The following is a 57,671-nucleotide window of genomic DNA, read 5'->3' as shown; positions in this document are numbered from 1 at the left end:
AGTAGAATACAAGTACGGTCAGTGCAATATATCTCTCATGTTACGGTGTCGGCCGACAAACGCCGATTTAACGGCATCCGCGCTGTATGAAGTTCGCCTTACCACCTCTAATCAGGAGTTTTTGCCGTGCGTTTGCTCTCATATTTCTATCACAAATTCGCATTTTCCCGGGCACCTAGAATCCGAACACAAAAAAATTTCAAAAAAATGAGTGTCACGCCCAATTTTTAATTTTCGTCGCAAATCTGAGCAAAATTACGGTGAAAAATAAGCATGGGCCCGAATTATGGGGTGAACATCTCATTTTGTGCTTAGATTTTGCACAAAATTGCCGATTTGTCTTTGGCTGTTGCTTCGTTCTTTCTTAGTTGACCCACATTTTCGCGTTCGTCACACAAAAAAAAGAGCCGCCCGACTGGACGACTCCCCATTATCTACTATTCAATGAACAAGTTACTTGGTTAATGCTGCGACGGCTTGTTCCACTGTGGTGCCTTTGCCCACGTGGCTGTGATCCTTCGCATCGATAGCCATAAACATTTGCGACTTAAGATCTAGTTGCAGTGTGTATGTCATAGTATATACCTCCATCTTCTTGGTTCGTGATGGTCTTAATGGTAGCGAATATTAGTTAGTATACAGCTTACCAAAAATAAGTCAAGTTTTTGCACGCATTTGTTTGCTGCGTGCAGAGATTCTTACAAATTTGCTGATTTCTTCTATAATAGTGCCTAAATGACGGTGGGTTAAAACCAAAACGGTCCGCGCAACTTCTACTTGCGCGGACCGTTAATTGCTATTTAAGCTTCTGCAGTTGACTGGTAGGACTGAATGAGTTCCTTCACCTTGTCGAGCTGGCTTTCGAAGATGCGGAACTGCTGCTCGCCGATCTCGTAGTCCGGCTGGAATGGCTTATCAACACGGGTGATCATCACGGCGCGCTGACGGAAGTCACTGATAGTCCGGTTTGCCAGACCATCGAGCAGTTCGGACTGGCTGTCTTGGAGCCAGTTCGTAACCGTCGTGGACAGACCCTTGAGCCGGCTACGAACAGCCTCGAGCTGCTTACCACCAAGACCCATAGACTGGGCCTCGATGATGGTTTCGCGCAGGTCAACCGTGTAGTTGAATGCACGGGACATCGGCTTGTCTGGCGTTGTGGTTTCGGCAGCAGGCTCAGTGTAGCTGTCCTCACTGGCAGGCTTGAAGTCGCCAGTGAAGGTCTGCGCTTCATCCTTGAGCCGCAACAGACGCAGACCGGAGTAGAATGCGAACCGGCGTGCGTTGCCCAGTGGGTCGTCGAGAATTCCCGCAACGGGCGCAAAGGTGCCAATCTTGTCGGCGTCTTCCACGTAGGCGTAGTGCGCCACGAAGTCTGCAAGCTGCAGGCCCTTCTGTGCGCGCGAGTCGCCATCCGTGATGTGGAAGGAGCATGGCTTCTTGCCGGAGAGACGGAAGTAAACGCCCAGCAGCTTTTCCATCACGCGCTGTGCTTCTGCTGGCAGCTTGTTCGTGCGGTCGATGACAATCTGGAACTGCGTGGTTTCTAGACCGTTGCGCTGCATCATTTCAATCGCCCGAATCAAAGCTGAAACGTACGGGAAGATGGTGACGGTCGTGGAATCGTCATCCGTAACTGTAATCATTGACGGCACAGTTGTGGTGCGGAACGTGAACATGCGGATGTCATCGTTCTGGGAACCTGCCAGGATGCGCTTAACGTTCGCGAGGTCCTTGCCGGCCGCCTTGACTTCATCCCCCGGTGCCCAACCGAATGGGTACAGGGTCTCAGTGAATTCCTTGAATGGCATTACACCAAGTTCCGTTGATGCGAGCACCATGCCGACCGTGAATGGCTTCTCGGGCATGCGGCCAAAGGATTCGTCCACGTAGATCCGCAGAGGGTTTGGCTCGCGCTTGACGGGCGTCCGCGCACCGCTTGGGGTGATGGTGTTGTTTGGCTGGGACTGCTGCTGAGCCTGCTTTGGCGCCGCAGCTGTCTGGGCGTTGTTGTTTGCTTCAGCCTTCGCTGCCGCCTGTTCAACGTTCTTCTTTGCCTCAGCCTTAACTGCCGCCTGTTCAACGTTCTTCTTTGCCTCAACCTTAGCTGCACGGTCTTCCTGACGCTGACCCTGCTGCTGGTTCTGCGCCTGCTTGTTGTCCTGGTGCTTAGGTGCGTTATCCTGGGCCTTGCTTACAGTCTGCTGCTTAGCTTGCGGTGCATTCTGCTTGGGAGTGTCAGTTTTAGCCTGCTGTTGTGGCTGCTTTGCCGGCTGCTTCTTAGCGGTCTGCTTGCGGTTTTCAGCTTGCTTGTTTGCACCCTTGACCTCAGTCTTGGCTGACTTAGCGGTTTGCTTGGACTGCTTTGCCTGTGCGTTTTCCGCTTGCTGCTTAGCATTTGGCTTAGCTGGCGCCTGCTTTTCGGTCTGCTTTGTCGCGTTCTTGTTGTTACCAGCCTGCGCAGTCTTTTCTGCTTCTGCCTGCTTAGCTGGTTCTTGCCTGCCGCGCTTGCGGGACTTCGGTGCCTGCTTTTCAGCCTGCTGATCCTGCTTGTCGCTCTTAGCTGGCTGCTTTGCTTCAGTCTGCTTCTTCGCGCGCGGCTTCCGTGCTGGTTTCTTCGCCGCCTTTGCGGGTTCTTGGTGCTCTGCAACGTACTTCTCAATCCGTTCACGCGTTAAAATTGCTGCACGGGAACGCAATGCCAAGTAGTTGCGCACACTAGATGAGGAAACCTTCAAGTCCTCCGCAACGTCCTGGGGACTAATCCCGTCGCGCTGCATGATTGCCTTCAATGTTGCAATTAGTGTTGGCCAATCCATGAGTTAAATCCTCCGATTATTAAATTGATTATTGTTGTCCCAAAACGCATGGAGCGCATTTTCAGGGTTCTAACACATGTACTAGGTTTAAAGCTAAACCTCAGTCTTTCAATTGTGTACATGCAACATGCTGCGGCAGAAAAAAAGGGGGAAACGTTGATACTCAACGTTTCCCCCGAATTTAGTGCCGCAAACAGGAGTCGAACCTGCACATGGTTTCCCATACAGCGACCTGAACACTGCGCGTCTGCCAATTCCGCCATTGCGGCAACAACACTATTATTTATAACAGAATGGTGGCCGAAATGCAAATTTGTGGCTGGCGGGCGGTTGAAGGCCTGCGTTACCCTAACTATTCGGGTAACGCGCCGGGAATAAGACTGAAAACTCCGGGCATGTTGACTCGCTGCAACGGCATCGTGTATTTAGCATCCGCCCGCAGATACTCCGCGTACTGCTGCGTCGTCAACCTTGTCGGGTCAAGCAGTGCATCTGCCATGAGTTTTGCCAGCATAAGCGTCCGATTACCCATGGTTGGTGATGGGAGATCGGTTAATTTGGCCAGAAAATCGACCAAACGCTGTCCATTCGTCAAATCGTGTGTGTGCACTACACTATCTGCCAAGGGAATAACAAGCTGGTTAATCATATACATCTTCGTATAGCCAGCTGCATCAATCCGTTGTAATGCATCCAAGATGAGCGGAAACCGTCCACTGCCATGATTGGGTTCATATAGTATTACAGCAACGTTAACATCTATCGTGTGTATCGCGTTAATCTTACAAATGCGCTTGTAATAGCGATTCTCAAGTGCTGTGTTGACTGCGTTTCCCGCTAGCAGGCTAACAGCGTACTCAAATTCATCGCGCAAATCATCGATGAAAGGAGACGTTATCTTATCCGCCAAGCGCTCCAGTATCGTTCTAACCCGATTTACTCTCTCGTTTATAAGCGCAAATCTAAGCGCAAAATCGTGAATTTCATCCATGTAATCATAGAGGAGATTAATATCGCTATTAATTATGGAAATATTTGAGTAGTCCATCAGCAGTAATGCCGAACTCCGCATTAAGTTGGTTATCCCGGGAGTAACATTTTCATTTTCAACCCGCAACTGTGAAGACTTAGACCAGGCCACCGCCGCTTGATTCAAGCTGAATCCCCGAATACGCCGAAAAAGTGCGATTTTTTTACCCTCGGACATATCGTTAACACTGATAAGATTCGGATCTGGTACGTGTAACTGCTGGCGCCAACCCGTGGTGCCGTTTGTGAATAGCCGCCAGACTGTTGCAAGATATGCACTTAACCGTATGCTACCAAGCAAACGTATGCCATCAATGGCCGCCTTCACCTTGGCTTCGCGTGCACGAGTCTGCTTTTTATTCCATTCGTAAACTAGCAGACCAAATTTGAGCAGTGGATAATTCTCAGCTGTGTAATACGTCTTTTCATCATCCTGCATCAAGTCCTGCGCAACCACCGCACTTGCTGCTGCGACATCAGGAACATCACGCACGTTGGCGTAGATGAGCACCCATGCAGTTGCAATCGCTTTGTACAGCACATTTGGCCCTACAATTGCCTGTGCGTACTGCCACACAGCGCGAATGAAGTCAACGCTGCCAAAGCGCAGGCAACCGGTAATGACGGCATACTCGAAGGTGCCCCAGGTGTTGGGGTAAGCTAACAGCTCAATGAGGCGCTGCTCGGTCGCTGCGGGCATGCGAAAATCCGCATCAGGAGCCAGCGCGCACATTGCCAGCACCTCATCAACGATTGGTAACAGCGGATTGTGCTCTTCCTTGGCGTGTGCCACAGCATAGTCAGCGCGCATCTGCTGGAGCGTATCTGCATCCATGGCAAACATAGCGTCAATGGCGTCACGGGGAAACGTGTACGGATTCATACGTTGATAGTTGGCAAGATCTGCACCGACGATGCCCAGATTCAACATGATGGCAGTGAGGTGATCCCCACGAATGTCTGTCTCACCACGTTCAAACCGCGACAGGGCTGCCGGTGAAAAGTTCTTACCGGCCACCTGTGTCAAAGTGTAGCCACGGTCTTTGCGCACCTGGCGAAACCAGGCACCGAGGTGGTATATGTCGTTATCCATGTTCGTCCTCCAATCTGTTGCTGCTAAACTTATTTTACGCTGCTGCGCATGGTTCTGCAGCCAAACTATGTAAGCCGGACACCCATAGTAATTGGTGTCCAGATTTTGCCGGTTGCTTATTAATTAATGTGCTTGTTCCGCGTAACGGCCAGACCGAATAGCGCCATGATGGTGGCGCCGATTCCGGCCAAGCTGAGCGTCAGGTTTTGCGTGTTGCCGGTTTGCGGGTAGGACTTCGCTGCAGAGTGCTTGGTGGCGGTATGCGACTTCGCTGCTGGTACTTGCGCCGTTACTGGGACAGACGTGGTTTCAGCAGGCCTGCTTGGTTGAGCATCGGTACCTTGGTCGCCGGTCGTTGGCTGCGTCGTGCTGTCTGTGTCGTCCGTGCTTGGCTGCGTCGTCTTGGTGTCTGTGTCGGCGGCGACTGGCTTGGTTGCGGTGTCCGTGTCACCAGTCGTTGGCTGCGTCGTGGTGGTGGTATCAGTGTCATCAGTTACTGGTGCCTTAGTCAGTCCTGCCACGGCCGTTTTCAGTGTCGCAACCGCCTCGTCAACCTGACTCTGCGTTGCGTCGGTGTTAGCGTTGACCTTCATGCCGGCGGTGATTGCTGCGTTCACTGGCGCCACGCTGGCAGGGGTGTATTTGTCAGCAGCCTTAATCGCATTCTGGGCAGTTTGCAATTCAGCTGCCAAGGCGGTCTTGTCGGCTGCCTTGACCAGTGCCGTGATTGCAGACTTCAGGGCAGTTGTTGTGGCATCGACCTGTGCTTGCGTTGCATCGGCATTTGCCGCGGTTGTTTCGGCTGTGCTCAGTGCTGCCTGAGCCGCCTTACTTGACGTCGCGGTGTACGCAGCAGGGTTAACTAGAGTGGATTTGGCCGCGGTGACTGCTTGTGTGAGTGCGGACTTATCAACCGCAACCGGTGTTTCGGCCTTAGCCTGAGCAATCAGTTCATTAAGTTTGCTAGTCTGTGCGTCCACCCGCGTCTGCGGCGTGCTCAAAGTATCCAGCGAATTCTGCCCGGCAGCGATGTATGTTTGCAAGTCCTGCTTCAAGCTGGCTGAGACTTGGCCCGCATCCACATATTGCTGCGCCGTCGCCATTGCCGACTTTAGTGCATCTTTGTTAACGATGTCGGAATCTTTTACCAACCCATTAATGGCGCTGGTTAGCTCGTTTGCGGCCGTATCGACCTCAGCCTGGGTGGCGTCATCGTTGCTGTCAACGGTATTCGCATTCTTCACGGCTGCGTTGAACGGAACCAGTGTGGCCGTAGTGTACAGTGGCTTGTCTACCGCATCTGCCTGGGTAAGTGCGGCTTCAAGTGCCGATTTATCGATTTTTGCCGGTGCAACGTACGGGGTATCGATGGCGATGTACTGGTCGGCATTATCGATATATTGATACAATGCCCAAACCCCTGCTTGCGGAATGTTAGTCTGCTTGGTGACCGTCGTTAAGGTGATGTACTTATCCGGCACAAAACCGAAGCCGAAAGCACTAGGCACACCAACTTCAAGGTGCAAGTCAATGTAAAAATCGTTTTTCTTCGCGTCACTACTGTCCGTGAGTCGTGATTGACTGGCAACCGGCGTGCCCTTCTTGTACACATAACCCGTCGCTCCGACCAGATCTGTGTTTAGCACCCCATTTTGAACCCAGGCCTGATCAGCGGGTAAGTAGCTTGCCGCCGCCACGGTCTGTGGCGTTGCCCCCGTCCGGTTCGCGATTGCGGGCGACACACCAAGCACAATGGCCGACGCCGCCACAGTTGTCGCCACGAATAGCTTCCGACTCAAATGAATTTCGTAATTCTGCTTCTTCATGATTGTTGCCTCCAAATAATTGCTGCGTTACCGTTGCGATACCCCACCCCGCACGTTCCGAGTTGCAGCCAATTTGCAGACAACAAAAACTCGGCCGGTCTAACTTGAAATAACAGGTTAGACATCAGAGTGACGATTAGTTGAATCTGCATGGATATCGTTCCATATCTGCAAATTCTTCTGTATCGTGTTTTTCTCTGAAACTCGGCCGAGTTTTATAAAAAAGTATATAGGTATCCACGCCAATTAAATCACACTGTGTGGGGGAATTCAAGCGGAAAATGATATATTTGTAAGCGGACACGCCAAAGAAAAAAGCCCTTCCGCGATGTTACTCGCTAAAGAGCTCTCTAGTCACACGGTCACCGGTTCCTGCGCCTCTGTGCTTTCATTATTTATCAATTCATGACCATTCATGATAAAGCTAGAGGTAACACTGCCCAGTCCATCAATGTGTGAGTCAACAATATCGTCCGCCTTGAGGTACTGCTTCGGCGTGTGTGCATAGCCGACGCCACTTGGAGTACCCATGAAGATCAGGTCACCAGGCAACAAGGTTACCGCCTGCGACAGATATTGAATTACTTGTGGCGCTTGGAAAATCATCTGCTTGAGCGCCGCGCCCTGCTTCCGCACACCGTTAACGTGCGTTTCTAGGCGCTGTGCCTCGATGCCGTCCGTCAGTTCATCTGGTGTGGTAATCCACGGGCCGGTTGGTGAGAAACGAGGGTATGACTTACTCAGCAGCCACTCGTCCTGTTTCTCGAGCATGCGATCCGTCAAGTCTTGGCCAACCATGTAACCAAAAATTGAATCGCGGGCGCTGCGCAAGTCACATTCGTGCACGCGCCGCCCAACAACGACAACCAGCTCGGTTTCCCAATCGACCGTGTCACTCGGCAGCGTAACTTGCGGCCGTGGTCCAGTGATGGAGCTGCTGGACTTACTGAAAATCACGGGCATATCGTTCTTGTGCAACTGCCGTTCAAGCACGTGGTCCGCGAAGTTCCCAGATAGGGCAAAAACTTGGTGGGGCAAACGAATCGGGGCCTGCAGGCGTGCGGGCAGGAGCTTCTCTTTGTAAGTTGCTTCCTGCGCAAGTCGGGCAAGCTCTTGGGGATGATGCAATAATGTTGTTATATTACGCGCATCGATTTTGGTCCCCTTCACCTGATTATTTGCCGGTTGAACAAAATATGGTTGATTCTGATACATTGCTAAACGCATGAAATCCCTCTCCCTTATTCTGTATTCGTACACCTATATTTTAGTTCTCTTTTTGCATAAATGCCATTACAGCGCGGGTACAGTGTTAAATATATTTATATTGGTTTGCGGAAGTTGAACTTTTCAAAGAGCTTAGTCACGCCAAAAGCTTACTTACATGGTAATTACCCATGCCACAACTTTTCGTACTGTCCACATTATTTTTTCAAAACAAAAACCGTCACGGGCAATGTTGATGGATTACAACATCGTCCGTGACGGCTAGAATTGAACGGCAACTACTCGCGTTAATTAACGCAGAGCCAGAGCGCTTGGGTGACGCAGTGCGTTTGGTGTCTGCGCGTCATCGATCATCTCATCGCCTGCGATAATAACAGCTCCCAAAACTACAACAGCGACTACTGCCAACAACATGATAATTTCCTCCTTGAAGCCCGTTCCAGCGGGCTTACGTACACGCGAATTTTTGAATTAAAATTGCAGATATCTCACTTGCTTGGTTATACTAACGCCGGCGCGCGGGCACAACAAGGTGGTTGTGCTAAATGTTGGCTAATAAAATCCGAACATTTTTTGCCGGTTTTATGTGGGCAAAGGTGACGGATTCTAATACTTGGAAAGGCTTTCGTTCAGTCTGATTGGGGTGCGTAATTGTGACAAATTCGCTTTCGTCACGCGTCTAAAATCAGGCATAAGTTTATTAATGCTAATAGACAGCGGGTTTCATGAATTTCCGTACGCACGGCCACCCAGTTTTGTTCACCCATTGCAAACGCCATTCCATTAGTCGCAAACAATGTCACACTAGTCGCACGCCTGCCCAGCCGCCGCAAAATTAACAAAGATTAGAAGCGCCCGCTTTTGTTTTAATTTTTGCCCCCTGCTTGGCCGCAAAAATGCGCTACAATGTAGATGTACGCGGTTACCAATTTGCCTTTAACCGCCAATTACACATTAGACTGGAGCAAAATTATGGCCATTAAACTCATCGCAATCGATTTGGACGGTACTCTATTAAACGCAAATCACGGACTCAATCCCGCCACCATCGCGGCAGTTAAGGACGCCAAGGCAGCCGGAATCAAGGTCGTTCTGTGTTCTGGGCGGCCACTAACCGGCGTGAAATTGTACCTACCCGAACTAGGACTGACCGAACCCGGCGACTTCGCCATCTCATACAACGGCGCCCTCGTTCAGCACACCGACACGGGCAAAACCGTGCTGTCCGAGTCGCTGAGTTACGCCGAATACCGCAGCATCGAAGAGCTTGCCCGCACCATCGGCGTTCACGCCCAGGTGCTGGATGATGCGCACTTGTACACGGCCAATGCCGACATCTCGCGCTACACCGTCCGCGAATCATACCTCGTCAACATGCCCCTGTTCTACCGCCACGCCGATGATTTTCCAACTGACAAGCAGTTCGCCAAGGTGATGCTGATTGATGAACCGACCGTGCTTGATGCGGCCATCAAACACATTCCAGACGAATTTTACCGCGATTTTTACATCGTGAAATCTGAGCCGTTCTTCCTCGAATTCATGGCTGCCAAGGTGAACAAGGGCAACGCGGTCACCGCCCTGGCGGAATACCTCGGATACTCCATGGATGAGGTCATGGCCATTGGCGACCAGGGCAACGACCTGCCGATGATCAAAGCCGCGGGTACTGGGGTTGCGATGGGCAACGCACTGCCGGAGGTGAAGGCCGCAGCGCAACACGTTACCGCCACGAATGTAGAAGATGGGGTGGCGAAGGCGATTCGGGAGTGGGCACTGTAGAACTGTTTTATCGCCGTCACGAAAATCGAACCACATCGTTCTATAGGTAGAACGCGAATTGAAATAACTCTCACCCGGACGTGACGGGTGACCGTCACCGAAAAGGAGGCGTGGTTGCAATCTTGCAACCACGCCTCCTTTTAATTTACCCTTCCTGCCCGTGCTTACCCCCATCTTCCGCCAGCAACCCCGTCGTCAAACTCGCCTGCCGCTGCTTCAACGCCGCTAAATTGCCGTTGTAGTCATGGGCATAAACCCCAGCAAACAGCACCGTCAACAGATATTCACACGCTACTTGCGATGCAATCGTCCCCATCTTGAGGTAATCGTACTCATCCCCGGACACGTCCAGACACACCGTACTCAACTGCGCCATATCTGACTCCGGCCGGCCCGTAATCAGAATTGTCGGCACCTCGCGCTGCTGCATGTACTCCAGCACCTGGGCATAAATCCGGTACCGGCCCCGATAACTCACCATCAGGACACAGTCGTCCAGCGTAACGTTGGTTGAATTCCACCCGCTTTCGCCCAATTGGTCCGCAAGTATGGGGTAAATATCAATTTTGTTGAGCTTGTTGGCGAATTCTTGCACCAGCAGACTTGAATCGCCGTGACCGTACAGAAAAATGCGCCGCGCGTGGATCAAGGTCTGCACCGCCGTCACCAGCGCGGGCATATTTAGCCGCTCCTTCGTATTGGTAATCGCCCCAATGCTGAGCGTGGCCAGCTTGTCGGTCGCTTCACGCAACGTATCGCGTGCAGAAAACGGAAAATTCGCGTCGTCAATCGTAACCGTCTGCGCGTTTAATTCCTGGATTAACGCAATCGTGAATTCGCGATAACCCTTAAAGCCAAGTTTTTTGCACAACCGCACCACTGCTGAATGTGAACAATGTGCGCGGTCTGCAAGCTCCTGCATGGATAATCCCGGCACCGCGCGGGGATCGGCCAAAACGGTTGCCGCAAGCGCCACATCAGTTGGCGTGTAGCCCACTGCCGCCCGCAATTTTTCCGCAATTAACATCGGCATGTCCTCCTGAACATTTTGTTTAATTATAACGCGATTTTTGAACAAAAATCTAAACAAACGCAACGGAATCAGTATTTTTACAGGCAAGAGCTACTCCATTTGCTATCCTAATCGTGTTGAAACGTTGAAGCACAAATTTCGGAGGTTAAGCGCATGAAATTAGCAATTATTGGTGCTGGCAAGATTGTCCAAGACTTCTTAACGGTAGCTGGGCAAATTGACGGATTGGAACTGACGGCGATTGCGGGTATGCCTAGTGACGCCGCAGCACTGGATGCGTTGCAAGCCAAATACGGCATTGGCAAAACTTACACGGACAGCACCGCCGCCATTAACGACCCAGACGTCGATACCGTGTACGTTGCCGTGCCGAATTCGCTGCACTTCGCTGTCAGCAAGCAGGCTCTGCAAGCGGGCAAAAATGTCATTTGTGAAAAGCCATTCGTCCCAACGCGTAAAGAAGCTGAAGAACTCAAGGCACTGGCGGATCAGCACAACCTCATTCTGGTCGAAGCTATCACCAACCAGTACTTGGAAAACTTCGCGGGCATCAAGAGTGCATTAAGCGGCATCGGCACTCCCCGAATCGCCGAATTCAACTACTCCCAGTATTCCTCCCGTTATGATGCCTTTCGTGCCGGTACTGTACTGCCCGCCTTCGATCCGGCCAAGGGCGGCGGCGCGCTGATGGACCTGAACATCTACAACATCCACATGGTCGTCGGTTTGTTTGGCAAACCAACTGTGGTGCACTACCTGCCCAACATGCAGCGCGGCGTGGATACGTCTGGCATCCTCACCCTGACCTACCCGCACATGCAGGCGGTCTGCATCGCGGCCAAGGATGCTGGTGCCCCCGTCCGCAGCATGCTCGAGGGTGAGGACGGAACGATTGTCATCGACGGCCCCACCAATGAGCTCCAGCAATATGAAGTACAGCAGCGCGGGGCCGACAACCACGTATACCGCCTTAACCAAGCCAGTCACCGCATGGTTGCCGAATTCACCCGCTTCGTGCAGATGATTGCTAATCACGACACCGGCGCTGCCAACGAAGCATTCACCCACAGCACCGACGTTCTTGATGTTTTATCCGCCGCGCGCACATCGATTCAGTAGTAAGTCAACTTAGAGGCACTCGGACACGACCATCGCCGTCGTTTCTGAGTGTTTTTTCGTCTGTACGCCACCGAAAACTCATATTCGTCAGAAATAAAAAAATATTTTAAAAAATTTTTCGGCCATTTTGGGGCTAAAAACGGCCATTTTGCGGCCGATTCATAGCTACGATAAGAGATTGCTAACACATCGATAATTCGTCATGACGAAATAAAACAACGAATGACCATTTCATAAAATAACATCCGGTTACGTTATCAATGCCCGTCCCACCCGATGTGATGTTCTTTTAACCGGCAGTAAATCTTCGTTCAGCAATTGATGTTATCCGTTATATAAGTAATCGATGATAGTGTGGACCGGTTAGCACAAACGCCTATAGACCGCTATTTGACGCCATTTTGGCTTTGTTCACGGGCTTGCACATTCTAGAAATGAGCGTAATATACAAAGTGTTGAGAGCGATAGTGCTGGGGAGCACGGGTCATCGCGATCATGTTACGTTTTGGGGAATTGTAAGTTTAAGGAGAAACTATTTATGAAAATTAAATATCGTTTTGCTGTAGCGCTGGCTGTTATTGCGGGGTTCGGTGGCATGTTCGGAATGAACAGCCAAACCACACAAGCGGCCACGGCGAAGGATGTTGCGACGGTCACTGCTAAGAAGACGACCATCTACCGCACAGCCGGAGCAAGCAAGACCAAGTCAACTCTGAAAAAGGGCACTCGCCGTAACGTTTCCTCAATGAAGACCGTCCGCGGCGTCACCTGGTACCACGTCGGCACTAGCCAGTGGGTCAAGTATTCAGACGTTGCGGTCAAGACCGCGAAAACCATCAGCAACGGTTACGTTACCTTCCTTGGTAGGACCACTAAGGTTTCACTCGGGAACACGATGGTTAACACGGCACCAACTGGTAACACCGCGCAGACATGGGGCGGTCAGGCCACCCTTTCCACACGGGATCACAAGTCGACACACATTATCGGCCACAACACTTCGAACTTCGGTAAGATTACCAAGCTCAAGGTTGGCTCAGCGATTACCGTGAAGGATGCTTCCGGGCACAAGAAGACTTACCACGTTAAGTCATACAAGAACGTGACGGACTTCGGTTTCGTCGCTGGTACCCGCAAGTACGTGTACGGCACGATGGTTTCCGCCAATCAGGGCGAACAAATCGTGTTGCAGACCTGCATCTCCCGCACTGTTAACCGCGTTGTGTGGGCTAAGTAATCAGTTCCAAGTAATAATTAGGTAAGTTTAGTTCATCCTGCTGGGGAGCTGGATGATAGATATAAAACAGATTCATAGTTTTGGGGGACCGGCTGGGGAGCCGGTCATTTTTTTTGCTCGCATACATATGTAACTGAACACAGGAGTCATAGCAAACAGAAGATTAAGTTGAGCGAGCAATAATGCCGCGCGGAGCTCGTGCTATTTTTTTGGCAGAAAATTGAAAAAGTTTCGGGGGTTTTACGCCGGATTGCGCAATCTATATATAGACGATATATTGCGAAAGGTGGCCCTACCATGTCAATTTCAACTTCCCCGCTTCGTCTTCACATAAATGAATATAAAACCGGAAAAGAAGTTAAAGTCAATTACCATAAAATAACCATTACCAGTCCACATGCAGACAGCCTACACAAGGCGGGTTGGCTCTTTAATTGGTCGTTAACTGCAGGTACAACAGTAGTTGCAATCACATTACCTGGGTCGAACGAATTTCAAGGATTAGTGTCATACGATAACGATGACAATTTCGTAAATCTGGATTTAATCGAGTCTGCGCCTTATAATAGGGGCAAGAATAGACGCTTTTACGGGGTCGGCCGTGCCCTATTTGCCATTGTTGCCCAAGCAAGTTTTGATTATGGTGATGATGGTTTCATTTTGCTAAAACCAAAAACGAGGGTGCGTGAACATTTCAGCACGGATATGGGTGCCAAGGAAATTGGTAATGGTAAACAATATATCGACACTACAAGCGCGATTCAATTGTTAAACACTTTTAAAGGAGATGACTCCAATGGCAAATAAGGTTGACGATATTCGGCTTGATGACTTAATCGATGCAGAAAATCGCGCAATTATCGCAGCTGGTGGTCCAAAGCCAATACCGGAAGCAGAAATGGTCAAAATTCGCCGGGAAATTACGCGCATAAAAGCCGAACAAAAATGTGGTAATCAATCATCACTTGCACAAGCAAAGAATTGATTGACGCGGAACCACTACACCAGACTTGCAAAGTGCCCTACAATCGTTAGTTTATATCTAACAATTGTAGGGCACTTATCAATAGCTATGAGTTATTTACTATTTTCAATCCTACCGTTCCCCCTGCCGCGCAATCTCCTGCGCAATCAGCGGCTCCGGCTGGTACTGTGCCGCCCACGACGCCGGCTTCAGCACCTTCCCCGTCACTGGGTCGCGATGAGCTTGCCCATCTGGAAACAGTTTGTGCATGTTCGCCGCGTGAATAGTCGCCAGAATGTTGTCGGGATCCACGCCCATCAGCACGTAACTGCCGAACGTGAGGTACGCGATGTCGCCGAGCGCGTCAGCCTGCTGCACAATTGGTGGGTAAACGCTCGGCTGCTTGCGCAAAATTTTCGTTTTGGCCATCTGCAGGCGCGCTTCAACTTGCGCGAAGGTCGCCTCAATTTCATCTGGCGTCTGGCAACCAATCGTCGCCATCTCCGTGAGTTCTTCCAGAATGAAGCCTACCCGGTCGACCAGGTTCTCGTGATCCAATGCCGTGGGCGTTGCCGGCTGGCGGTCATCGAATATTTTATGGAATTCTGCCGATTCGTTGTACAAGTTTTGCAAAATACGTCTCTCCCCAGTTCGTTTTCGTTTAGTATACACGCGAATAATTGCGCCGGCTATTATGTAGATGAACAAGAGACGAAAAGCGCTTGGTTTCATAGCGCAAAGAGGCCTAGACTAAAGATAGAATGTCTCGCTGCGCAAAATCGACTACGAAAGGAAAACCATCATGACCAACACATCAACGTTAATGTCCCGACTAACTGCCGCTGAACCCGAAATCATCGCAATTCGTGAACACCTGCACGCCCACCCTGAGGTTAGCTTCCAGGAGCACGATACGGCCGCGTACATTAAACAATGGTACCAGCAGCTGCACATGACCACCCGCGACTTTGGGGACGGCTACGGCTTTGTTGTGGACATCGACTCGGGTAAGCCGGGCAAACACCTAGCCCTGCGCGCAGACTTTGACGCCCTCGCCGTCCAAGAAGGCGGTGATTTGCCGTTCAAGTCCCAGAACCCAGGCGTCATGCACGCGTGCGGTCACGACGGGCACACTGCCTACCTGATGGTCCTGGCCCGCGAGCTGTATGCCACCCGCAGCGAGTGGTCCGGCACGGTGCGGATTATCCACCAACCGGCCGAAGAAGTTTCCCCCGGCGGCGCCAAGTCGATGCTGGCAGACGGCGTCCTGGACGGCATTGACGCGGTCATCGGTGCGCACGTGATGAGCAACATGCCGGTGGGCACCGTTGGCTACCACCTGCACGAAACTCAAACCGGCCGTGCCAACTTCACACTCACCATCACTGGGCACGGCGGCCACGCATCCATGCCGCACCTGGCCAACGATGCGATTGTCGCCGGCAGCTACTTTGTCACCGCCCTCCAAACCGTCGTTTCCCGCCGCATTGATCCGTTCGATACCGCCAGCGTCACTATCGGCAGCTTCGACGGTGCCGGTTCGTTCAACGCCATCAAGCAAGCCGTCACGCTGAAGGGCGACGTGCGTGTGATGAAGGAAAGCACGCGCAAAACGATTCGCGAGCAGATCACCACGCTCGTCCACGGTCTGGAGACCATGTTTGGCGTCAAGGCTGAGCTTAATTACGACGATAACTACCCCGTGCTGGTGAACGACCCCGCAATTATGACCCCCGCTGCAGAAAGTATTGCCGCAGCGGGGGTGGCCAAAGTCTTTGATTGCGGTCCCCAAGACCCCTCCGAGGATTTCGCCTACTTCGCACAGGCCAAGCCGGCCGCATTCCTCTACATCGGCTGCGCGGCAGACGATGGCCAGAGTCACCCCCACCACAGCCCCGACTTCTTCATGGACGAACGGGCCCTGCTGATTGCGGCCAAGGCGGTGGGGACGGCGGCGCTGAACTACCTGAACGGTGAAACCAAATAACCTAACTGCAGCAAATTTTAACTCACAAAATAGGGTACCAACGCCCATCGCGTTGGTACCCTATTTGCCGTTGAGGCTATTTTTTATCTGCGTCCAGCAGCACAACTCCCTGTTCCGGATTGTGGTCAATCGCCCCGACCACCTTATGTGGCACGTATGGTTCTTCCAAGTACGCAATCTCGTCGGCACTGAGCTGGACCGCAAACGCCCCCGCCGCCTCATCGAGGTACTTGGTCTTGGTCGCCCCAATGATTGGGGACGTGATGCCCTTGGCCCACTGCCACGCGAGGCTAATCTGCGCCATTGTTGCGTCGTGCTTGTCCGCCAATGCGTGTACACGCTTGGTTATTTCCAGATCGTATTGCTTGGTATGGTCATACTTGCCCTGTGCAACTAGGTCCGTGCGGCTGCGCAACGTATCCGCCGTCCAGGTTGGCCGCGCAAGTCGCCCCGCAGCCAGCGCACTGTACGGCATTAGCGCAACGTTCATCTGCTTGCACAGCGGAATAAGCTCGCGTTCGTCCTCGCGGTACAGCAAGTTGTAGTGGTTTTCCATGGCCGCAAACGGCGTCCAGCCATTGTCGCGAGCAGCCAGTTGCATGTTGTAAAATTGATAGCCGTACATCGCTGATGCCCCGAGTGCGCGCACTTTGCCCGCCTTAACGAGGCCATCAAGTGCCGCCATAGTTTCTTCAATCGGCGTGTCGTAATCGAAGCGGTGGATGATGTACAAGTCGAGGTAATCCGTGCCGAGCCGTTTGAGCGTACCGTCAATTTCACGATTAATGGCGTCCTTGGACAACCGACCTGGATTGAAATAGACCTTGGAGGAAAGCACAACCTTATCGCGCTGGGTCAGCTTCCTAAGTGCCGCGCCAAGGTACTCTTCGCTTGTCCCCGCCGAATATGTGTTGGCGGTGTCGAAGAAGTTCATCCCCAGCGACAACGCATGGTCAATCACCTGCTTACTCTGCTGCAGATCAAGCGTCCAATCGTGCATCGTGCCAGCTTGACCGAAACTCATTGCACCGACACAAAGCTTCGGAATCTTGATGTCAGTGTTGCCTAACTGTGTGTATTCCATGGTTTGCTACCTTTCTATTTTGCTTTTAGTGAATGAATGCTGCCAAAACTTATTGTTCCCTTCGAGTATACGACCTGTGCAGTTGGATGTAATATACCTGGTTAATTTAGCGGATATGCCCAACGAGCATAGGCAAAATCATGATGACGGTATTATTTTGGGGTATTACGTATATTTTGGTGAAATCTATATATGCCAGGATCTAGCCAAGCATGAATACTCATGAATAATGTAGATGCCAGATTTCAGAATCAACTTAACCACTTTAAGGCCTTCATAATTGATGCGCAAAATAATCAACTGACACCGCAAGAAATCGTAAAACACGCAATGGCACCACGAACCCCAAGCGTCCGTGGTGCCATTGCTTTGTGTTGCACTATTTCGTCGCCGCATCCCCCTGGGCCTGCACACAGTTGCGTCCGCCCTGCTTGGCGGCGTACAGGTTGCGGTCGGCCTTCTTGTACACGTCGTTAGCACTATAGTCTCCCGGCTCCACCCGTGCCTGGCCAATGGAGCACGTGATGGTCAGGTTCGGATCCGCATCTGGAAACCGTACCAGCGTGAGCAACGCCAAGAATCGCTCGCCGATTGCCATTGCTTGCTCATGGTTCAACTCCGCATGCGCAATGATGGCGAATTCCTCGCCGCCCAGCCGGTATGCGGTCGCCGGAAACGGCAGCGTATCTGCAAATGAATCGAGCTCCAGGGCAAGCTGGCGCAGCACCACGTTGCCCGCCGGATGCCCATACGTATCATTGATGTGCTTGAAGTGGTCAAGATCACCTTCGAACACGGAATACTGCTGGCCATCTTTTTGGAATTGCGCAAAAAGCTGGTCGAGCTCCTTGTTGAACGTGCCGAAATTGTGCACACCGGTCAGCTCGTCGATGGTCGTCAGCGAGTACATCTTGTCCGTCCGCGCCCGCGTCGCCCGCATGATTTGGTCAAAAGCCAGGCACAGGCCGCCAAGAATCGCCAACGTGCCAAGCTGTTGCAGCCAAAACCACAGATTCGTTTGGCGCAAATTCAGCTGGCTAACCATTACCGCCGTGCCAAACGCAACCAGCGCGCAGCCATTAAGCACTGGCCGCGCCAGAATCCGCTTGGCCTGCGTTTGCGTCAGAAAAAGAATGCCGCCGGCAACCACAATTCCGGCAACGCTGCTAGCAGACAGCGGCGCACCAAGCCACAGCGTCAGCAGCACAATCAGCACCAAATCCAGTACTGCCGGCCACCGGATTCCTTGCTGCAGGTTAACCATGTACAGCGTGACGATTAGCATGTCCAGATACGGCCACTCCGGCCAGCCACGCCATAGTTGTGCCACCAAGAAGACCAGGAACAAGCACCCCGTAATGTAAGTCAGTTGCTGGTGATGCGCAACGACAAACGGGTTGGCTGTGCTCGAATTCAGCCAGTAAATGAACGAGATTGCACCGACCATCACAATGAAATTGCTGCTAAGCGTCAATATTTGCGCCAAAATTATGTTAGTTAAAGCCATAAGCCGCTCCACTCCAGTACATCTGCCATCAGCACTAGCGCTAACAATTACCCGCGACCGTGCCGACTCGTCTTCCCCAAAACGTTTTTTCACAAGATGTTGCTCATGCTCATAGATTAGCACAAAGCGTGTACGGTGGTAACTGGCATTGGCGGCATAAAACTGGTAGGTGTCAAAAGTGAGCCTAAAACTTGCTTGCCGCCCCAAACGTAGCGACTAGCTTCCCAGCGACTTGATCATCCTTGAGCAGCTGCAACCCAGTCGGAATCTGGTCCGCCGGCAGTACCTTGCTCACCAGCGGGTCCACAGTCCCCGCCGCAATCAGCGCAAGTAATTCACGCGTCATGCGACCAAGGTCTTCAACCTGCTGTGGATTACCGCTGCGGTGCGCCCCACCGAGATCAAGCTTGCTGACGGTCACAGCCTTTGCGGTCGGAATCGATTCGGGCACCGCCAGCAGGCACACCAGCTGCCCGTTGTATGCTAGGCGGGGCAAATCCGCCTCAGGATGGCCAATTGTATTAATGATTAAATCAACGCCTTGGCCGCCAGTCAGTTCCGCAATCCGTTGGGTGACATCGGCCGTGCGGTAATCGATTTGCGCATCGGGCGCCAGCTGCGCCACGAAGTCCTGCTTGTGCGCCGAAACGGTCGTGTACACACGCTTGCCCATGTGCTTAGCCAACTGAATCGCCATACTACCGACCCCGCCCGCACCCGCATGAATCAGCACAGTCTCAACGTTGTTCAGGTTAGCTTTGCGAAAAAGCGCCTGGTACGCGGTTAGCCCGGCGCACAAACTTCCGGCCGCAGTCGTGAAACTGACCCCGTCCGGAATAGCCGCAATCGCCGCCGCTTCCACCACCACGTACTCAGCGAAGGCGCCGTCGACCGCCAAATTGCCGTGCCCACAAACACGGTCGCCTGCATGCCAGCTTGTCACTTCCGTCCCAACTGCCACCACCAGGCCCGCAACGTCGAGGCCGATGGTGTGGGGAAAAGTCAGCGCTGGGTCCAGATGCTCAATGGTCTTGTAGTCGACGGGATTCAGCCCCACCGCCTTGGTTTGCACCAGCACCTGATTGGGGCCCGGTTCAGGGATTGGACGATTGAGCCATTTTAAGCTGGCGATGCTGTTTGCTTGGTTGTCTGGAACTACTAATGCGCGCATGGCGGGTCTCCTTTGAGGGTGATTGGTTTTGATTTTAATGTCTAGTGCTATCATGGCACAAAGACGAGGAGAAAAACCATTAAAATATGCGCCAACAAACATGAATCCAAAAAACTGTAACCAGATCATCCACTTTTTGACTTTCGACTAGAGAAAATACCTCTCATTCACGGTAAGAGTCACACATGCAAACTAATTAAACGTATACTTAACGGCGCAGAAGTTTATAGCGGTTGGCAAATCCAATCACAGGTGGTGGTGCCTATGGTATTCACTAGAGATACATGTGAAAGGAGGTGCCTTGTTGTCAGTAGCTGAGGCAATTACAATCATGATTGCGTTCGGAGCGCTTGTTCTGGAAGTAGTCAACGTTGTGATTGCTATTGTGGTAGCTATTTTGGACAATAAAAAAGACCGTCACTAAACTTTTGGCGAAGTGATGACGGACTTTATTGTCTAAGAATTTGCTTGATGCCAGCCGTCTTAAACGGTCTGCAGTGGCCACCAGTTACCGCTGGTGGCCTTTTACATGATTATGATAGCACATACAAGCAAATAACAAAACTAGCTCCTACTAACTGCAATACCAATTACAAAGTTCCTTGAATTGTTGGCCATTAGTGAAGCCGAGTTTCATAGTAACACCTCCATATATGCTCTGATTTTGTCCTTCACCTTAAAAATATCTGCATGCCCACTCAGACGATGTAGTTTTTTATTCTTAATCTTTGAGAACGACACCATTGCTTGTTTAATTGTTTCAGCATCCGAAGCATCGCGTGTTCTCAGAATATCGCACAGCGTTCGCTCAATGTTATAAGTGCGCACTAAATGCTGTCCAGGGCTTAATACTTCTTCTACCCCCAACTCTTGCCATTCTAGTTTCTGCCGATATACTTTGACTGGATAACGATCAATTACTGTTGGGTGATAGTTCTGTGGAAAGCTCATTTCATACATCCCCGGCGTCCGATCAATCATGTGATGCAGGTATAAGGCCGTATCTTTGAAAAAAATTCCCTTGCTAAATCGATACTGCAAGATGTACATGTCATCCTCAAAGATTGCTGGATCGATATAGACCCCACGATCCACTCGTTCCAACCGTCCATCACGCGTTAAAGTACTTAACAGATGTGGATCAATCCCAGACTGTTCGACCTGTTGTCGGGTAACTTGACCATTGTTAACTTTTAATAACTTGTTCAACATTTCAGCTTGCATTTCTTCCACCCCACGTTCAAACACAGTTCTACCACAATACTATGTTTGAATGTGACAATAAATTCACTGAATGCCACGTGACAGACTCAAACCATTTTCAATTATATAAGACACAAACTTTATCCGTGAGTGTTACGTGCCCAAAGCATGTACATTAATTTCTTCTCCGTCCGAACACATTCTGCTTGCAAGTCAGCTTACATTGCACCATCTTCTATTCAAGCTACACCGTACCTCATGACCATATCTTACCGTGTTCTCGTGACGCACCAATCTTAGTAGCACCTCCAGCTGACCCCAAACTGTGTATTGGCAGAATCAGTTTGTTCCATCTTAGTAAGTAATGGTGACAAAAAAATAGCCACCGTTACTTTGCTAGCGTGGCCTTTTCATACATCGCTGGGCAAAATCAGTGCCGCAATATTCTGCAAACTGGTTTGAATCGAGGTCATCGATGGAAGTTCGCCGGTATCGAGAAAATGATCAAGGCCAGTTGCCAAAATAGCATTAAGAATTGCTTGTTCATATGTCCCCGATTCATCTCGCAAGCTCTGATGAGTAATCTGTTGAACAATTTGATGTATACCGCGGTCAATCGTGAGGCCACCCACGGTGATTTTACGAAGTACTCTGGTTTTTTCGCGCTGGGTCAACACAACTTGCTGCACTTCTGGTAACAACGACGTTATGATCTGATGAACATTTCCTGTATCAGGCGCTAGCGTAAATCGTTTGTTTAACACCTCCGCAAATTCAGCCAGCAACGCGTGAATCATCTGCGTCGCCAGCGTAGGCAAATCCTGATAGTGGTTGTAGAAGGTCGTCCGAGTGATCATCGCCTCCTCAACCACTTGCGCGACAGTTACCTGTTCATACGGCATTCGATCGACGAGGTGCAAAAAGGCATTCTGAATATCTATGTCAGTACGTTGATAACGATGATCGGCCATGGTTAATTTCCTTTCTGCTGCAAACTAAGTTTACACATTTGCCAAAGGTGTTAATCTACTGTTCGCTAGGTCAACAGGTGTCGCTGGTATTACAAAGATAGTCTGCATAAAATGACATGTGTAAAGTAAATATACATCCCAACAAAGGAGAATTCAAATGACAAACTCTGATTCGAACGTCCGCGTCAATTTTCACACCCAATTAGGTGATGCCGATAACGCCCAGGTCAACGTTTGGGAACTACAAGCCGCTCACCGGGCTCTACGCAATATTAAATCCAGTCTTGGTCAAGAGGCACTGAAAGCCTTAATCCAACCTGAAATGGATGAAAGTGATCATCGTATTCATGAGTTGGTGCAAGCATCAAACGGCGAGTTCAAGGATGTCTTTGTGCAAGTTGATCTGCACGGCCTGACTGCCACGGAATATGTGACCTGGCAAGCCAATCAGATGCGCAAAGCCATCACAGGCACCAAAGAAGAACGCGCAGATGTTCTTCAAGATGTCATCTTCCCTTCACATCCAGAACACTATCTGTTATTGCAGTCTGGAATTGTTGAAACACTTGGCGGCTTGCCAACCAATGCGACAGTTATTCCAAGTGCAGATGGAAAAGAGGTTCCTGATTTCGTTCATGATGCAACTGATCCGAATTACCCGCATAAGTCATTCTCAAATGTCTCACTAGCAGACGGCACAATCTGGGGCTGCGGCGTCACAGAATATCGCGACACAGACGACGGTGGCAGCTTCCGTTTGCACGTTTGGTGGCCAAAAGCCGCTCCCCAGATTTTCTTTGATGACCACAATCGCCATTTCGCGGTTGAGTATCGCAACTTTGTTCGCCTCGCTGCGACCGGTCTGGGAAAAGACTTAGCTACTGTAAGCGTTGATTTTCACACACAACTTGGCGATGCTGACGAGGCTAAGGTCGATGAATGGGAACTACTAGCTTCTCGTCGCGCACTGGCGAACATCAAGGAACTGCTAGGTCAAGAACGTCTGCAAGCCTTAATTGCACCAGAGATGATCGAAAACGAAAAACGAATTAAGAAATATCTAGAAGCATCGCATGGCGAATTCAAAGAAGTGTTCGTGCAAGTTGATTTACACGGTATGTCTGCGACAGATTATGTCCAATGGCAAGCCAAACAGATGCGCAAAGCCATCACAGGTACCCCCGCCGAGCGTGATCAAGTTCTAGCCGACGTGGTGTTCCCTGCACATCCAGAACACTATCTGCTACTGAAATCTGGGATTGTTGAAACACTTGGCGGCCTACCAACCAACGCGGCCGTCTTTCCAAGTGCAACGGGTGCCGACCTTCCCGACTTCGTGCATACGGCAGTTTCGCCCGACTATCCGCACAAATCATTTTCCAATGTGAAGTTCGCTGATGGAACGACGTGGGGCTGCGGCGTCACTGAATATCGTGATACCGAAGATGGCGGTAATTTCCGCCTACACGTTTGGTGGCCGAAAGCCGCACCCCAGATTTTCTTCGACGATCACAATCGGCACTTTGCCGTTGAATACCGGAACTTCGTCAATCTTGCGAATAAATAATCGACAATAACCAATGATACTGAAAGCAGCCTAACCGGCAACTTACCTGTAAAGTACCTCGATACTGCTAACGACATGAGCCAAGTATCTCAGTGCGTCCTTGACCCTTTTCCAAACAAAGCAATAATTGGGTAATCACTGACGTCATCTAAAACAAACAAAACCCGGCACCGCCTGCACGCGAGAATGCGTACTGGCTGTGCCGGGTTTTGTTTGCACGGAGCAGCTCCTATTATTAAGTGAATTTAACCCGTTTTAAGTCCTTTAGAAAAATCCAAATTGGCTTTAAACCGGCCTTTTTACTTCAAGTTGGGTATCACCATTATTCCCATTCGAGCGTATCTTCAGCGGCGCTATCCCGCGTCATCACTAGGTTTCTATGCCTCAGCCACTGTTTTGGCGGGGAGTTTGGCGGGGCTTAGTTGATCGTACTTTACCGCCTGATTCCCCACGAACCGCACCTGATTCTGACCCGCCGTCTTGATCGTGATGTTACCCGCAATCTGTTCGGCGATATCTGCATCCAGTCCGCCCCATAAGTGCGAGTAGTGCTTCAGCGTGATCTCAGGTGACGAATGGCCCAAGCGCTTGGACAACACCAGTACGGAGACGTTGAACTCATTGATGAGATACGACGCATGACTGTGGCGCAGCCCTTTGCCTTCGACTGGGTGCACCTGCGCCAACTTGGCGTAGCGGTGGATAATCCTCGAGATCGTGGACTTGGTCATCGGCAAGCCATCGTAGGTCATGACGAAATCATCTACCCCACCCAGACCGAAACTCTGCTGCACCTCGCGCCAGCGCCGTAGAATTGCCACGGTGTCATCATCAAGCGTCAAGATGCGCTTGCCGCTGTCTGTCTTCGTGTAGTCGTGGCGCTCCCAGTCATGCCGGTTCTTCATCACCAGCATGTGGTCAACGTGTAGTTGCTTCTTGGCGAGATCAACATCTCGCCACCACAGCGCCGTGCCTTCGTTGACGCGCACGCCAGTCAGGAAGTACAGCCACAGCATAACGAAGTTCAGGTGACCGTAAATGTCATCAATGCAGATTTGCGCGATGACTTGTTCAAACTCAGCTTTCGTCCAGAACGGCACGCTGCTTTTGGCCTTAGGAATCGCCTTGACCCGCTTCGACACATTGCTGGACAGGTACTGCATCTGCACCGCGTGGTCAAGAGACTTGCGGAAGCAGCCGAACACCAATCCAGCATAACCTTGCGAGTAGCCTGCACCGCCGTCTTTCTCATCCGTGAGCAGCCAGGTGCGAAAGTTCTGTACGTCGGTGATATCGATGTCACGCAGCAGCAAGTCGCCAAACCGTGCGATGCAGATATCAAAGCTGCGGTTACGGACAGCGAAGGTGCTTTCCTCCACGTCGGTTTTGTATGCCGGGATATACGCGTCTTTCATGAACTGGCGATAGGTCATCCGGAAGTTCGTAAACCCATGTGCCTTATGATATTCACGCTTCACCCGCGTCAGTTCCTTGTTCGCCGCAAACGCGGTACTGAATGGCATTCCTTGACTGTCCTTCCGCCCTTTCTTACGGACGCGCTTGCCACTCATCTTGTCGGTGCCTAACTCAGTTTCATAGTAGAAGTTACCTTTGGCGTCTATGAACACGCCTGGATATTTGGTTTTACTCATTCTCAACAGCTCCATTCATCGGTGATCCGAGAATGGACTCAACGACAGAGCGCGGCACGCGCCCTAAGTTTCGGTTGAGATACAAGGGATAACCCTTTTGTACCATCCTTTGCTTCGCTTGTCTAATGATATCGCGCGCGGTGTGCTGCTTGAAGCCTAATGCCATCAGATCTTGATAGCAGACAAAACTCTTATCCAATTACGTCACTTCCTTCTCGTTGATTGAAGTGAGATAATCAAACCAGATAGGACCCAAATCTTATCTGTGAGGGGTGACTACTTGCTTTGGTCGGCGTAGTCGCTCTTTTTTGATGTCTCACTCGGTTCTACATCCGTCAAAACACCATTGCGGTGGTGCTGATAGTGGTGAATCAAGTCCCAGTGGCGTTGCGTCAGCTTGCCGCCGTCAATGATTGCCTTCAACTCGTTTGTACCATTGTACTGATCAATCAGCTGCAACATCTTCAGCGACGGCGCAACCTGCTTCTTAAGCCAGCGATTAATGTGCGCATAACTCAATGGTTCGGGATTGGTTGATAATCGCAACTTGTCGCGATAATTGCCGATGAAAGCATCCCAACGCGGATCTGTCGCCCACTGACTCTTCGCTTTGTGGCTCGGCGTCAAGAAACGCAGGTAACGGTTGATAATGCCGAACACGACTTTCTCTGGATCACGCTCCGCCAACAGATTCTTAATTGCAGCAGCGGCACGCTTGCGACGTAACCGGACTTCAAAGCGCGTGCGTATCGGCTGGTCTTCAATCGCAATCTCAGGGTGCTTCTGGTGTTGTTCAAAGGCCTTGTCGTAAATGCAGAAATACACTTCGCTTTGCGGCGACCCCAGATACAAAGTTCTTCCTGACACCTCCCATTGCTTCGTGCGATTATCACGGAAGCCGTGAAAGCGCGAGGTGAATTCATCGCGATCACACTTCTCAATCAAGGTCGGCACATCGAGCAAACCGTTACGATCATTGATGGCGAGGTCAACGCGGGTAAAGTGACCGCCAAGGGCGATACAAGTCTCCAAGAAGTCGTACCAGGTGCGATCCTGCTGACGCAAATACGATTCAACGTAGCGGCAACCTTGACCTTTCAGCTCAATCATCGTGCCGCTATCTTCGCTTGGATCATAGCTGTCCGCATTCACATCTTGATATGGCGACAGTAACACGTCAATCTCGCCGCATTTGAAAGTCGCTGCGTACCCGTATCGCGCTCCTTCCTTAAGATTGAAGTGATTCAAGTTGATCTGGAACAATTCCGTCACCAGTTCTTCATAATCGTGCGACTTGAAGGTGACACCTAAATAATCAATGCAAACGTCAATGTTGTTCTGGCCTGTCAGTGACCGCAACGCTAACGTCAACCGCAATCGCGCTTGTTTGTTAATCGGATTCTTCCCTGTGAGCAACTGGTTCAAATGCGATCGACTGTAATCAGCCGTCTTCGCTAATTGGCCCTGAGTAATCTTATGCGTGCCCATCTCATCATGAAACTGGTTTAGCCAGTCGGTATTCGTCATCCCGCCGACTAAGTTCAAATCTTTCAGCATGTTAGCTCCTTTCGAAGCGACCTGACAGCAAAGCCACCTATCTGCCTACGCAAAGTGGCTTGCCACCGGCGCTTTCGTCCTACTTACGTGTATTTTGTCTCTAATATTTGCCCCCCTATTAGAGACCGGGGGCTTGTGGCGGCCGGCTAACGCCGACCGCCGCCGCTCGCGCTAGCGGCTTTCGCGCTGCACGCCGCGCGCGGCGGCGATACGTTTCAAGACCCTTCCGGAAGGCCTGTGAGAACTTTCGCTCTCACCATATACAGACGGTTTGTAGGACGCGTTTTGAAACTGAAAGTTGAACTGTAACAGGATTTTAATGTTACTGGCTAACGGACTTGACGATACAGCCGGCGATACTGGCTCCAAGAAAAGAAATATTGAGAAATATTGATTCAATTTCTAAGCTCTTCTGCAAATTAAAATACCCATATCATCGACGGTATGGGCCGAGATATGGGCTTTGAAGTTGCTGAATAGAATTGATGGTGATGACGAAATTGGAAGTAGGTGTAGCGAAAGAACTTCTAAAGAGATTTTCCAATAATTCTTGGCTGCTCACCTGGATACATTAATCATCCCTTTTTCTTACTCGAACAACGAGTAACGTCGGTCACGTAGATCAAATGCCGGCTTAGTCCCTTCAAGGACATCAACAATTTGCGTATTAATATCTTTATCCTCAAGGGCTCCGCTGATAAATCCAAACGTATTTGTGTTTTTGTCCATGGTGGCAACAATCACTTGATCGGCATCCGCCGCAATGGCAATGTTTGGATTATGCGTAACAACAATTATTTGTCGTTGCGTTTTCGCATATCGTAAATACGGTACCAAATGCTTAAATATGGATTGATTATCTAAGTTATCCTCTGGCTGGTCAATTACAAGCGGATATTCACGCCGCGATAGTCCAAGATAGAAAATAAGAAGTACCAGTCCTTTCTCACCAGCAGACAGAGCCTGCAATGGACGCTTGTTGTACATGAGCCGTAGTTCCGCGTCTAAAAATTCGAGACCAAACAAATAATCGTACGCAGTGGCCCGATCTCGAAAGATTCCTTCTAAGCCGTCAAAGTCTGGTCGACTAGTTTTTGGGTCGTTCTGATAAAGAACTGCTTCAATGAAATCAATCACTTGATTCGAGATGGAAACGTCAGTTTTATCCAACTCTGAATTAATAAAATCTGCGGCTTCACTAGATCCTCGTAGTTTTCCAGCTTTTCTGCCGTCAACATTACTGAGTATGGTCTGGACAAATCCTGATACTGGCTGAATGGATCCAACAAATTCAACACCACTATCTTGCTCTGTGTTAATACCGTTTTGTTGATCCACATTGTTCAGCACATCAATGTACTGCTTAGCGTCAAGATACAGTCCGTCTAATTGCCTCCCTTTTTCTTTAATCAGATCCAAAATCTGCTCAACAAGAGAATGACGTTGCTTATACAGCTCAGCAATTTGGTTGGGAATCTTTTCTGTGCAATTCTGAATTTCCTCCAGAACCGATTTTTCAGAATCAGTATCTAACCCTTCATCCCCTATTTTTAGAAGAGATAGTTTTGAATTCCAAGCTTCTAAAGCATCATGGTATTGTGCCTGTTGCTTACCCTGGATACTCATCTTACTATCCCGTCGATTGATTTCTTTATTAGATGTTTCGATTTCCTTTGCTGTCTCATCAATTGCATTTTGAAGTTGGCTCTTTTTGTTTTCAGCGGCAGCCTGATTCTTTGAGAGACTCGATTGACGGTTTGATGAGATATTGGCCGTAATTTGCATAGTCTCAGTAAGTTCTGTAATTTCAGTCAAATTTGGTAAAAGTGTACTATACTTTTCCACAAATTTTTTGACAGTTTTATTATATTCACTAATCGTATTAACTACTTTATCAGCGTTATTTTGCAATTCATTCAAATCTAATATGAATTGTGAAATATTTCCTTGTTCCTTTTCCTCGGTCTCTTTTAACCTCTTGTTAGTCTTCAGCTTATCCACTAAGCTTTGCCTTTTCTCGCTTTCATCCGATTCTGGATTTTCAATTAGCGGCTTCTTCGGTGGATTTGATTCCATACTCTTAATTTGAGCTTGAATAGTATGAAGTTTCTCTTGCCTCTCCTCAAGGTAACTGACTTTTAATTTTGATTCGAATTGCAGAATGTCTATATTCACTTTTTGCAATCTAGTTCTGGCATCCTGAATGCTAGTTGTGTACTTTTGCTCTAGTTTTTCAATCAGAGCTGCCCAAGAACGCTGTCCCAGACGTTTACTTTTCGGAAGCGCGTCAAATACAATCTTCTGGATTTCTTTAGACAGTTCTTCGTCGCTAACGGATGAAGCTATTTTTTCGATATAACTCTGTGGTAAGAATTCAACTTTTCCGTTCGTACTTGACGGCTTCTGATCTAACTTTAACCAATCGTCTTCGGTCCCATCGCACCATCGAAGGCGGGAGCTAAACCTTGAACCATACCTTGATTTGTCGTTAAATCGATGCTTTGACAAGAACGAAGCATCGTTCAAATTGCGTGATCTACCATCAAGCCCGAGTACATCAGCAAGCGCACTTTTACCAGCTCCTTTGTTTCCAATGATTGTAACTAGACCTGGGTTTAACGGTAACTGCAATGAATTTCCGTACCAATCCGATTTTCCATCGTCACTCCGTACATCAATCTCGGAGATGGTCGAATTTTTCCTCAACCCTTGGTCCTGCAGTTCCTTCGGAATAACCTTAAACGAGATTCGACCAGCTGGTTGAGAAAATGCTTCTCTAAGTCCATCAAAAGTCAGTTCCGCTTTAATCCATGTCACCGCTTCAGCTTGATATGCTTTTGGCGAATGAATATCACTGTTTACTGTGACTGGTAGTCCGTCCAAATCTCCCGTGCATACGTATGCCACCAAGGCTTCCGCAGACTGCTCCGAATTAGTGTCTAGAAAGTCAACCTGTGACCTGAAGTCATGTCTCAGTAAAGTCTTAAAATCTCGATTGGGATCATCCTTAGAACCGCTTAATCCAGTCGCCTTTCCCAAGCCATTACTCTTCTTCCCATCATGTACCGATATTAGCCCATGCTGTTCGTCACGTACAAATTTAACAATATCTGGCAATGAAACATATGCAGTCTGTGGATTATCTATCAAATTATGGCGACGAGCAAAGGCTCGAAAATCTTCTGCAAGCGCATGCAAATCCGACATTTCAGAAAATATCCCAATTACATGCAAATTCGAGCTAGCCGTATCGGTCCTCAGTTCCACACCCGGAAACACCGTAATGTTTAAGTTCCGGTCTGAAATAATCTTCCGGATGTTTGCAATCCGCTCTTCGTCGATTACTCCATGATCCGTTATTGCTGCTGCAGAGATTCCATGCTTTACCCAAGCTGAGACCAATTTAATGTCATGATCCGCTGCATTATACTTAGAATCATATGAACTTGCAGTATGCACATGTAAATCCCACTTATGCCAGATTGATCCAATCGCTGACATACAACTACCCCTTTTCATCATTCCATAAACATAAATTACTTACCGCTAGCTATTTAATCTTGCTCAGATTTCAATCGAATCATGATCGACTGTACGGCTGCTTGAATGGTTGCAATATCAACTATGAACCACTCACGCGGCTTAACAATTCGCCCGTTAGCTGCGGTAATATCTACATCTAACTGATATTCTGCTAATGCATGATGCAACGCAGTTTCCAAGACTTCAGTTTTCAAGTTCACCACTTTGATTTCGCCAACAAGTCGTACTGGACCATATAGATAAGTTGACTCATTCTCGGCGTTGGCAATTCTTGACTGCACAGATCCGGTTGTAAACCCAACCTTATATAGTGGATGCTCAGATTGTATTTGCTTAATCTGGGGATTGTTACTCAAAGATTCCAGTATATATATGAACCCCGTCACATGGTCGTCACTTGTCAGTTCAATACCATGCTCAACTTCCGTAACAATCCTGCCTTGACGTCCATACAAAGATGAGGCAAGCCCATTTCGAGTCGGGTTGTTTTCAGTTCCGTTATCATAGATTACATGCATTCTTGCGTCGGTTTTACGGTTGCTATTGTCATTAAGCTCAACTTCTTCGCCAATCTCATCAATATACAGTAACTGTCCCTTAAGAACGTAGAAGTGCTTGCTCAGCAACTCGTAATTCTTGAACGGGCGAAGCTGCCGCTGACCAGAGGCAATTTCAGCCTGAACCTTATGGAACATAGCCTCATACTGACCGAATTTCTTCATCGGTTTACGCTGAGAAATCACTTCCGGACGATTTTCTTGCTCACGCTGAATTTCATTTAGCTTCTTGGTATCGAACAACTTACTACCGGCAGCCTGCTGATCACTTTTCTTGAACAGAATGGAATCATCGCTAAGAATATCATCCAACGATGAGAAATTCTGCTTCTCGTTTTTCACAATATCATTCAATGCCGGACTATCTTCATGAACAGCTAGTAACCCTGCTGTATCATACGGCATTAACAAATCCCGCCGTTCTGGATCTTCACGGATACCTTTTAATCGACTTGCCAACTTGCGCTGTTTCATCTGCGATGGATCTCGCAGCTTCTGTGGCTCGTTACCATCATGAGCAATCACCCACTCGGTAATCTCTTGAAATCCTTCTACCGTAGGATCATAGCTTACAGGAGTATGTTTGGGTTTGCTAGCGAGCAGAGACGTTGCATCCGGATCATTGAAAATGTCATCCAGCGACCGAATCAAGTTTTGATTATCCATTCTGCTGCCTCCGTGCCTGCATATCCCTTAATTTAGCAAGCGCATACGCCATCTTTACCTCAAGCTCGTCGCGACTTCCTTTATCTGGCTCCCGACCGTTATCAGCGATGAATTGCTTAGTCTGATTGTACAGGTAGACGAGTTCAGCTTCATCGAAGTCAAACTTCTTAGCGTCAATAGAACGCTGAATTGTCCGCAAAACGTCACTGTCAATATTCTGTGACAGCACTTCATATGCCCGCTGGAACGGATTGATGGAATCAATTAAGTTGATATCCAGCTCGTCGACGTTGATGAACTTATCAGCCATTCGTAAAAATTCATTGGTGTTGCCGTGCTTGTCCGTAGTTTGATCAACGACAGCATGTCGCAACACTGTATCTGCTACCGCGTACTGCCGGACTTCTTCGACTTCCTCATTATTTAGCCCTGGGTAGCGGGTCATAATGACTTTAGGAATCAGTACCTTGTTCATCGTCTCAGCGTCCACATTAGCCGCAATACCATTCTTCACTGCGTTATCTTGCAGGATGGCCGCCTTCAGGTCAGGCATGTCGTTCTCAATGATGCTCCGGACAGCCTTAGTTGATGGATCTTTCAATCCGCGGACAAAGATATCACCACCATTACCTGAAGACTTATCTGCCTTATGCTTGCGTGCTTTCAGGTGAATCTCCGGAGCCAGTACTTGCTCCATCAACAATGAGGCAGTAATCGCCTTGAGAATTGAGTTGACCGCATACTGCACATCACCGTCTTTAGCATCCGGCTGTTCAATCATATTCGTAAACTGAGCATGCGTCTTATTGGAGCTATCACGCGTAACTCGGCCAATAATCTGCACAATTTCCGTTAGCGAGCGTCGATAACCAATGGTCAGCGCTTGTTCAGCCCAGGGCCAATCAAAACCTTCTTTGGCCATCCCTAACGCAATCAGGATATCCAACTGATCATCCCGCTTCATCTTACGTAAGTATTCTTGAACCTTGTCGCGGCCTTCTTCATTGACTAGGTCAGCAACCTTCAACAAACGTCCATCCACATGGCTCTTGAGCGTGTATATTCCCGTCTCATCGTCCTGCGAGTCAACCGTGCCAATGGTATCAAATATAGCGTCAACCTCATTGTACTTGTCCTTGGTTGATTCACTAGAATTAACACTAGGAATATGAATGATGGTCTTCTTAGACACATCTACCGCCTTGTCCAAAGCCGTAAGATATGAGCCTTGATAAAACTTGTAATCAATACCAAATGACTTCAAGTATTTGTAGCCGTCCAGTTGTTCGTAATAGGTATAATTGACCTTGTCAAACTGTTGCTCATCCTCCGGCGTCAAGATTGGCGATGAATCACCACGGAAATAAGACCCCGTCATTGCCAGAATATGTGCCGTTGAATTATGCATAATGTTCTTCAGCGCACCACCAAGGACTGAGCTGTCTTCAGAAGAAACGTGGTGAAATTCATCAATCGCTAACATTACGTTGTCGAACTTGTGATCATCATCGACTTTCTCATACGCAAAACGCAGCGTGGCGTGTGTACAAATGAGAATGGTAGCCGTATCGTCGTTCATGAAATCAATGAATTTCTGAACTTTGCCCGCATCCCCACCATTTAGAGTAAGATCATACTGCGAATCTACTGACCAATCTTCATAGAAACCAAACTTAGCTAACTCGGTGTGTTGGAAAGACTTCCCAATCGAGCGTTCGGGAACGGCAACGATAACCTTTCGAACACCTTGATTAGCCAGCTTATCAAGCGCAACAAACATCAAAGCCCGTGACTTACCAGAAGCAGGTGGTGCCTTGACCAAAATGTAATGTGAACTGCGATGCTGATAGACACGTGCCTGCATCTCACGCATACCTAGTTCGTTCGTATTTGTGCTTTTACCAGTTTGATGATAATTAACATCAACTACATTCTTACTATCCAAGTGACTGCACCTTCTTGTCATACATATTTAGTAGAAACTCTAACCGCTGCTCGTCACTTTCGAAGCCTTCCGGCCGATACGCACGATCGATAATCTCGTCAATTTCCTGATGTATATTCTGGACTTTTATATTCATCGGCTTAGGCTTCTTTTCAGCAAGTGGTGCTCCATACAACTCAGCTAGAGTTCCCACTTCTTCCTCACGCGCATCGATTAACTTGTACGCCATGTCTTCAACTTGCGCTTTTCTGCGTTTTGATATAGTTGGAACAGGAAACGTATTATATACAAGACTGGCAGAATAATTGAAATCCGACTTCAATCTTCCACCAATTTGCTCCATCCAAACCATATGCATCCGTGATTCAAGTAAACCAAATACCCAGATGGGACAGTCATATATCGTAAATGCCCGATTCGATACAACTGTATTCGCATCCACATACCCCATTGGAATGTAATTCCTTGTTTGTGAAGACACTTCAGGGACTAAGAGAGCTGGTCTTGGTTGATACCTATTTTCAGCAAAAGAATATGGAGAATTGGCCAATATCTGAGTTGCCTTTTTCTTACTATTCTTCCTCATCACACGAACTTTATTAACTCTATCCTCAATCTCGTTATAACTTTTATATTTATCGTATTGTTCAGAATTCAGCCATAAAACATATCGATGTGTCCCCTTAAAGAACTCAGACGCACCTACATATTTCAAGAACACATCCGATAACTCCGGATTTTTCTTTATTATATCTTCATATTCATCTTTAGTAAGAATAAACGCTCCTCCATCAACTGGTTTGCTTCCAAACAGCATTTCTGGAAGCCCAAACAAGCTTGACGGCACCTTATCTATGATTGTTTTACTACTGGAATCTGTTAAATACGGTGATATTTCCTTTACCACCTTTATACCACGCATAGAATATATTCTTGGTTCTGAAGAATTATTATTATTAATGTCAGCCAAGCCAATAATTACAACAACTACTGCAGCATTCTCCTTTGCATTGTTCTGCCATGTAAATGATCTGTGTGCAAATGTTATTTTACATTGTTTAAGTATATCTCTCCATAACGGGGCAACTTGAACCCCTTGCGTTACAGAGTTTGTTGATACAAAGGCGCATTGCGCTCGCGAGCTCCGGATATATTCAGAGCCTAATTTATACCAGCCACAACAATAATCTAGGTATCCTCTACCGCTTACTCCACTAAAGAGATGAATTAATTCTTCACGCTGCTGTTTACTTTGTAGTGAATATCCTAAGTATGGCGGGTTACCATAAACATAAACTTCATCAAGTTTTCCATGTGGTAGTACAGCATTCCAACTCACAATGAGTGCATTAGCGCAGAGAATTGCTCCAGCATGCTGCAGAGGTAGTGTTGGGCGAACAGCATCGCTAATCTGTTCATGTAACTTCACATTCATCTGGTGTTCAGCAATCCACAACGACAATCGCGTCACATCACATGCAAAGTCGTCAATTTCAATTCCGTAGAACTGATCCAGAGTCACCGATGGTACGTACATCGTTGAAACACCAATATTGTTAAGTTCAATCAAAATATCAATTTCAAGCTGCCGCAATTCCTTGTACGTGATAATCAGGAAGTTACCAGATCCACATGCTGGATCCATGAACTTGATTTTACCAATGCGGTCATATAACTGCTGCAATTTATTTTCGTGACCCTTGGCTACTTCAAAGTCTTCACGTAATCCGTCCAAAAACAACGGTTTGATAACCTTCATTATATTTGGCACAGAAGTATAGTGCATACCTAAATGGCTACGACTATCTTCACTGGCAACCGCCTGAATCATCGAGCCAAGGATATCGGGGTTAATCTGATCCCACTTGAGCAGTTCCCCAGCTTCAATAATGAGCTTCCGAGACTTGGCGCTAAAGTGTAGGGACTCATGCTGATCTTTGAACAAGTCGCCGTCAACGTAAGGGAAGTCATCCAACCAACTAGGGGTATCGGCTGGCCGCTGACTCTTCTCAAAGTCCAACACGCCAAAAAGACTTCCGATGAATTGGTCAAAATTGCTACCGTCATCAGCAGTCATCTGTTTAACACGATTCGTGAACAAGTCATGTTCAAAGATATTGGTATCTTCAGCAAACAGGCAGAACAGAATACGAATCAGAAATAGATTCAATCCTTTGCGTGTTGCATCCGGGTTATCTTTAACCACGACATCGTATAGCTTTGCAAACCGTTCAGCCGCCCGAACATCAGCAGGATTTTCCTTATCGAAATCAGCCTTTTCAATGCCGTTCCATGCAAGAAAGAAGTCAAAATACTGTGGCAACTTCGCGAATTCAATATCGAGAGTTTCGTTAGTCTTTGTATCCTTGGCCAGTAAGTGCTGGTAATCCGTAACCAGAAGATAACGCGGCTTGCAACCAAGTTCGTCGACCCGTTCTTGCAAGTCGGCATAGTCTTGCATTAAATCGCCAGTGCCTTCTCTGAAGTACAACTTGTTTTTCAGATAGACCGCACCCGCTTCTTTCGCTAGGTTGTTCATTCCTTTGCGTAACTTGGTAACAGTTGCTCTGGGAATGTCGTAAACGCCTAGAAAGTCATAGATGAACTCTGAGTGATCCGATTTGCTCACGATTTCCTGAATTTGATCTTCGTACTCGGTGATTGCCATTTTGCTCCCCCTACATGATGTTCTTAATCTAATTATCTAATAGAATATGGCAAGCTACAAGAAGGTATTAAATAATGTATAGCGTTTTCTCGAACGACTACAAAAATTCCCGCCAACTCGACCAAATAGGCCACCTTGACGGGAATCCTCACAGGAAATTTAACATTCCAATTTAATATACAAACGAGCCGGATTACTATAATCGAATTCACTTTACTAACTCGCACCTATTCGTTTGAAGATTTTTTGATATCCTCGAGGATAACGTTTTGTGCCTGTTTGATTTGGTCAGGCGTTGCTGTGAGTGTGGTTTCAAAAGTTTTAATCAATCGGTTCCCCATCGGTCGAAAAGTAATCAAGGTCAGACCACCCGAGACAAAGCCACCGATAACAGGGAGTGACTTTGAAATCACAGCAGAGGTTGATTTTTTGGTTACGGAGACACCAATGTATCCGGCAATCTTTTTCAATAGCGGATACCACGTTGTGCGAGTGACCGCGGTTGCCATGAACTTCTTGCTTAGTGTATTACTCAGTCCCTTAGATATAAACATCAATGCGGAATTTGCTGAAGCTACGCCCAACATCACACCGAGATAGATCATGACATCACGCTCGCCGTCTTCAGACAATGTCCCCTCTTCAGTGAAGAGATTTTCTTGACCGTAAATATAAGCAACCTTTTGGGCCATACGTAGGGCAAATCCATAGTACTGTATGAGGTCAGCTGTGCCGGTTCCAGCAGCGACGGCGATATTTGAGGGCAATCCCGCAGCAAATGAGATTGCCGAGGTCTTCTCGGTATCGTGCATGACGACGCGACGGGCAACCTTAGTCAGCTGTTCCAATGTGTAGTCGGCTTGCGGGCCATCTTTAAGAATCGACATCAATTCGACTTCTGTGGCATGCGGAAATAATTTAGTTAAGAATGTGCGCCGATCAACGCGAACGACTGGTAGCGCTAGGGCCTTGGAAATTATGTCAGGAAGCATATGTTCAGTTTGGTCAGGCATGGTGAACTCCTTAGAAAGAAAATGGGTTAGTAGATATACGATTACGGATTATTGGCATCGTAGTACGAAACTGACTTTTTGGCAAGCAACCCTCCCATGCCACTGATATTAGTGGCTCCAACAACGGTAAGGAACATAAGCACAGACTGACGAACTAACCTAAAAATCCCCGCCAACTCAGCCCTCATTCGGCCCAAACTTGGCGGGGATTTTGGCGGGGAACGTAACAATTCCCCCGCCAAGCGTATCCTTTGTATCTTCCGAAAATGCCGTTAAATCAACATTCCGGACTCAATTAACATGTACCTTTTATTCCCATTCAATTGTAATGGTCAGTCACAATCGTTGATATACTAACGTTCTCGTGCATTCACTCTTTCCGGGCGGAGTTTCAGCGGAGCAACGGCCTGATTGCCGTTAAAGTTTACTTGTGATTCGGCAGGCGTCGAGAAAGATATGTGCCCTGACATCATTTGTGCAAGCTCCCTATCAGCGCCCACATACAAATGCGCATAATGTCGAAGCGTGATTTCCGGGGATGAATGCCCCAGTCGTTTTGACAAGATGAGTACTGAAACATTAAATTCGTTAATCAAGTAGCTTGCATGGCTATGACGAAGGCCTTTGCCCTGGATCGGATGAACATTCGCTAACTTCGCATATCGTTGAATAATTCGCATTAAGGTTGATTTAAGCATCGGTGCGCCATCATAGCTAAATATAAAATCGTCAGAATTTCCGAACCCGTTTTGCTTTTGCCGCTTTTTCCAAGCTCGCAAAATTTTCACAGTGTCTTTATCCAAAGATATTGTCCGTAGTCCACTATCAGTCTTGGTGTAATTATGCCGTTCCCAATCACTCTTACTTTTTATGACCAACATGTGAGTTACTCGTAATCGCGCATGCATAAAATCAACGTCTGACCACTGTAGAGCCATTCCTTCATTGACTCTAACGCCAGTCATAAAGTAGCAATACAACATTACGAAATTCAAATGTTCGTAATAGTCAACAATACATATTTGATTCAGCACTTGCTGAAATTCATCTTTAGTCCAATACGGGACAGTAGCACGCCCCTTTGGAATGGCCTTCACTCTTTTCGAGACATTGCTTGGTAGGTAATTCATTTCAACCGCAAAATCCAATGTTTTACGAAACATACCGAAGACTAAACTAGCATAGCTTTGTGCATACCCGGCATCGCTTAACAGCCAGTTTTTGAATTCCTGAACCATTCGGACATCAATTTTTCGAAGTTCTGTTTCGCCAAATCTAGCGATAAACAGACTAAGCGCCGTCTTACGGGTATCAAACGTGGCTGGTTGAACACTCGTTTGATAAGCTGGAATATACATCTGACGCAAAAATGTTCCATAGGTTAACGCGTACACCGTATGCCCACTATCACGATCATACTCTGCCTTTAACCTTACAACCTCTTTATGGGCAGCAGTTGCAGATTTGAACAGCAACCCGTCGGCATCCTTTTTCCCTTTTTTCCGAATTCGTTTACCTGTGTTCGTATCAACCCCTAATTGAATATCGTAGTAAAAGTAGCCATCTTGGCCACTATACACCCCTGAAAACTTAGTCTTTGCCATTGTTGTCTGCATCCTTTCGAAGGGATGCCCCAATAATTGCCTCGACTGCTTCAATCGGTACCCGACCAAGGCGCCGATTGGTGTAAAATTCATACCCTTGTTGTACCATGCTCCGCTTTGCTTGTCTAATAATTTCAACCGCTGTATTCTCTCGATAACCAAGTTCCGTCAGTTCTTTTTTCGTAACAGTATTATTATTTATCTGCATCCATGTTTGTCCCCCTTTCACTGTTTCTTAATTTCCAAACCGTTTCTACTGAAGCGTTCTGTAGTAACTCACCATCTGCAGAAATATCAATCTGATATATTGAAATGTCGCTTTCAAAATGTTTTGTATCAGACGTCACATGCCCCACTACAAACTTCGGTTTGAACATTTCTAAGTCTTCCTCAGAAATTTTTCGATAAGACACTGTAGGTTGTTTTAGACCTCTACTCACAAAATATCTTGGCTGGTGGTATGCAGTCGGTAGCAGCATTAATTCTTTTGTAACGTACTTCGCAATATAAGTCGCCGCCTTGTTCTTGTCTTGAATAGTACTAACCGTACTAAAGCCACTTTGCCAATTGTCAGCGTTAAATATTTGAACTCCGTTCTTTACGATTCTTCTTCCGCTCTTCGGATACCTAGCTACCGTTAGGGGTGGATCCAAGCCTCCCGTAACACCATGAAAATGAATTCGTCCAGATTCAGGATGCAGCTCCGGAATAAACAGATACGCAAACTTGCCGAACTTTTCACGCTGGTATTTTAGCCATGCCTGTAGCCGTTTGCGAGAATACACGTAATTTTTTGCGTTCACCTTTTGGTCATTAAATGTAAGTGTCCAAAATAATGTAAATTGGTTTGCTTGTAGATAATACTTAACCTTCCTCTTAATCCGAAATGCCTGTTCAGTGAGTTGCTGCTTTCGCTCCGGTTCAGTAATCTGACCCGTTATACGCTTGTTCTCATGCTCTTCACCGCTTAAATGCGTTTTTAACTCACCATACCGAATAACTTCAATGTGATCCTCAAACCTCACATATTTTGCATTATAAGTTTTTAACATGTACAGATTCAGCTTATCTTGCCTGTATGTCAAGTAACAGGCAAGTGCTCGCCTCCTCCCGCGTCTTGTGGCGTTCCACCACCGCCGCGTGATGCTGCAAGCTTTGTCAAAGTAGCTTTAAAAGGCAATGCTTTATCATCATACATAGGTGGCAGAAAGGCTTTTGGGCCATCCCAGTTAAGTCCATCCAACAAGATCAGTCCGCCATAATGTTCAGCATCAACCGACGGCAATTCTCTATTGCTTACCCCAAATACTTCCTGTGCCTGTTGTGGGGATGTCCTTCCAAGGCTTATACGCATCCCCAGACTACTGCGAGCCTCTGTTGGCAATATGGACGCCGGCATCATCTGACCACTGATAATCACAGATATACTAGCTTGACGGCCCTTCACTATCAGAGAAAGTAGGTTCTTGTACAACTTTGGATAAAGACGATCTGCAGGTTTTACTTCCTTGTCCTCTGCCTGCATTGTCGCTACTAAAGCTAACAATTCATCCGCAACCAGTAGAATTCCACCTTGATGGAATATTTCGGTGTGAACTTTATCTAGTTCAGAGGCATAGTCTGCATTCATTTCGTCGTACCTGTTCTTCATCACCACACAAAGCTCTTCCGTCAGTCGAATAGCTCCTTCTCCATCGGTAGCGACCTTGCCAATTCTGGACATGGACACGCTTAGAAATGCGTCTTTTCCATCGATGGTGTATACCGAATTTTTTTTATCATTTTCCAGAAAACCAATGATTATCGATTTCAACAGACTAGTTTTCCCAGACCCTGTTGGCCCGACTATTAGCCCCATTGGTTGTCTATCAGTCCATGAAAACCGACTACTAAGTGGAATATATACTGATTCACTTCTCGGCATAACGTCCAGTCGATCCACAATAATCCGCTGTTCCGGTTCATGTGTGAAGTGTATCTGAACTCTGCCAGTATCATATTCAACAGTCATCATTTCCCAATATCGTGTCGTTTCCTTATTCAAGAAAGCAAGAAGACGTCTGCCAATATCATGCTCATTCTCAAGGCTCACATGTCCACCAGTAAAGACTTCGACTATTGTCGTATGCTCCATAACCTGATAGTTCCACCGAACGCTTTGTGTTTGTTTCACTTCATTATCCGTTCGTCCCAATAAATCAGTGGTTTCTGAAAATCTTCGTAGTAGTAGTTCTAGCTGCCAACGTTCAAGCGGCGAATACTCACTATGAAAATATCGCCATGCAAGAACTGTGAAAACAGCTAACATGATTCCACCGGAGTATATGGCAAAAGAAGTTTTGGAAATACTTATCAGAGATTCGGATGTACGCGTTACAATTTTTTGGATCACTCTGCCCACTTCCAAAATAATGCAGGTCCCTGTCCATAATTTAAACAGGTCTTTTGTAGCTCTCCTTCTTCTCTTGTCGGTGTTCACAATGCTGTCGTTAATAGTTAACACAGCAACACCTTTTGAAGTCGGTAATAACCGGCTCAACCACTCAATCATTATTATCATTTAGAAAGCCTTCTTCAAAGTCGCCCTTGCGCCTTTCTTCCAGAATTTCTCGCGTTACACGTACTAACCTCCTCGCACGTTCTAGGCTAGCGTCATCAGTTTTTTCTAAACAATATTCAATTTCATTCAGGTACGCCCGGATACTCAAGCTCTTTTTGTCATTCATTATCTTTTCGCCGCCTTACTATCACCATTCGAAATATTCATTACCAATTTCAAATCGCGCCAACCACCACCGTTGCGACCAGTAGCCCACTTAAGCATAACCTTGGCATCTGTAAGTTGAATCTCCGAACCCAGAAGTTCGGATTCCGAAATATCTACTAGGTCGGTTTCATCACCGACTAACTCAAGCACAAAGGTTTTCAACTGAGAAGAATCCCCACCAACCTTTTCTAAGATTTTTGCCAAGTCTGTATCAATAAACTGACAAACTACTTTTGCAACAGAATTCGGGATTGGTTCGCTATTTTCCCCGTATCGTGGACTTTTAGAAATAGATACTATCCGTGCTACCTTTGGTGTTTCTACATTTGCAATTTCAACCTCTGATAATCTTCCTTGTGCTAACTTCATAAATGCATCTCCTAATAATTTATTTTATCGGGCGCCCGATAAATGTAGTTTGCTCCCTTACTCGTTAAAGATGAACCGCGGTGTAAATCAAGCAAACTTAAAACCATCGCTGTTGACAAATATAAACTAAAAGAGACAGCAAAAAAGCCTATTCAATTTCTGAATAAGCTTCCTGAGCGTTGCATATGTTCAAAGCGATTCCATAATTCCTTGTGTTAAAACTTGATAAAGCTGGTTATTCGCAAATTCACTTAACCTAATATTCAGCTGGTAAAATCCTCTGTATTGGTTTTCTTCTGTATCATCAATTCTAGTTTTAATGGTTTTCGGAGTCACAACAGTTGGATTCGGAGAACCGTCAGCAATTGTAAATTTACGTTCATCGCTACGAAGCGTCGTAAATTTCATCCATTCCAAAAAGAAAAGATTCGAGACTTTTTTGTACGCATGATTAATCTGCTCATCCGTGCCATTGCCCTCAAAGTTACTAAGTACCTGCCGTATATCAATCAACTTGTTGTTTTTCTTAGAATTAGATGGCAAATTGTCTTGCTCTTCTATTTCTGCGTTACAAAGCATCTGAAAAATAATCGGTAAATAGGTAGTGATTTCAGTGACCGTCCCCCAGAGGATCTCATAAACTCCATCAAACCAGAGAATTCCCCGAAAAGCGGCATAGTATTCCTTGGCGCTCTTGGTAGGGAACAAATACAGATTTCTTCTAGGTTCACACTTCCCGTCAATAATATGGCTAACCACATCCTCATCCAGTCCGCCAGCCAGTTTACCTTCCTTATTCTCGATAATTTTATATTTTAGACTGGCTCGGGCATCTTTTTCATTATGATTTTGGGTTTCATTAGTATCATCTACGGTGCGTAAAATTAAGCCTATTCTCCTGTTGATTCTCTCACTGCACAGCTCAAATATTTTACCCATAACAGGTTCAAAAGCTTTTTTACGTGCTTCTTTCGCTATCCTTATTTGTGATTTCATAAGTCGGTCACCTTATTCAACCACTTCAAACTGGGGAAGCGTGCCAATCAAGTCTAGTGTTTTAAGGGAAACCGTCACTACTCGTAATAGCAACTTGAAAATATACTTTGGGTCGTCACTGTATTCGTTTGGGTCATCGATAATTTTTGAGGCCTTATCAGTTTTGATTTGATACTGATCCATAATCCATTCAATTGCCGAACGCCCATTAACAACATAGTCATAAGCCCGTTCAGGAATATCCGCAATCGTAATATCTGAATTGAACTTAATCACACTGTGATCAGCGCGTGACTTAAACCGCATTTTCTGAACTCGATAGCTTGGCTTATCTGCATGCATGGTTATCTTACAATCAGCATATGGTTCGACGTCCTCATAATTAATGTGCAGATCAAGCAGTTGTTGACCAACATCCACATACTTGCGCACATACTTAACCACTGGAATCCGAGCCAAATCCTTCTTAAGATCATTCGCATACTTCTGTTGGTACTCCGGTGAGTTGAGCAAACCATAAACATACGCGTATGTTTCATCGGTGGTCAGGCCCAACCCAGCCGCAAACTCAGCGGAAACGTTATCGCGGTCTGGGGCAAGAATGTTCTCAACCGAATTATTTTCCTCGTTATTGTAGCGCATGAATCCTTGCGCTTTTTCGAGACAGTCCATGTTTGGAATCAGATCGGTCGCCAACGCTGAAAAATCTTTTGAAGCCCCACGGCCAGTGGTGAAGATGACTTCATTGCTGGCGCCAAATTGCTTGTAATATAAGCCCGGACGTTCTACCAAACTATTATCGTAATATAGGTACTTCTTCGTAAACGGACGATACAAGCCAAGGCGAATATTCTGCTCGTCAAATTTTATTGATTGGCCCCGTTTCAGTAACTGTTCAAGTTTCGGTGACCACTTGATATACTCACCGTCACGATTTATTGGAGTACCCGTTCCATTATCTAGTTCTTGGTTATAGTGCTCTGCAAGTCGTTTAGCCTTATCGTATGTTGCAGTACGGGAGAAACCGTACAGCCAAGCATCACGATTTGTCTTTGCGCCAATAGCATTAGATTTAAAGACAGAAGGTGTGTCCGCAGAGATAGCAATATATTTTTGGTAATTCTTGTCGCGCTGATTTAGCCAGTCATTATTGTCATCTGGTGTCAGTTCCGTCCACTCAATCCCATTCACTGATGCTGCTTTTGAAATCGCATCAAACTTCTGTTGGCGAGAAAGGTAGTCGCCAATATCTTTGTAATACAGGTGGTGTTCATCGGAACCGTCTTTAATTAAAATAGTTATTGTGATTGGAGTACGGCTACCCGAACCAAAAATTTGGCCCCCTTCTTTACGGGCAGTCTCACCTGAGGTACGAGTGTTTCCCCGTAAGTTATAGAAATATAGATAATTAAACTCGTCATAAAAAGATTTACGCAAACCACTAGCTGAACGAGTATCCAAGAAGGCGCCATTACTTACAAAGCCAATAACACCTCGCTTATTAAGTCGGTCACTGGCCCAACGGAATGCCTTGATGTAGCTGTCATACAAACCGCCAGTAAGCCCCGCGGTACTATTCTTCACGTACGTATCGGCAATTCGTTTTTCCAGCTTTTCATAGTGCACGTTCTGGTTATCGTCATTCTGGTTTCGTTGTCCCACAGAATACGGTGGGTTACTGATAATTGCGGTAATTGGCACCTCTTGCTGTTTTTGCAGACGCTTGTTATTACCACCAAACATATCTTCATCAAGCACCGAATTATTTTCCGTGGAGGCGAAGGTGTCTGCCAGCACAATACCATCAAACGGGATGTAGTTTTCGGGACCGTTGATCTCATCAAAAACGGATTCAATGTTAATGGCCGCGATATAGTAACTCAACAACACAATTTCATTGGCGTGCAGTTCCTGCGTGTACTTACGGGTAATGTCGGCCAGTGTAATCTTTCCGGCCTTCATTTCTTGATTCAGGTATTCAAGGGTGCGCGCAATAAACGTCCCTGTACCGGTAAACGGATCTAAAATATGCACGTTCTCCGCATCAAGACCGCGGCCAAAGTGTTCTTTTAATACCTCGTCCACGGACTTCACAATAAAGTCCACGATTTCCACCGGCGTGAAGACAATCCCCAACTTTTCGGTAGTGGCACTAAATCCGGTACTAAAGAACTTATCATACAAGGTGACGATGAATTGTTGTTTCGCCGCCGCATTATCAATCCCAGTCGCTCGCATCCGCACCGATTCATAAAAAGGTTCCAAGGCTGCTTGTTCTTGGTCAAAGCCAGCTTTAGTCATCTGCTGAATCATGTCTTCCATTGCACGGGAAACCGGATTGTCGTTGACGAAACTATACTGGTCGAACAGCGCTTCAAAGATTGGCTTGGTAATCACGTGCTGGGCCAACATCTCAATTGCTTGCTGGTCATCAATATCACTATTGATATTATGTTGCAGACTCTTCACATAGCACTTAAATGACTTGGCGAACGGCGACTGCTTATCTGCAATTAGGGTTTGAATCCACCGAATATGCCGTTCTGCCAGTGCTTGCACATCAGCCGTCCAGTCTTCTAGGTAACGGCGGTCACCCACTTTTTTAACAATTCGACCATAAATAGCATCTTGAATTTCATGCCAGTTCAGTTCCAGTTCGGTTTGTTCAGCGCCGTGGCTGTCACCCGTATGCCCATCCGAACGATTAAAGCCATCATCTGGGGCGCCACCAACACCAATCACGTTTAGGTTACGTGGCCGTTTCTTGTTTAAGTCGAGTTTGTTAACCGAGGCTTCAAACCGTTCATCAATGGAGCGGAGAGCGTTCAATACTTGCCAAACCGCTTGATAGGTCTTGTTGTCATCCAATACCGTGTCGGGATCTTGGCCGGAGGGAACAACTACGGGCAGAATAATGTAACCGTATTCCTTATCCTTGTACTTACGCATGATCCGACCAACGGCCTGCACAATGTCAATCTGGGATCGCTTTGGAGCAAAGAAAATAATGGCATCCAGATTGGGCACATCAATCCCCTCGGTTAAGAACTTAACGTTAGACAGTACCCGTGCCTCATCATCAGGTAAATCGGCTGCTAACCAATCAATGGCGTCTTTCTTTTGTAAGGCGTTCATACTGCCGTCAACGTGCTTGACATCAACGTGAAAACTATTCGGCTTATCCGTGCCCAGATACTCATTGACGACATGGCTGAACTCTTGTGCAATCTGTTTAGAACCAACCTTACCGGCACCGTGGCCGCGCTGATTATCAATTACGGAGGCAAAAGCGATGGCCCGTTGCATTGGTGCACCCGCGGTCTTATTCGAGAAGCTTTCGCGCTTCATCATCGCATTCCAGACGCCAATGATTTTTCCAATGTCATCAATGTTTAATCCGTTCTCGGTGGCGAGACTGCTTTGTAAGTTCCGCTGAATCACGGCTTCATCCACGGCTAACACTTCTACCTTGTAATCAGTCAGAATTCCCTTAGCCACAGCGTCGCCAAAGCCAAGTCGGAAGATTTCATCGCCGTACATGTCCACGTCATCCATGGACGCAATCACGATATTTTCTTCTTGACCTTTTTTCTTCGTATCTTGGGAGTAAATCTTCGGGGTCGCGGTTTGATAGAGCCGGTGACGTGCCTGTACAATCTTGTTATTGTGTACCTTGGTGAAAATACCAGCTTCTTCATTAGCCGCGTGTGAGCCAGTCGTGCGGTGGGCTTCGTCGGCGATAATTAAATCAAATTCGGGGTAACCAAGTGCTTGGGCTTGATGGATGACGTCAATAGATTGGTAAGTGCTGAAAATCACGGTAATCCGTTGACCATTAGTTGGTGCGAGTGCCTTAAAGTTCGCCATCAACTTATCGGCATTGGTTGAGGCAGGGAAGCCAATATCTTGAATGTTGATGTCACTGTCATCGTTATTGTTATATGTTCGTTTCTTAGACGCATTACGATCAGAAGTAACGGCGAACGAAACCAGATTCGTGGTTGGCGTCACGTCACTGTTCCAGCTAAATAAAGTCTGCGACAACAACTGAATACTGGGTACCAGATACAGCACAAAATAGTCTTGTTTCTGTTCATGTGCAGCCATAGCTTCCGCAATCTTGAGACTAGTAAACGTCTTCCCAGTTCCAGGAGCCATAATCAATTTTCCGCGTTCGTGATTAGAAAAATAGGCCACAGTCTTATCAATTGCCTCTTTTTGGTAAGCCCGTGGTTGTTTGTGACTGGCAGTAATTGCTTTTTCTGCATTGCCAAAACTGAATTGCGACCAGTCAAAGCTAGAGTGCTTGAGGTCAGACAAACCGATGCGGTTGATATCCTTAGAACCATCATTTAAGGTAGCTTCGGCGTTCTTGTTCCAGTCATCCGTGGTGGTCACTAATAGGCCGTCTGCATAGTAATTCTTGTTTAGTTCAGCAACGTAGCTATTAATGGTGTCCTTGCCAACTTTGCCGCGATAATACTTAGCCTGTACGGCGGTTAACTCGCCCGAATCACGATGCCGCGCCACAAGATCAACGCCAAGGTCTTTCTTAGGAATATGATATTCGGCGGGAACTTCACTTAATAGCCACACATCATCGTACAGATTCTTATATGCTGGTTCGTTCAGTAGGTAGGACTTAACAACTTCTTCAAACATCGTGCCGCGATCACGTTGTACGCCGTTAGCACTTTCGTCAATTTGAGCAATTAAACTATCAAAATTATTTTCTGGTCTGGTCTGGTCTGGTCTCATGATTAGTATATCTCCGTATCTGTCAAGTTTATTTTTAACTCAATCTATGACGCTCTATATTGCTTTTATTATAACAGGTTTAATTTGCCAACGAGACACCCTATATACGCAAAAAAGTCGCTAGTGGTATCGAACCCTTAGCGACTTTCTTATGAACTTTACCAACAGTCCTTCGCCAAATTCTGGCGGAGTTTTGGCGGAGCATCTTATTTTTTTAGTGGAGTTGGCGGAGTTTGAACCTATTTCCACAAATCCAAAACGCCTTTATATCGCTATTTTCGTGTCAATTCTAGTTATTGATTTATTCCCATTCCACAGTCGCAGGCGGCTTGGAGGTAATATCATAAACTACGCGGTTGATGTGCCCCACTTCATTAACAATCCGGGCAGAAATCTTCTGCAGGACGTCCCAGTCAATCCGGGCAAAGTCAGCGGTCATCCCGTCGATAGAAGTGATGGCACGAATGGCAATCGTGTAGTCGTACGTCCGGCCGTCACCCATGACCCCAACTGACTTGAAGCCAGGGAGCACGGTGAAGTACTGCCAGATGGATTCGTCGAGGCCGTTCTTCTTGATTTCTTCGCGCAGGATGGCGTCGGAATCGCGAACGATGGCGAGCTTCTCTTCGGTGACTTCACCGAGGACCCGGATACCAAGACCAGGGCCAGGGAATGGCTGCCGCCAAACGAGTTCGTGCGGAATACCAAGCTTTTCACCCAATTCACGAGCTTCATCCTTGAACAACTTGTTGAGTGGTTCGATGAGCTTGAACTTGAGGTCTTCTGGCAGGCCACCAACGTTGTGGTGACTCTTGATGGTCTGAGCCGTGTCGGTCCCGGATTCAACCACGTCGGTGTACAGGGTACCCTGTGCGAGGTAGTCGATGCCGTGAAGCTTGCTTGCTTCTTCATTGAACACTTCAATGAAGTCTCGCCCAATCGTCTTGCGCTTCTTTTCAGGGTCAGTAACACCCTTCAGGTCAGCATAGAAGCGTTCGTGCGCGTCAACCTTGATGATGTTCACACCGAGACCCTTGCCGAGGCTGTCCATTACCTGGTCAGCTTCGTTCTTCCGCAGCAGACCGTGGTCGACGAAGATGCAGACGAGCTGGTCGCCAATCGCCTTGTTCAGGAGTGCAGCAACAACGGAGGAGTCAACCCCACCAGAGAGGCCAAGAAGCACCTTCTTGTCGCCGACTTCGGCACGGATGGCCTTGATCTGGTCGTCGATGAAGTCGGACATGGACCAGTTAGCTTCTGCGTGACATACGTCAAAGGCGAAGTGACGCAGGATTTCGTGGCCGTATTCGGTGTTCTGCACTTCAGCGTGGAACTGAATCCCGTAGAATTTGCGCTTGTCGTCAGCGATTGCGGCGATTGGACAGTTCTTGGAGGTTGCAGTAACGGTGAAACCATCTGGTGCCTGGCGAACAAGGTCACCGTGACTCATCCATACGAACTGCTTTTCGGGCAGGTTCTTGAACAGAATTGGGTTGGTATCTTCGTTCACCTGAATGTCGACGTGCCCGTATTCACGGTTGTCGGCTGATTCAACGCGGCCACCAGCTAATTTCTTAGCCATCAGCTGCATCCCGTAACAAACCCCGAGGATTGGAATCCCGAGTTCGAACAGTTCAGAGTCAACCCCAAGTGCACCCTCGTCGTATACGGAGTTTGGACCGCCGGAGAAAATAATCCCCTTAGGCGCAATCTCACGGACTTCCGCCGCACTAATGGTGTGGGGCTTCAGTTCAGAGTAAATACCGAATTCACGAATCCGGCGGGTGATGAGCTGGTTGTACTGACTACCGTAATCAAGCACGATAATCTGGTCGTAATCCTTGTTCGTAGTTGCCAACGTTTCACACTCCTAGCTTTTTTTATTTTGAATGATTTAATTCTAGCGGTTATCCGGGCACGGGTCAATGATACGGCGGGCAAAGAAAACGTGTGCATCCGTTATTATTCGGTGCCGCGGAAAAATGTTCGGTTTTCGCAACCGGGGTCTAATGGCTTGTACGTCAATTTTTCATTTAGCACCGCAAAATCTGCTTAGCGTTTTGCGTGCACAGGACGTTATCGAAACCGGCCAGCCATTAATCTATTTGTTGAGTAATTGCATATCACCATTGTAGAACTGCGGGTAGGCCAGATAGCATGCAATCACACTGCCAATACTCGTCGCAGCCAGCAGCATGAACGTCACCATGATCTGGTACATGATGGCCTTGGACGGATCCACGCCGGCAAAAATCAACCCAGACATCATCCCCGGCAGGCTGACAATCCCCATCGTCTTCGCGGAATCAATCGTCGGCGCCATCCCCGTGCGAATCGCGGCCCGCACAATGTGGGCGGACGCTTGCTTCAGGTTCGCCCCCAGCGCCAGCCGCTCCAGAACGCCTTGGCGTTGATCATGGAAGCTCGCATTCATGTTGCGATAGGCCAAGCCGATGGCAACCATCTCGTTGGACGCAATCATCCCCGATACCGGTACAATCTGACTTGGCGTGAACTTCACCGCGCCTGCCAGAACCAGCAGCAAAATCGTCAGCAGCGTGCCCACCGCAATGGCGAGCAAGCTAATCGGGAAGGCGTGGGGAATCCCGTCGGCCCGTTTGTACGCGTTTTGCGCGGCGTTAAAAATGATGATGGCCACCATCAGGCCCGTCAGCCACAGCCGGTCCACCTTAATGATGTACGTCAACACGTAACCCACAACGGTCAGCTGGACCACGGCCCGGATGACCCCAATCACCATGTCCTTCTCCAGCCCAATTTTTTCGTGCAGACTAATCCCGAGCGCAATCAGCACAAGCACCACAGCAAAGGCCAGCGCGGTGGGACTCACAATTAAATTATTCATCGTCTGGCACCAGCTTTCCTGCGCGAATCGTCAGTAGCTTTTCCGCCGCCGCGATTTCCGTTTCGTCGTGCGTCACCGCCAAGATGGTCATCCCTGCCTGGTGGTGCCGTTCAATCAGTGCGTGCACCGTCGCCTTCGTGTCGGCATCCAGCCCCGTGGTCACTTCATCAAGCAGTAACACTTGCGGCAAAAACAAGAGGTTGCGAATCAGCGCCACCCGTTGTTTTTCGCCCCCTGACAGCGACGTAATCTTGGCATCCAGCATCGTTGGCGGCAATTCCACCGACGCGAGTGCCGCCAGTGCCTTGTCCCGGTCGAACTCCTGGTTGCGCAAAGAAAACGGGAACGCGAGGTTGTCGCGCACCGTGTCGCCAAACAGGCTTGGCTGCTGGAAACAATACGACACGGTCTGGCGGTACACCGGCTTCCTCAACGCGGTTTGCGGCTGATTGTTGAACAAAATGGTGCCACTCGTGGGCGTCAGCATGGTCGCCAGTAAGCGCAGCAGCGTGCTTTTCCCCGAACCTGATGGTCCCGTGATGGTCGTGTACGTACCTGCTGCAACGGTTATATTAATATCGGTCAGAATCGACTTGCCCTCAGGAGCAAAACCGACGCCGGTTAACTGAAATACATCTGCCATGGTCTTAGTTCCTTCCCTAATCCATTAAGTGTAATGCAGCTCCGAGCGGAATACTATTGCGAGCATGTAAAACTTGGCACAAACAAAAGCCCGCACATTCACTACCGAATGTGCGAGCCAAGACGAGTCTAATGTTGAAGTGGTGCGTTATGCACGCCGGCGCCTGATTCCATCTTGCGCGCCAGGTGCTTGCGCGAAGTTTCCGGTGCCAATACCAAACTGAATAGCCCCGCAAAACTGAGCAGCACGCCACAGATGAGCATTGCCATCTGGACACTCATGCTGGTCGTGATAATCGGCAACAGGAACGTACCGGCCGCGGCGCCAATACGGCTGAAGGTGACGACCATGCCAACCCCGGTTCCGCGCACGCTGGAATCGAATAGCTCGGAGGTGTACGCGTAGTCCATGACCAGCCCGGCCGACAGCAATACCGAAAACAGCGAGAAGACTACTAATTCCAGTTGCGTCGGCATAGTGCGCCAAAAGCCGAGGAGCAGTAAACAAACTGCAGATAACGCGAAGTCACCAATCAAAAACTGACGGCGGCTTAAGCGATTGAACACCACAATTCCGAGCAGGACCCCTACCAGCATCGACCCGTTGTACAGGTAGCCGACCATCTTGGTGTCCGTAATCCCCATTTGTCCAACTAGAATCGGCAAGAAGATGCTAATGCCGAAGAAGGTAAATGATTGCGCGGCGTAGAACACGCCCCCAACGCTGGTATTGCGCAGGTATTTACGCGTGAACACGACCGTCCAGGAGAAGCTGGCGTCCGCCGTTTTGCCGGCATCTTTTTGCTTGTCCGACAGGCCCCACTTGTGGCCCAAGTTCTTGCGGATCACCTTCTGGGCCGCCTGGGGTTTACCCTGGTTGACCAGCCAGCTCGGGGACGTTGGCAGCTTGGCGACGGAACGGAAAACGGCGGTGATCAGCGCGAATACCGCGGGTGAAACCATCATCAGCTTCCAGGTCATACTGTCAAAGCCGGTGATAAAGGCACTCGCTGCGTACCCCGCGATGAAGCCCAGCGTCCAGTAAATTACTAGGTGACTCTGGAACCTGCCGCTTTCCTTCAGCGGCAACCATTCAATGAGGAGCGTGTTCCCGGCGGTGTAATCCACAGCAATCATGAGGCCAACCAGCACGCGCATCAAGAAGGTTGCTAGCAGGTTGCTAGTGAACAGTTGCCCGAGTGAAATCAAGGCAAGCAAATACATGTTGAGCATGAGCAGCCGGCGCCGCCCGACCTTGTCTGACAGTTTACCAACCAGCAGGCTACCAGCCAGACCAATCAGGGTGCCGGCCCCAATGAGCCCGACCCAGACATCCGGAATGGTGATGTATTTCTGCGCTTCCGTGACCGCCGTCCCACTAATTTCAATTGCGTACCCACACGTGAACTGGCCCAAAATGATGGCCAAGTAGATGCGTAGGTGCACCAGGGAAAGCGGTGCAAGCTTGTAAAAACGTTTCTTCGGTGTTATCTCAGAATTCAAAAAATCCTCCGTTTCGTGATGAAGTCGGCAATTCAGCCGATGGTTACATAATTATATAGTTATTAATGTTAACGCAATTAACGGTATCCTGTCAATTTGGCTAACGTCGCGCGCAAATAAATAGCCCCGAACCAACATGTCGCGGGGCTAAGTGAATTACTTAAATATTAATTTGCTGAAGACGTAATTGAGCGCAATCACGACCACCTGATCAACAATCTTCACGCCTAAGACTGGCGCTGCCAGTAAGTTAATCCCCACAAACAGGATGGCGGTGTCTGCAAGCAGCGAGGCGCCACGTAAGCCGAAGAACAGCACGCCTTCCCGCAGCAGTGTCCCCCGCCCGCCATCGTTTTGCCCGAATACCAACCACTTATTGGCCACAAACGCGAACATCACGCTTGCAAGCCAAGCAGCTAGGTTCGCCCAGAACCAGCTCAGGTGGATCTGAAACAGGAGGTAAAAGAGTGCGACGTTAATCACCGTGGTCAGGCCACCAACAATCAAGTAACGTAAGATTTCCCCGTAACGTGCATAAAGTTTGTTCACTGTGTTGACCATTAGCTTATTCCTTTCGCATAACTGTATAGATTAATGACGCGTGCGCGTGTCGCACCCCGTTAATCACAAGCGGGTGCGGGGCCAAGCGGTAATTATGCGTGGCCACCACGTCGATTGCTTGCGGCCGCCGGGAAGTATTGGTGAGCCAAATGCGGTACTGGCCCGCAGCTAGGTGCTGCTGGGTCCGGTAAACCAGGCCCGCCTGATGCAACCGCACCACATCCCCCGTCGCTAAGTTGGTGAGTGTGACCCGCACGTGCGCGTGATTGTGCGTTTGCACGGAGAAGTAGTTAGCGTGCGCATTCACGTTCACCGTTTCAGCCAGAACCGCACCCGCAGCAAGCTTACGCGGCGTGGCGCGATACTGCGTGGATAACTGGCTCCGCTGCGCTGCGATAATGAGCGGCTGGTGGTTTTGGGCCGCAATCAGCGGTGCTGCCCCAATTCCCGCAACCACGGCGCCTCCCGCCAGTACCAGGCCCGCAACTGGCCGCCGCCAACCAAAATGCCGCACCTTGATGGGCACCGGCAGTCCAGAAGCGACCAACCACAGGAGCGGCACGAGTACCTGCCCATAACGCTGCTCGGTTTCCCACAGCAGCACGTGAAAGGCGATGTACCCAAGAACAATGATGATTGAAAATAGCACTACCCACTCCCGCCGACTACGCAATTCCGGGCGCCAGAGCAGCAGGCGAAAGGCGGTCATTACGAACAGACACACAATCGCGACCTGGTAACCCATCGCGGTCAACGTTTGCAACGTACGCGCGTGGGCCAGATACCACTGGGGTGCCACCCGATAACCACCGTTATACCAACTCTGCACACCGTGAACGTTGAGCAGGATGCCGGCCTTGGTCACCCAAAGCCGTGCTAGTTTCAAGGGGCCAATCGTCTGGTACCGGTGGGCGATAATCTGCAGGTTTGCCCGATTGCGCGCAGCTTGATTCGGCAATTTTAACGACCGCGCCACATCCTTGCCGCTGTACATCCCGTGGCTGTGCTGGTTAATCCCCATGACCAGCCAGTTCGTGGTCGGAAAGGCAAACTGGGTATTCGGCGTGAAGTTCGCCGCGGTATCAATAATGCGGCCAGCAGGAACACTCAACCCCAGGCCCAAAACAATAAGCAGCAGTGGCAGCATTTTACCCCAAGTAAGCCGCCGCTTCAGTAACACATAGCAGCCACCTAACAGCACAACTGCGGGTAACACCACAATCAGATTAGGCTTCAACAACTGGCCCAGGAGCGCCGTGCAGGTCAACGTAATTCCGTGTACCCACTTCTGCCGCACATTTCGCTGCGCCCATAGCCACACTTCACGCACTAAGATCAAAAGCACCAGCATCGCGGGTAAGTCGGAGTAAAACACCTGCAGAAAATAGGTGTAGGCAACCGGTGTCAGGCTGCAAAAGGCAAACACGGCGAGGGTCGTAGTGTTCCGGTGACTAAGCTGAGCAACAGTTCGCGTTAACAACGCAATGAACCCGTCGAGCAACAGCAGACTCAGTAGGTGCACGCTCATATTCGTTGACAAGTGCACCAGCGTGGTCGCGCGTAACCAGAGTGACAATAGGTACGCGAGCGACACGTTATTGCTGTAACGCCAAAAATACGTGATGCGCCAGTGCATATCCCCAGCCGCCATTTGGTCGGCCTGGCTGAGCACCCGAAACGGATCGTGATACACGGTCACCGGCATAATTTTTAACACCAGCAGCTGCGCAACCAGCATCAAGCCAAAGCCGATGCCGAGGAGTAATAGCATTTGCCGCCGCGTTAACCGGTTCAACAACGGTGCGAGAAGCCGCGCTGCTAACAGCACCGCCATACTGACCAGCAGAACCAGTGGCCCAGCACTTTTGATTAGACTGCTGATGGTGCCAATCGCTAAGCAAAATATTAATATGATTGGAAATACGCGGACCCACTTTGCTTGCTGCATCTACTCACCTAATCTAGTTTAGACTGCACCGTGTAGCGTGGCCGGTGCTTCACTTCCGTCGTTAACTTACCCACATATTCCCCAATGATACCAAGACTGACCATCTGCAGGCCACCCATGAACCAGAGCGAAATCATCAGTGACGACCAGCCGTGAACCGCGAGTCCCAGCACCTTGGAAAATACCGTGTAGATGGACATGCCCACCGCCAGCAAGCATGCGAAGGTCCCCAGAATCAGGATGAACCGTACGGGCGCAATCGTCAGGCTGGTGATGCCGTCCCAGGCGAACGCCAGCATTTTCTTCAGCGGGTACTTCGACTCCCCGGCCATGCGGGGCGTGCGCTTGTAGAAGACCTTCGCCGTCGCAAACCCGAGCCGCGGGATGAGCCCCCGAATGAAGATGTTGCGTTCGGAATACTGCAAGAAGGTCTCCACGGCGCGCTTACTCATGAGGCGAAAATCCGCATGGTTGGGGATGAGGTCCACCCCAAGCTTGCCCAGCATGCCGTAATACATCTGGGCGGTGGTGCGCTTGAACCAGGTATCCGTATCGCGGTTGTTGCGCACACCGTAGACGATGTCCTTACCGTCCGCATACAACTTAACCATGTCCGCAATCTTCTCGGGGTCATCTTGCAGGTCCGCATCAATGGTCACCACGACCGCCGCGGTCTGCACGGCCTCACGCATCCCCGCAATCAGGGCGTTCTGGTGGCCGAAGTTCCGGGAAAAGCGCAAGCCGCGTACCCGGGAGTTGGCCTTGTGCAACTGTTCAATAATCGTCCAGGTCTGGTCGGTTGAACCATCATCCACCACCAGAATATCCGCCCGCTGATCCAGGTAGTTGTCCGCCGCAATCCGGTCCTCGATGCCGAGCAACCGTTGTACGCTCGACGCCAATACCTCTTGTTCGTTGTACGCCGGAATCACAATTGTCAATTTTTGCATATTAAGCCTTCCCTTCACGAACCCAAATCCGTTGCACCGTCGCGTCGATCCGCGAGACAACGGGATTTCTAAGCGGCGCAAGTACGTTCCACAAACCACCTGCCAGCAACACACTGGCCACGACATCCGTGCCGAAGTGGTCACGCAGGTACACGCGTGCTGCGGCCACCAGCCCCACCCAGATAATGCCGATCAAAACCAGCACCAACTGATTTTCTTGATCCTCAATCAGTGGCAGCGTGACGTAAATGACGCTCATTACTAACATCGTGGTGCAAAATGTGTGGCCGCTGGGAAAACTATAGCCAGTATCGGCCACTAGCTGACCAGTTGGCCGCGCCCGCTGCACGATGAACTTGATACCTTCCGCAACCGCCGCGCCGCCCAGCTGCATGCCCAGCAACCAGCTGGCCAGTCCCGGCTGGCGCAGTAACACGAGCCCAAGGCTGAGGCCCAAGCTCAACCCGATCGCAATCAGCGGGCTGCCGAGCTTAGCGGCGGCCATGTAGATTGCGGTATTGAGAGCACCACTGTACCGCAGTAAGTGCGCGCTACTGCCATCTAGAACCTGCACCCACTGGGCATCACGCATCACGCCGACCATCAGGATGCAGAAGGCCGCGATTAACGCGGTACCAATGGCCATTTGTTTTTTAATCGACATTATTCACACCCCCACGCTTGCGCAACATCATGATTGCGGCCGGTAATAGCGAAATGACCACAATGGCTAACATGATTAGTTCAAAGTGATTTTTCACCACCATGATATTGCCGAACAAGTAACCACAGCTGAGCACAATTAGTACCCAGCTAATTCCGCCAATGACATTGAAGAGCGCGAAGTCACGGTAACGCATCTTGCTGGCACCAGCTGTAAAGGGAATAATTGTCCGGATAATCGGCATGAACCGGCCGAGGAAAATCGCGGGGCGCCCATGCTTGGCGAAGAACGCTTCTTATTGTGCGAGGTGCTGCGGCCGCACAATCCGCTGAAACCACTTGGTGTGCGTCAGGTACTGGCCGGCGTGTTCGCCAATTTCAAAATTAAGCGCGTCGCCCAAGATTGCGGCGACACTGAGCAACACGGCAAGAACTGCCACGTTCAGCGGGTGGGTGCTCATGGCCGCAAGCGAACCGCACAGGAAAAGTAACGAGTCGCCGGGCAAGAATGGTAGCACCACTACCCCGGTTTCAATGAACACGAGGCAAAACAGCCCGATGTAGACTAGCCACCCATATTGATTAATCAATTGTGGTAATAACACGTTAATGTTGGGTATGAATGTGCTCAAAGCTAAGAGTGTCATCTGTAGTTCCCCCGAAAGATATGAATTAATTGCTTACGGTGACTAGCATAGGCCGCATTGATTTGTCGGCCCACTCATAAAAAATGAACTCGAGCTGATGATTTTTCAGAAACAAAAAAATAAGTGGCCGAGACATAATTCGGCACTGAAATAAAAATCCCCAGTAAATCCGAACAA

The 57,671-nt window shown here is 48.6% G+C and carries 44 protein-coding genes, 1 tRNA gene and 1 pseudogene; 8 read left to right on the top strand and 38 right to left on the bottom strand.

What is annotated here, in order from left to right:
• Nucleotides 1-453 precede the first annotated feature (453 nt).
• The 7 genes from FC18_RS12385 to FC18_RS12380 form a co-directional block, all read right to left on the bottom strand.
• Complete coding sequence (locus tag FC18_RS12385; protein ID WP_263849252.1) at nucleotides 454-576, bottom strand: hypothetical protein; 123 nt, start codon at nucleotides 574-576, stop codon at nucleotides 454-456.
• Nucleotides 577-800: 224 nt separating this feature from the next.
• Complete coding sequence (locus tag FC18_RS06905; protein ID WP_054677914.1) at nucleotides 801-2,819, bottom strand: hypothetical protein; 2,019 nt, start codon at nucleotides 2,817-2,819, stop codon at nucleotides 801-803.
• 185 nt (nucleotides 2,820-3,004) lie between these two features.
• Nucleotides 3,005-3,088: transfer RNA gene (locus FC18_RS06900), tRNA-Leu, on the bottom strand.
• Between the two features lie 83 nt (nucleotides 3,089-3,171).
• Nucleotides 3,172-4,941 (bottom strand): helix-turn-helix domain-containing protein, encoded by a 1,770-nt coding sequence (locus tag FC18_RS06895; protein ID WP_056975829.1) that lies wholly within the window; start codon nucleotides 4,939-4,941, stop codon nucleotides 3,172-3,174.
• Between the two features lie 119 nt (nucleotides 4,942-5,060).
• The gene (locus FC18_RS06890) at nucleotides 5,061-6,767 is read right to left on the bottom strand and encodes an LPXTG cell wall anchor domain-containing protein (protein ID WP_056975827.1); all 1,707 of its coding nucleotides are present in this window, start codon (nucleotides 6,765-6,767) and stop codon (nucleotides 5,061-5,063) included.
• Nucleotides 6,768-7,121: 354 nt separating this feature from the next.
• Nucleotides 7,122-7,994, bottom strand: a complete 873-nt coding sequence (locus FC18_RS06885) for a fumarylacetoacetate hydrolase family protein (RefSeq protein WP_054677904.1) — start codon at nucleotides 7,992-7,994, stop codon at nucleotides 7,122-7,124.
• Between the two features lie 291 nt (nucleotides 7,995-8,285).
• A complete protein-coding gene (locus tag FC18_RS12380) occupies nucleotides 8,286-8,408 on the bottom strand; it encodes a hypothetical protein (RefSeq protein WP_268872369.1) in 123 nt (40 codons plus the stop codon).
• A 558-nt stretch (nucleotides 8,409-8,966) separates the two neighbouring features.
• Here FC18_RS12380 and yidA point away from each other — a divergent pair.
• Nucleotides 8,967-9,776 (top strand): sugar-phosphatase, encoded by an 810-nt coding sequence (gene yidA, locus FC18_RS06880; protein WP_056975825.1) that lies wholly within the window; start codon nucleotides 8,967-8,969, stop codon nucleotides 9,774-9,776.
• A 145-nt stretch (nucleotides 9,777-9,921) separates the two neighbouring features.
• Here yidA and FC18_RS06875 read toward each other — a convergent pair whose 3' ends face one another.
• Nucleotides 9,922-10,803 carry a MurR/RpiR family transcriptional regulator gene (locus tag FC18_RS06875; RefSeq protein WP_056975823.1) on the bottom strand — a complete coding sequence of 294 codons (882 nt, stop codon included), beginning with the start codon at nucleotides 10,801-10,803 and terminating at the stop codon, nucleotides 9,922-9,924.
• Between the two features lie 159 nt (nucleotides 10,804-10,962).
• Here FC18_RS06875 and FC18_RS06870 point away from each other — a divergent pair, with 159 nt between their 5' ends.
• The 4 genes from FC18_RS06870 to FC18_RS06855 all read left to right on the top strand — a co-directional run bounded on the left by FC18_RS06870 (nucleotide 10,963) and on the right by FC18_RS06855 (nucleotide 14,150).
• A complete protein-coding gene (locus FC18_RS06870; protein WP_056975822.1) occupies nucleotides 10,963-11,928 on the top strand; it encodes a Gfo/Idh/MocA family protein in 966 nt (321 codons plus the stop codon).
• Nucleotides 11,929-12,466: 538 nt separating this feature from the next.
• A complete protein-coding gene (locus tag FC18_RS06865; protein ID WP_054677898.1) occupies nucleotides 12,467-13,165 on the top strand; it encodes a sortase domain-containing protein in 699 nt (232 codons plus the stop codon).
• Nucleotides 13,166-13,462: 297 nt separating this feature from the next.
• Nucleotides 13,463-13,972, top strand: coding sequence for a hypothetical protein (locus tag FC18_RS06860; protein ID WP_054677897.1), 510 nt, complete (start codon nucleotides 13,463-13,465; stop codon nucleotides 13,970-13,972).
• The gene (locus FC18_RS06855; protein ID WP_054677895.1) at nucleotides 13,962-14,150 is read left to right on the top strand and encodes a hypothetical protein; all 189 of its coding nucleotides are present in this window, start codon (nucleotides 13,962-13,964) and stop codon (nucleotides 14,148-14,150) included. Before FC18_RS06860 ends, FC18_RS06855 begins: the two co-directional genes overlap by 11 nt.
• A gap of 111 nt (nucleotides 14,151-14,261) precedes the next feature.
• On the opposite strand, the gene FC18_RS06850 is transcribed toward FC18_RS06855, so the two are convergent.
• Nucleotides 14,262-14,762 (bottom strand): pyrophosphohydrolase domain-containing protein, encoded by a 501-nt coding sequence (locus FC18_RS06850; protein WP_225353684.1) that lies wholly within the window; start codon nucleotides 14,760-14,762, stop codon nucleotides 14,262-14,264.
• A 169-nt stretch (nucleotides 14,763-14,931) separates the two neighbouring features.
• Between FC18_RS06850 and FC18_RS06845 the strand changes: the two genes are divergently transcribed.
• Nucleotides 14,932-16,116 carry an amidohydrolase gene (locus tag FC18_RS06845; RefSeq protein WP_054677893.1) on the top strand — a complete coding sequence of 395 codons (1,185 nt, stop codon included), beginning with the start codon at nucleotides 14,932-14,934 and terminating at the stop codon, nucleotides 16,114-16,116.
• A 76-nt stretch (nucleotides 16,117-16,192) separates the two neighbouring features.
• Here the strand turns inward: FC18_RS06845 and FC18_RS06840 are convergent, their stop codons facing one another.
• From FC18_RS06840 to FC18_RS06830, 3 genes are all read right to left on the bottom strand, one after another.
• Nucleotides 16,193-17,200, bottom strand: coding sequence for an aldo/keto reductase (locus tag FC18_RS06840; protein ID WP_054677891.1), 1,008 nt, complete (start codon nucleotides 17,198-17,200; stop codon nucleotides 16,193-16,195).
• Between the two features lie 379 nt (nucleotides 17,201-17,579).
• Nucleotides 17,580-18,707: a GGDEF domain-containing protein gene (locus FC18_RS06835; protein WP_054677889.1), complete on the bottom strand. Its 1,128-nt coding sequence runs from the start codon at nucleotides 18,705-18,707 to the stop codon at nucleotides 17,580-17,582.
• Between the two features lie 184 nt (nucleotides 18,708-18,891).
• Nucleotides 18,892-19,878, bottom strand: a complete 987-nt coding sequence (locus FC18_RS06830) for a zinc-binding dehydrogenase (protein ID WP_054677887.1) — start codon at nucleotides 19,876-19,878, stop codon at nucleotides 18,892-18,894.
• A 304-nt stretch (nucleotides 19,879-20,182) separates the two neighbouring features.
• Here FC18_RS06830 and FC18_RS11930 point away from each other — a divergent pair, with 304 nt between their 5' ends.
• The gene (locus FC18_RS11930) at nucleotides 20,183-20,302 is read left to right on the top strand and encodes a putative holin-like toxin (RefSeq protein WP_156300845.1); all 120 of its coding nucleotides are present in this window, start codon (nucleotides 20,183-20,185) and stop codon (nucleotides 20,300-20,302) included.
• Nucleotides 20,303-20,511: 209 nt separating this feature from the next.
• Here FC18_RS11930 and FC18_RS06825 read toward each other — a convergent pair whose 3' ends face one another.
• On the bottom strand, nucleotides 20,512-21,102 hold the full coding sequence (locus tag FC18_RS06825) for a type IV toxin-antitoxin system AbiEi family antitoxin domain-containing protein (RefSeq protein ID WP_054677885.1): 591 nt from the start codon (nucleotides 21,100-21,102) through the stop codon (nucleotides 20,512-20,514).
• 389 nt (nucleotides 21,103-21,491) lie between these two features.
• The gene (locus FC18_RS06820; RefSeq protein ID WP_056975820.1) at nucleotides 21,492-22,052 is read right to left on the bottom strand and encodes a TetR/AcrR family transcriptional regulator; all 561 of its coding nucleotides are present in this window, start codon (nucleotides 22,050-22,052) and stop codon (nucleotides 21,492-21,494) included.
• A 157-nt stretch (nucleotides 22,053-22,209) separates the two neighbouring features.
• Here FC18_RS06820 and FC18_RS12240 point away from each other — a divergent pair, with 157 nt between their 5' ends.
• The gene (locus FC18_RS12240) at nucleotides 22,210-23,619 is read left to right on the top strand and encodes a hypothetical protein (protein WP_202813296.1); all 1,410 of its coding nucleotides are present in this window, start codon (nucleotides 22,210-22,212) and stop codon (nucleotides 23,617-23,619) included.
• 377 nt (nucleotides 23,620-23,996) lie between these two features.
• Here FC18_RS12240 and FC18_RS06805 read toward each other — a convergent pair whose 3' ends face one another.
• The 24 genes and pseudogenes from FC18_RS06805 to FC18_RS06685 all read right to left on the bottom strand — a co-directional run bounded on the left by FC18_RS06805 (nucleotide 23,997) and on the right by FC18_RS06685 (nucleotide 57,494).
• A complete protein-coding gene (locus FC18_RS06805) occupies nucleotides 23,997-25,271 on the bottom strand; it encodes a tyrosine-type recombinase/integrase (RefSeq protein WP_082403956.1) in 1,275 nt (424 codons plus the stop codon).
• On the bottom strand, nucleotides 25,264-25,470 hold the full coding sequence (locus tag FC18_RS06800) for a DUF3173 domain-containing protein (protein WP_003575700.1): 207 nt from the start codon (nucleotides 25,468-25,470) through the stop codon (nucleotides 25,264-25,266). Before FC18_RS06800 ends, FC18_RS06805 begins: the two co-directional genes overlap by 8 nt.
• Before the next feature lie 77 nt (nucleotides 25,471-25,547).
• Nucleotides 25,548-26,828 (bottom strand): replication initiation factor domain-containing protein, encoded by a 1,281-nt coding sequence (locus FC18_RS06795; protein ID WP_056975818.1) that lies wholly within the window; start codon nucleotides 26,826-26,828, stop codon nucleotides 25,548-25,550.
• A gap of 588 nt (nucleotides 26,829-27,416) precedes the next feature.
• Nucleotides 27,417-30,329 carry a TrlF family AAA-like ATPase gene (locus FC18_RS06790; RefSeq protein ID WP_054680229.1) on the bottom strand — a complete coding sequence of 971 codons (2,913 nt, stop codon included), beginning with the start codon at nucleotides 30,327-30,329 and terminating at the stop codon, nucleotides 27,417-27,419.
• A 53-nt stretch (nucleotides 30,330-30,382) separates the two neighbouring features.
• Nucleotides 30,383-31,594, bottom strand: a complete 1,212-nt coding sequence (locus FC18_RS06785) for a GIY-YIG nuclease family protein (RefSeq protein ID WP_054680228.1) — start codon at nucleotides 31,592-31,594, stop codon at nucleotides 30,383-30,385.
• The gene (locus FC18_RS06780) at nucleotides 31,587-33,539 is read right to left on the bottom strand and encodes a DEAD/DEAH box helicase (protein WP_156300977.1); all 1,953 of its coding nucleotides are present in this window, start codon (nucleotides 33,537-33,539) and stop codon (nucleotides 31,587-31,589) included. Before FC18_RS06780 ends, FC18_RS06785 begins: the two co-directional genes overlap by 8 nt.
• Nucleotides 33,532-36,207: a DNA methyltransferase gene (locus FC18_RS06775; protein WP_054680222.1), complete on the bottom strand. Its 2,676-nt coding sequence runs from the start codon at nucleotides 36,205-36,207 to the stop codon at nucleotides 33,532-33,534. The genes FC18_RS06780 and FC18_RS06775 overlap by 8 nt, the downstream gene beginning before the upstream one ends.
• A gap of 227 nt (nucleotides 36,208-36,434) precedes the next feature.
• Nucleotides 36,435-37,220 (bottom strand): hypothetical protein, encoded by a 786-nt coding sequence (locus FC18_RS11925; protein WP_082404164.1) that lies wholly within the window; start codon nucleotides 37,218-37,220, stop codon nucleotides 36,435-36,437.
• Between the two features lie 353 nt (nucleotides 37,221-37,573).
• The gene (locus FC18_RS06765) at nucleotides 37,574-38,824 is read right to left on the bottom strand and encodes a tyrosine-type recombinase/integrase (protein WP_010014586.1); all 1,251 of its coding nucleotides are present in this window, start codon (nucleotides 38,822-38,824) and stop codon (nucleotides 37,574-37,576) included.
• Nucleotides 38,811-39,032, bottom strand: a complete 222-nt coding sequence (locus tag FC18_RS06760) for a DUF3173 domain-containing protein (RefSeq protein ID WP_010014587.1) — start codon at nucleotides 39,030-39,032, stop codon at nucleotides 38,811-38,813. Before FC18_RS06760 ends, FC18_RS06765 begins: the two co-directional genes overlap by 14 nt.
• Complete coding sequence (locus tag FC18_RS06755) at nucleotides 39,019-39,876, bottom strand: rolling circle replication-associated protein (RefSeq protein WP_054680231.1); 858 nt, start codon at nucleotides 39,874-39,876, stop codon at nucleotides 39,019-39,021. The genes FC18_RS06760 and FC18_RS06755 overlap by 14 nt, the downstream gene beginning before the upstream one ends.
• Before the next feature lie 29 nt (nucleotides 39,877-39,905).
• Nucleotides 39,906-41,384 (bottom strand): FtsK/SpoIIIE domain-containing protein, encoded by a 1,479-nt coding sequence (locus tag FC18_RS06750; RefSeq protein WP_082620480.1) that lies wholly within the window; start codon nucleotides 41,382-41,384, stop codon nucleotides 39,906-39,908.
• Between the two features lie 165 nt (nucleotides 41,385-41,549).
• A complete protein-coding gene (locus FC18_RS06740) occupies nucleotides 41,550-41,960 on the bottom strand; it encodes a hypothetical protein (protein ID WP_054680216.1) in 411 nt (136 codons plus the stop codon).
• A gap of 189 nt (nucleotides 41,961-42,149) precedes the next feature.
• A complete protein-coding gene (locus tag FC18_RS06735) occupies nucleotides 42,150-42,956 on the bottom strand; it encodes a hypothetical protein (protein WP_054680213.1) in 807 nt (268 codons plus the stop codon).
• Between the two features lie 12 nt (nucleotides 42,957-42,968).
• Nucleotides 42,969-47,714, bottom strand: coding sequence for a type ISP restriction/modification enzyme (locus FC18_RS06730; RefSeq protein WP_056975816.1), 4,746 nt, complete (start codon nucleotides 47,712-47,714; stop codon nucleotides 42,969-42,971).
• A 301-nt stretch (nucleotides 47,715-48,015) separates the two neighbouring features.
• Nucleotides 48,016-49,572: a glutamine-hydrolyzing GMP synthase gene (guaA, locus tag FC18_RS06725; RefSeq protein WP_054680210.1), complete on the bottom strand. Its 1,557-nt coding sequence runs from the start codon at nucleotides 49,570-49,572 to the stop codon at nucleotides 48,016-48,018.
• Between the two features lie 243 nt (nucleotides 49,573-49,815).
• Nucleotides 49,816-50,580, bottom strand: a complete 765-nt coding sequence (locus FC18_RS06720; protein ID WP_054680207.1) for an ABC transporter permease — start codon at nucleotides 50,578-50,580, stop codon at nucleotides 49,816-49,818.
• Nucleotides 50,573-51,223: an ABC transporter ATP-binding protein gene (locus tag FC18_RS06715; protein WP_054680204.1), complete on the bottom strand. Its 651-nt coding sequence runs from the start codon at nucleotides 51,221-51,223 to the stop codon at nucleotides 50,573-50,575. The genes FC18_RS06720 and FC18_RS06715 overlap by 8 nt, the downstream gene beginning before the upstream one ends.
• A 128-nt stretch (nucleotides 51,224-51,351) precedes the next feature.
• Complete coding sequence (locus FC18_RS06710; RefSeq protein ID WP_054680202.1) at nucleotides 51,352-52,725, bottom strand: MFS transporter; 1,374 nt, start codon at nucleotides 52,723-52,725, stop codon at nucleotides 51,352-51,354.
• Nucleotides 52,726-52,881: 156 nt separating this feature from the next.
• Nucleotides 52,882-53,286, bottom strand: coding sequence for a GtrA family protein (locus FC18_RS06705; protein ID WP_054680197.1), 405 nt, complete (start codon nucleotides 53,284-53,286; stop codon nucleotides 52,882-52,884).
• Nucleotides 53,287-53,290: 4 nt separating this feature from the next.
• Entirely contained in the window at nucleotides 53,291-55,234 is a 1,944-nt protein-coding gene (locus FC18_RS06700; protein WP_056975814.1) for a hypothetical protein, read from the bottom strand.
• An 8-nt stretch (nucleotides 55,235-55,242) separates the two neighbouring features.
• A complete protein-coding gene (locus FC18_RS06695) occupies nucleotides 55,243-56,184 on the bottom strand; it encodes a glycosyltransferase family 2 protein (protein ID WP_054680189.1) in 942 nt (313 codons plus the stop codon).
• 1 nt (nucleotide 56,185) lies between these two features.
• Nucleotides 56,186-56,848, bottom strand: a complete 663-nt coding sequence (locus FC18_RS06690) for a phosphatase PAP2 family protein (protein WP_054680186.1) — start codon at nucleotides 56,846-56,848, stop codon at nucleotides 56,186-56,188.
• Nucleotides 56,838-57,494 (bottom strand): annotated as a pseudogene (locus FC18_RS06685) (VTT domain-containing protein). Before FC18_RS06685 ends, FC18_RS06690 begins: the two are co-directional and overlap by 11 nt.
• Nucleotides 57,495-57,671 lie beyond the last annotated feature (177 nt).

Source organism: Lacticaseibacillus sharpeae JCM 1186 = DSM 20505, from assembly GCF_001436225.1.
Taxonomy (GTDB): domain Bacteria; phylum Bacillota; class Bacilli; order Lactobacillales; family Lactobacillaceae; genus Lacticaseibacillus; species Lacticaseibacillus sharpeae.
The sequence above is the reverse complement of the archived record's forward strand: the minus strand, read 5'-3'. Positions and strand labels throughout refer to the sequence as shown.

Excerpts from the sequence above, each read along its gene's own strand:
- FC18_RS06795 (WP_056975818.1), bottom strand. The coding sequence starts at position 26,828 with ATGCTGAAAGATTTGAACTTAGTCGGCGGGATGACGAATACCGACTGG.
- FC18_RS06765 (WP_010014586.1), bottom strand. The coding sequence starts at position 38,824 with ATGGCAAAGACTAAGTTTTCAGGGGTGTATAGTGGCCAAGATGGCTAC.
- FC18_RS06865 (WP_054677898.1), top strand. The coding sequence starts at position 12,467 with ATGAAAATTAAATATCGTTTTGCTGTAGCGCTGGCTGTTATTGCGGGG.
- FC18_RS06760 (WP_010014587.1), bottom strand. The coding sequence starts at position 39,032 with ATGCAGATAAATAATAATACTGTTACGAAAAAAGAACTGACGGAACTT.
- FC18_RS06750 (WP_082620480.1), bottom strand. The coding sequence starts at position 41,384 with ATGATAATAATGATTGAGTGGTTGAGCCGGTTATTACCGACTTCAAAA.
- FC18_RS12380 (WP_268872369.1), bottom strand. The coding sequence starts at position 8,408 with ATGTTGTTGGCAGTAGTCGCTGTTGTAGTTTTGGGAGCTGTTATTATC.
- FC18_RS06835 (WP_054677889.1), bottom strand. The coding sequence starts at position 18,707 with ATGGCTTTAACTAACATAATTTTGGCGCAAATATTGACGCTTAGCAGC.
- FC18_RS06845 (WP_054677893.1), top strand. The coding sequence starts at position 14,932 with ATGACCAACACATCAACGTTAATGTCCCGACTAACTGCCGCTGAACCC.
- FC18_RS06705 (WP_054680197.1), bottom strand. The coding sequence starts at position 53,286 with ATGGTCAACACAGTGAACAAACTTTATGCACGTTACGGGGAAATCTTA.
- FC18_RS06840 (WP_054677891.1), bottom strand. The coding sequence starts at position 17,200 with ATGGAATACACACAGTTAGGCAACACTGACATCAAGATTCCGAAGCTT.
- FC18_RS06720 (WP_054680207.1), bottom strand. The coding sequence starts at position 50,580 with ATGAATAATTTAATTGTGAGTCCCACCGCGCTGGCCTTTGCTGTGGTG.
- FC18_RS06690 (WP_054680186.1), bottom strand. The coding sequence starts at position 56,848 with ATGTCGATTAAAAAACAAATGGCCATTGGTACCGCGTTAATCGCGGCC.
- FC18_RS06855 (WP_054677895.1), top strand. The coding sequence starts at position 13,962 with ATGGCAAATAAGGTTGACGATATTCGGCTTGATGACTTAATCGATGCA.
- FC18_RS06885 (WP_054677904.1), bottom strand. The coding sequence starts at position 7,994 with ATGCGTTTAGCAATGTATCAGAATCAACCATATTTTGTTCAACCGGCA.
- yidA (WP_056975825.1), top strand. The coding sequence starts at position 8,967 with ATGGCCATTAAACTCATCGCAATCGATTTGGACGGTACTCTATTAAAC.
- FC18_RS06905 (WP_054677914.1), bottom strand. The coding sequence starts at position 2,819 with ATGGATTGGCCAACACTAATTGCAACATTGAAGGCAATCATGCAGCGC.
- FC18_RS06890 (WP_056975827.1), bottom strand. The coding sequence starts at position 6,767 with ATGAAGAAGCAGAATTACGAAATTCATTTGAGTCGGAAGCTATTCGTG.
- FC18_RS06790 (WP_054680229.1), bottom strand. The coding sequence starts at position 30,329 with ATGTCAGCGATTGGATCAATCTGGCATAAGTGGGATTTACATGTGCAT.
- FC18_RS06730 (WP_056975816.1), bottom strand. The coding sequence starts at position 47,714 with ATGAGACCAGACCAGACCAGACCAGAAAATAATTTTGATAGTTTAATT.
- FC18_RS06695 (WP_054680189.1), bottom strand. The coding sequence starts at position 56,184 with ATGCAAAAATTGACAATTGTGATTCCGGCGTACAACGAACAAGAGGTA.
- FC18_RS06700 (WP_056975814.1), bottom strand. The coding sequence starts at position 55,234 with ATGCAGCAAGCAAAGTGGGTCCGCGTATTTCCAATCATATTAATATTT.
- FC18_RS06715 (WP_054680204.1), bottom strand. The coding sequence starts at position 51,223 with ATGGCAGATGTATTTCAGTTAACCGGCGTCGGTTTTGCTCCTGAGGGC.
- FC18_RS06735 (WP_054680213.1), bottom strand. The coding sequence starts at position 42,956 with ATGAAATCACAAATAAGGATAGCGAAAGAAGCACGTAAAAAAGCTTTT.
- FC18_RS06825 (WP_054677885.1), bottom strand. The coding sequence starts at position 21,102 with ATGCAAGCTGAAATGTTGAACAAGTTATTAAAAGTTAACAATGGTCAA.
- FC18_RS06755 (WP_054680231.1), bottom strand. The coding sequence starts at position 39,876 with ATGTTAAAAACTTATAATGCAAAATATGTGAGGTTTGAGGATCACATT.
- FC18_RS06830 (WP_054677887.1), bottom strand. The coding sequence starts at position 19,878 with ATGCGCGCATTAGTAGTTCCAGACAACCAAGCAAACAGCATCGCCAGC.
- FC18_RS06805 (WP_082403956.1), bottom strand. The coding sequence starts at position 25,271 with ATGAGTAAAACCAAATATCCAGGCGTGTTCATAGACGCCAAAGGTAAC.
- FC18_RS12240 (WP_202813296.1), top strand. The coding sequence starts at position 22,210 with ATGACAAACTCTGATTCGAACGTCCGCGTCAATTTTCACACCCAATTA.
- FC18_RS06870 (WP_056975822.1), top strand. The coding sequence starts at position 10,963 with ATGAAATTAGCAATTATTGGTGCTGGCAAGATTGTCCAAGACTTCTTA.
- FC18_RS11925 (WP_082404164.1), bottom strand. The coding sequence starts at position 37,220 with ATGCCTGACCAAACTGAACATATGCTTCCTGACATAATTTCCAAGGCC.
- FC18_RS12385 (WP_263849252.1), bottom strand. The coding sequence starts at position 576 with ATGACATACACACTGCAACTAGATCTTAAGTCGCAAATGTTTATGGCT.
- FC18_RS06860 (WP_054677897.1), top strand. The coding sequence starts at position 13,463 with ATGTCAATTTCAACTTCCCCGCTTCGTCTTCACATAAATGAATATAAA.
- FC18_RS06895 (WP_056975829.1), bottom strand. The coding sequence starts at position 4,941 with ATGGATAACGACATATACCACCTCGGTGCCTGGTTTCGCCAGGTGCGC.
- FC18_RS06875 (WP_056975823.1), bottom strand. The coding sequence starts at position 10,803 with ATGTTAATTGCGGAAAAATTGCGGGCGGCAGTGGGCTACACGCCAACT.
- FC18_RS06775 (WP_054680222.1), bottom strand. The coding sequence starts at position 36,207 with ATGGCAATCACCGAGTACGAAGATCAAATTCAGGAAATCGTGAGCAAA.
- FC18_RS06820 (WP_056975820.1), bottom strand. The coding sequence starts at position 22,052 with ATGGCCGATCATCGTTATCAACGTACTGACATAGATATTCAGAATGCC.
- FC18_RS06785 (WP_054680228.1), bottom strand. The coding sequence starts at position 31,594 with ATGGATAATCAAAACTTGATTCGGTCGCTGGATGACATTTTCAATGAT.
- FC18_RS06740 (WP_054680216.1), bottom strand. The coding sequence starts at position 41,960 with ATGAAGTTAGCACAAGGAAGATTATCAGAGGTTGAAATTGCAAATGTA.